A 56,608-nucleotide genomic window follows, 5' to 3' on the forward strand; every position below is an offset into this window, starting at 1 on the left:
TCAAAAGTTGTAAAAGGAAAAGAAGAAGAAGGGGATAAATATCGAGATTATTTCGATTTTTCAGAAAAGCTGAATAAAGTTCCTTCTCATAGAATATTGGCTATACGCAGAGGTGAATCGGAAGGTTTTCTCAGGGTAAATATTGCACCCGACGAGGATGCCGCCTTAGAGAGGTTGGATAAACGCTTTCTGAAAGGAGATAACGATAACGAAGCAACGAACTATGTTGCTGATGCAATCGAAGATGGTTATAAACGCCTCTTGAAGCCTTCGATAGAAACAGAGTTTGGCGCCTCGTCGAAAGAGAAAGCAGATGAAGACTCGATACATGTATTTACCGAAAATCTCCGCCAATTACTGCTTGCTGCTCCACTAGGAGAAAAGAGAGTATTGGGTATCGATCCCGGGTATCGTACAGGCTGCAAACTAGTGTGTCTTGATGCCGAGGGAAATTTGCTTCACAATGAAACTATATATCCACATCCTCCTCAGAAAGAAATGTCTAAAGCAGGGAGTAAGGTGGTGAAATTAGTAACGACTTATAATATAGATGCTATTGCCATAGGAAACGGAACAGCAAGCCGTGAGACAGAGCACTTTATTACAAATCTTCGCTATGAGAAAGAAGTGCAGGTGTTTGTTGTCAGTGAGAACGGAGCATCTATTTACTCTGCGTCAAAGGTTGCAAGAGAAGAATTCCCTGATTATGATGTTACGGTAAGAGGGGCAGTGTCGATTGGTCGCCGATTGATGGACCCGTTGGCCGAACTTGTAAAAATAGATCCGAAGTCGATTGGAGTAGGTCAATATCAACATGATGTGGATCAAACTAAGTTGAAAAAATCATTGGATCTTACCGTAGAAAGTTGTGTAAACCTTGTTGGAGTAAACGTAAATACTGCGAGTAAGCACCTTTTGACCTATGTTTCCGGTTTGGGGCCTGCTTTGGCTCAAAATATTGTAGACTATCGTGCTTCTAATGGAGCGTTCCGGTCTCGTAAAGAACTGATAAAAGTGCCTCGTATGGGTGAAAAGGCTTTTGAGCAGTGTGCCGGATTTTTGAGAATAGCGGGAGCAGAAAACCCTTTAGATAATTCTGCCGTGCATCCTGAAAGCTACCATGTAGTAGAAAGTATGGCTAAGGATCTTAAGTGTACGGTAAAAGATTTGATCGATAATAAGGACTTGAAGAAGTCTCTTAAGCTTGAAAAATATGTATCGGGTAAAGTCGGTTTGCCAACATTAAATGATATAATGGATGAGCTGGATAAGCCCGGACGTGATCCTCGTAAGGGTATTAAGGTTTTTGAGTTTGATCCGAATATAAAAACGATAGAGGATCTCAGAGAGGGGATGACATTGCCGGGTATTGTGACTAATATTACAAACTTCGGGTGCTTTGTGGATGTAGGTATAAAAGAAAATGGTTTGGTTCATGTCTCAGAACTGGCTGACCGCTTCGTTTCCGATCCGACAGAGGTTGTTTCGTTACATCAACATGTGGAAGTCAGGGTATTGTCTGTTGACACATCTCGAAAAAGAGTACAACTATCAATGAAAACGGCATAAAATAACAAGAAAATTATGTTTTTAAGCCTATTTTTAAACTCTGGTTCGTTATAATTGTTATTAAAATCAGATTATCTTTGTCTGAACTTTTTAAATAGAAAAACAAATGAAAAATTTAGTAGAAAAATTAAATCAAGATTTTGCCGCATTCTCTAAAGACGCAGCTTCACAAATCGAAAACGGTAATAAAGCAGCTGGCCAACGTGCTAGAAAAATTTCACTTGACATAGAAAAAGCTCTAAAAGAGTTTCGTAAACAGTCAATTGAAGCAGCTAAATAAAAGCATAATGCAATATTGCACGGAGGCTGTCTCATATTAGATTTGAGATGGCCTTTTTAATTTATTAGCTTTAGATGTTAATTATATTATTGCTTCTATAATTAAGGGTTAGATTATGAATTTAGAATTTCTTACATCAGAAGTCTGCAAAATAGCTAAAGAAGGAGGGCACTTTTTAGCACAAGAAAGGAAAACCTTTCGTAAGGATAGGGTAGAGGAGAAAAATGCACATGATTATGTTTCGTATGTTGACAAGGAAACAGAAAAGCTATTAGTTGCCAGATTGTCACAGCTTCTGCCTCAAGCGGGGTTTATTACGGAAGAAGATACTGTTGCGTTTGAGAAGAAAGATTATTATTGGGTTATCGATCCTTTGGACGGTACTACCAATTATATACAAGACAACGCCCCTTACTGCGTGAGCATAGCTCTGACTAGTGATACCGAAATATTGTTAGGTGTGGTTTACGAAGTCTGTAGAGATGAATGCTTCTATGCTTGGAAAGGTAGTAACTCTTTCCTGAATGAGACCCAAATACACGTTTCTGATACGGACAATATGGGGCAAGCTTTTATCGGCTTAGACCTTCCTTATAATGCAGGCGATTACAAATCGGTCGTTAATCATTTGATGGATTCATTGTATGGGAAGGTTTCGAGTGTGCGGATAAATGGTTCAGCTGCTATGTCGATGTGTTACGTTGCCGCAGGGAGGTTCGATGCGTGGGCTGAAGCATATATTAAACCGTGGGATTTTATGGCAGGGGCATTAATTGTGCTTCAAGCAGGAGGGGCTGTTACAAATTTTACCGGTAGTTCTTTATTCAGGAAAGGGCATGATATATTGGCATCCAATTCATTGCTTCATAATGATATGTTGGAACTACTAGCTCCATTTAAGGATTCTTTGTGATTGTTTTATTTGTTTTAAAGAAAACAGCATGTTAAGAATATTATGCTACAATTGAGCTTATTAGTAAGATAAGTTTTATAAATTTGAACTATCAATATACAGATACGCTATACTTCGAAAGCTAAATTAAAATATATGATAGAAAAGAGAGATTTAAACTTGGCTGTACTTATCGATGCCGATAATGTGCCTTACTCGAATATAAAGGGCATGCTTGATGAAATTGCTAAAATAGGTGTGCCAACTATCAAAAGAATTTATGGGGACTGGACAAAGCCTAGCGTTTCGGGGTGGAAGCAACCTTTGTTGGAGCATGCAATAACTCCAATACAGCAATATAGTTATACAACAGGTAAGAATGCTACCGATTCGGCAATGATTATCGATGCTATGGATATTTTGCATGGTGGTCGGGTTGATGGTTTCTGTCTGGTATCCAGCGATAGTGATTTTACGCGTTTAGCCGTGAGGCTGAGAGAGTCCGGTATGCAAGTAATAGGTATTGGAGAAAAGAAAACGCCTAGTCCATTTATTGTAGCTTGTGATAAGTTTATTTATATAGAGATTATACGAGATTCAGATGATAATAACGAAACGGAGTCTCCTGCGTCTACAGTTAAGAAACAACAGGAAAAGACTGTTGAACCTGTAAATAAAAAGTTGATAAATCTATTAAAGAGTACCATTAGAGACCTTGCCGATGATGATGGGTGGGCTTACTTGGGTGATATGGGTAATCTCGTTATAAAGAAGCGTCCTGATTTTGATTCACGCAATTACGGCTTTTCAAAGCTTGCCGCCTTGGTTAAAGCTCAAAGTAAGCATTTTGAAATGGATGAACGCAAGAGCGAAAAGGGACATTCGCGTTTGGTATTTGTTAAAATAAAGGAGTGATTTTATATTCTCGCTCTTTATTTATTATTAATACTATTCGCCTCTATTAAGAATAATATTAATTTTTTATATGTTTATTGGGCTGTTGTTTAGTCTGAAGAATATATCTTCGCACCCTGAATATGAGAATATTTAAAAGCTGCACAATGAAGAAAATTTTTATTATATGTATGTCTTTGTACTATTTTATCTCAATTTGGGGACAAGATCAAATACTAAAGTATGAAGTAAACAATGTAGGAGAACTACAATACAATATAACAGATGCCCGCGAAAAAGATGTGAAATATGTGAATTTATTGAGCATGGAGGCTTCCCTTAGAACAGATAAATGGTGGAAAAACGGATCGTTTGATATTGCATTTTGGTCGGTAGGAAGAACATTTTCTCACAATATAGCAAATGATTTTTTAACCTTTTCCAATATAGAAGAAGATAACTTTTGGCTTGTATGCTCAAAATTTGGTTATCAGCAAACCTTCGGGGACTTTAGTTTGTTTGCAGGGATACGAAATATGAACTTAGATTATTTTAATAGTCCGTATTCTTCTTTCTTTACAAATAGTTCGGCAGGAATCTTTCCCACCATCTCTATCAACTATAGTGTACCAAACTATCCACTTGGAGCTATCGGATTGCATACAGAATATACGAAAGGAGTTATTAATGTCAAAAATTCATATTATAATAATTTAGATAATGTAAATAAAGCATTGATTTTTAACTTTAAATTTAATCCAAAGAAATATGGATTCGTCAATATCACTCAATTTGCATATATGCCTTTAGATGGGTTTTATGCAGCAGGGGTGGTTTTGGATAAACTCCCCGAAGAGTCTTTAAGATATTCATTGTATATGTTGACCGAACAATCTATATTGCAAACAGATAAACAAGAACTAGGAATTGTTGCTCAGTTAGGATATGCCCCAAGGAAAAGCAACGAATGTTATTTATACTACGGGGTGGGAGTCGTTATGAATAATTTATTCGGAAGAAAAGGACAGGATACTGTCGGATTAAATGTTTTCAGAGCAAATACTTCACAGGGAGCAGAAACGGCTTTGGAAATGTCATATAAATATATAATCACTTCACATATTTCGATTCAACCCGCATTGCACTATATACATAGACAGGGTAAAGATGATTTGGTTGGACTTCTCCGTGGAAGCTTTACTTTTGGAAACTAAGGTTATTACTTTTTTTTGATACTGTCGAATATATCATCAGTCTTAACTTGTGAAAAGTATAAATTTCATTATCTCTTATTTTCGAGATAATCAGAATAAAATATAGGTATAGATATTCTATACCTATATTTTATTTTTCTTTATCTAGTCTTTAAAGTATTTTAATCATCGAATTTACTATTCTACAATATATTCTACTTCATGAGCTTCTACCAATTGTGGGATTTCTAACTTTTGTAGCATTTTATCCAATACTTTTTCAGGTAAAAGATCCTCTCTATTTAGATTTTGAGCACGCCATTTGGCGTAAGACTTTTCTAAATATACTATTTTGACTTTTGCATCATATAAAGTAAAAAGATCTACTAATTGTTGACGCATTAGCCGTGTAATATTAGTTGCATTCCAGATGAAATTTTGTCCTTTTCGAAGATATACGCGAGCTTGTTCTTTTGCTTCTTGAACTACTTTCCCTGTAGCAGATCTATCTGTCGGGCTTAATTTATACTTTTTGCGAATAGCATCGAGGCTTATAACCGGAATATCTGTATTTAAAGATTGTATATAGTGATCTTTTCCCATCCCTGGTAGACCTGAAAGTATCGTAACTTCACTTTTGAAGTTATCAAACGGAACATAGCCGATATATCCGTCTATCGAGTCGAAATATTGAAATCGTGCATTCGGATTTTCAAACTCTAAAGCTTTTCCCCAACATTCCTGCTCTTTACAAAACAGTTCAAAAAGCTCAAGAGATTCAAGTAATTGTGGTAAGTTATTACATATTCTACCTTTGGCATCAGCCTCGGCTAGTGTTTTTAATTGCGAAGTGCTTATCCTTAAAGACACTTCATGGATCTTTTTTGCAGGTTCTACTTTTTCTAATAGCCAAAGAGGCAGGCCATGGTAACGTACAAAGGATGCAATTCTTTCACGGATATGAAACGGTGTAGGGACATCTCGAAATAAGACTGTACGTGCTGTATATTCTCCTCTCCGAGCATGTCCATTTGCTGATACCTTGCCAAAACCTTCGTCAAGAGATGTTGAACGTTTTTCTACATCATGTAATAGGGCACTTACCCAAAGTATTTCTTGATCTTGTTCCGATAGGGATTTGTATTCTTCCGATTTCGTCAATTCATCTAAGACCATCTGTGTATGAGTTGCTACGTTACCTTCTTTATGATGTATCTTATGTTGCGGAACTTCTTTCATATCCTCTACCCAATCAAATTTTTTTTCAAGGGTATTCCAACTTTTATCTTGTGTTAATTTCCAAATTTTTTCCATAATTTCTAGTTTTATTCAGCCGGAAGAGTCATTCCCTTATTAACGGGCTTCATCTCAAACTGACATTTCTCGTTTTTTTATTGTGAGCCCAACGGTCATTTGTTTTTTAGATTTCTGTTCAATATATATAAGATTTAGGTTGCCATTACATATAGTTCTATAAAATGAAAAGACATACAGAATCATATCTTTGTGAAAATATAATGCAATTGTTTTAGTTAATAAAATGTATAATAAATATAGCCCGTGAGGTAAGACTCAAGAAGGAATAATAAAAGGAAAGAATTCCAGTATCTATTCTATACTGAACAATTACATGACTTTATTTTCTGAAAAATGAATAAATTGATTCTTACAAAGGTATAAAGATTTTTTAACTAAACAAAATTGATCTAAGGCTATAATAATAGAACAGTATCTCGAATAAACTCTTTAAAATTCCCAATTAATAAATGTTGATACTGAGCTTGTTGTGAAAAACGTATATAAAAGTTGATAGAATTGTTTGTGGAAACAAAAAAAAGACATACATTTGCATCGCTTTAGAGGAAATATCGATAAGCAAAAATATTGGAGAGATGGCAGAGTGGTCGATTGCGGCGGTCTTGAAAACCGTTGAACTGCGAGGTTCCGGGGGTTCGAATCCCTCTCTCTCCGCGGAAAGGCTAAGACAAAAGAAGCCAAAAATAAGGAAAGTCCTACAAATCAGTGATTTGTGGGGCTTTTTCGTTTATCCCCGTTTCATATAGAAGCCATAAAAAAGCCATTTTTTGACATAGCTGCGTAACCTATTCGTAACCTATTGTCAGAAAATCAAAATAGGTTACGATTTGTCTGATTTAGGCAGTTTAAAGTCCATTTTTGGAAGTCTGTATTTATCTCATTATTTGATTGTTGAATGTATTTTTGAAATTAAATTTTGAGTTATGAAAAAGACCACATTCAGTATCCTTTTTTATGGAAAAAAGAATGGATTAAAAGCAAACGGTAAGATGCCGCTTATGGGACGAATTACCGTGAATGGAAAATCGATCCAGTTTGGAACAAAAGTTGATGTTGATCCTAAATTATGGAATGTAACGGCAGGTAAACTTGTCGGAAAAACACGGGAAGTCATTAACACAAACTCAGTGCTTGACAGTATCAAGGCTACGATGACTAAGATTTACAGAGAACTACTGGAAAGAGAAGTTTCTGTTACCCCTGAACGTATTAAGAATATCTTCTTTGGTGTTGAAATTCAACAGCAGATGCTGCTTGACCTTTTTAGGAAGCATAATGAAGATGTTGAGAAACTGATCGGCATAAATAAAAGTAAGGCTACTTACCAAAAGTACGAAGTTACCAGAAAACATCTGACTTCTTTCATCAAAGAGAAATACAATCGATCGGATGTTGCCTTAAAAGAGATCGACTTTATTTTTATAACTGATTTTGAGGTTTACCTCTTGACCACAGCTGGATGCAATCCGAATACAACAGCTAAATTTATGCAGTTTTTTAAACGAATTGTTATTATAGCCAAGAATAATGGGTGGTTAAAGAGCGATCCGTTTATAAATTATAAGATCAGGATCAAAAAAGTCGATCGGGGTTATTTAACACAGAACGAGATAGAATCCATCATTAACAAGAAGATAACGATAAAGCGCCTGGATCAGATTCGGGATATTTTTATTTTCTCCTGTTTTTGTGGGTTGGCTTATATTGATGTGAAAAATCTGCGGAAAGAAAATATTCGTATCTCTTTTGATGATAAATTATGGTTAATAGGTAAAAGAGAGAAAACAGGGGTGTCTTTTACTATTCCTTTACTTGATATTCCTCAGAAGATACTGGATAAATATGAGGGAGCATTATCTGATGATCGTGTACTTCCGGTTCCAAGCAATCAAAAGGTAAATGCGTATTTGAAGGAAATCGGTTCTTTATGTGGAATTGATAAGGAATTGAGCTTCCATGTTGCAAGACACAGTGAAAACTTTTTTTAGCTATTAATCAACAGATTACACGACCTTCGTTTTAAAACAGGTAACGATTTAGAAACCAGCTTAGTTCTTAGATATGCTTAATTTCCTCAATATATAAAGAGCAACTTATCTTTTGTAAAGATATAAAATTTTCGTTTTAGAGAACTGAATTTCTTAGATTTTCATCTTCAAATAGAATTTATGTAGTAGTAAAAAAATGATACTATATAGTCAAAGTTAAGATACTAAAAAACTTTTCCTCTTTCGTTACTCTTTGAAAACTTTAGATTAATATCTGGATATTTCTCTCTAAGATAATTTACAAAATAAACATTCGCAATCTTGCGAATCCGATCTTTATTCGTATATTTGCGAACAATAAATATCGAGTCTATGTCAAAGAAAGAATTAACAGCCGATCAGGAGCAATTAGCACGCTTTGCTAAAGCATTAGGACATCCTATTCGTATTGCCATACTTGAAATGCTTGCCAATGAGTCATGCTGCTATCATGGCGATATGTCAGAGGTGTTACCGATTGCCAAAAGCACGCTGTCACAGCATCTGAACGAACTGAAAGATGCAGGATTGATTCAGGGAACAATTACATTACCCACCGTGAAATATTGTATCAATAACGAGAACTGGAATAAAGCCAAAGAACTGTTTAGTGGCTTTTTTACCCAATTACAGAAAACAGACGATATTTGCTGATATGATGGACATCAGGTTTGCAACAAAAAAGGATATCCCTGCTATTAAAGAGCTGTTTCGTTCAACTATCCTTTCAGTCAATCTGAAAGACTATACACCCGAACAGGTCGGATGCTGGGCTGCAAGAGGAGAAGAAGCGAGTGTATGGGAGGAGCGGATAAATGAGCAATACTTTATACTTGCTGAGGAAAACGATACGATATTAGGGTTTGCCGCCTTAAAATTGTCAGGATATTTAAATTCTATGTTTGTCCATAAAGACTATCAGGGCAAAGGGATTGCAACATTCTTACTTAAAAAGATTGAAGAATATGCACGGTTGAAAGATATTTCAGAAATAACTGCTGATGTCAGTATTACAGCCGAGCCTTTCTTCTCAAAAAAAGGCTATGTTATTCTGGAACAACAGACCGTTTGCATTGGTATCTCCATGACAAACTATAAAATGTCAAAAGTTTTATCCTGATATTTTTTTAAGAGATATATTCGTTATTCGACGAAATAGGAACTGTTAGTGTAAATACGAAATTATAAACAATATGAGAATTTTAATTCTATGTACGGGAAATAGTTGCCGCAGCCAGATGGCTCATGGATTTTTACAATCATTCGATCCTTCATTGTCTGTTTATTCCGCAGGGACAAAAGCAAGCGGAAAAGTAAACTCAAAGGCAATAGAAGTCATGCAGGATGCAGGTGTAGATATTTCGCACCATACATCCGATAGTGTAGAGCAATATATGAATGATGAGTGGGACTATGTGATTACTGTTTGCGGTGGAGCAAATGAAAGCTGTCCTGCATTCTCGGGAAAAGTAAAGAACCGTCTGCATATCGGCTTTGACGATCCTTCCGAAGCTACGGGAACAGCCGAATTTATTCAATCCGAGTATATCAGGGTAAGGGATGAAATCAAAATAGCTTTTTATGAATTATACACCGATAAGATAAAAGGTCATGAGTAAAAAGAAAATGAGTTTCTTAGATAAGAACTTAACACTTTGGATATTCCTTGCGATGGCTATCGGTGTAGGATTGGGATATTTTATACCTTCTTTCAGTAACTACATAGATTCCATGTCGAGTGGGACAACAAATATTCCTCTGGCAATCGGTCTTATCCTGATGATGTACCCGCCATTGGCAAAAGTAGATTACAAACAACTGCCAAAAGTGTTTTCTAACGTAAAGATATTATCTATTTCGTTAATTCTGAATTGGATTATCGGGCCTGTCTTAATGTTCTTACTTGCCATTCTTTTTTTACGCGATTATCCTGAATACATGGTTGGGGTTATTCTGATAGGTCTTGCACGATGTATAGCGATGGTGCTTGTATGGAACGACCTGGCAGAGGGCAATACGGAGTACGGTGCAGGATTAGTTGCCCTGAACAGTATTTTTCAGGTATTCTTTTACAGTTTTTATGCCTGGATATTTGTAACAAAACTTCCTCCCTTATTCGGATTTGAAGGGGCAATCGTGGATATATCCATAGGTACAATAGCCGAAACAGTCGCTATCTATTTGGGTATTCCTTTCCTGATAGGTATTCTAAGCCGTTTGATATTGGTTAAAATAAAAGGGGAACAATGGTATAAGGATAAGTTTATCCCTGCAATTTCACCAATTACTTTAATCGCTTTACTATTTACCATTGTATTAATGTTTAGCCTCAAAGGTGAACTGATCGTACAAATCCCATTGGATGTAGTACGGATAGCCATACCGTTATTAATCTATTTCGTGGTGATGTTCTTCCTCAGCTTCTTTGCGGGCAAATTAATGGGTGTATCTTACGATAAAAACGCTTCAATCGCATTTACAGCTACAGGTAATAACTTTGAACTGGCTATTGCAGTTGCAATAGGAGTCTTCGGCTTGCATAGCGGGCAGGCTTTTGCAGGCGTAGTAGGCCCATTAGTTGAAGTGCCTGTACTTATACTTTTGGTAAACATTGCCTTTTGGCTAAGAAAGAAATATTATAAATAAAATAACACTTTTAATATGAACACGAACGAAGAAAAGAAAGCTTTGGTAAAACAGAGATATAGCGAACTGGCTTTGAATAGCGATGCTTTAAAATCCGATTGCTGTTGTGGAACGAATCCTGCTACTCCTTCAAAAAAGGTCTTTACGATCATGAGCGAAGATTACAGCGGGCTTAAAGGGTATGAAGTAGATGCTGATTTAGGTGTAGGCTGTGGACTACCTACTGAGTATGCAGGCATTAAAGAAGGTAATACAGTTTTAGACTTAGGCTCAGGTGCAGGTAACGACTGTTTTATAGCCAGGGCAGAAGTCGGAGAAAAAGGAAAAGTAATCGGCATTGACTTTTCGCCACAAATGATAGAAAAGGCACGAAAGAACGCAACAAAGCGAGGGTATACCAATGTCGAATTTATTGAAGGAGACATTGAAAATATGCCTTTGCCTGCCAATTCTATTGATGTAGTAGTAAGCAATTGTGTTTTAAATCTGCTACCCGAAAAAGATAAAATATTTAAAGAAATATATCGTGTATTGAAAAAAGAAGGTCATTTTTGTATCTCTGATGTTGTGCTGAATGGCGTATTCCCTAAAGAGTTTACAGATAATGCTTCCTTGTATGCGGGTTGTATTGCCAGTGCGATACAAAAAGACGATTATTTGGGTGAGATTGAAAAGGCTAATTTTGCTGATATAAAGATTGAACGAACAAAAACAGTTGTCATTCCAGAAGATGTTTTACAGGAGCATTTGGATGAATCGACGATAGCTAAATACAAAGCTGGTAATGTCGGCATTTATTCGATTACTGTGACAGGAATAAAATAGCAAAGTTTAAAGAAAGAGATTGCAAATAAATAGATTCAGGACGATCATTCCTTCCTGAATCTATTAATTTATTCACAGCCTTCTTTTTCAGGTTTATCTACTTGTCAATAATAAGCAATTCGTTTTTATCATCAGAGATGAGACTTATAAATCTTTCATATTCTCTGAGGACATCAGCTATCACTTCCTCTTTTGTCATATACTGTATATCATTTCCTTTACGCCCATCATTAAAATAGGTAATCGGGATATAAGGCGTTTCCATATCAACATTTGGAGTATTCTCTTCTTCTATCATATACTCCGAGATCGTTTGAGGCTCAGCAACGACACCATATCGGAAATTTCGTATTTTATCATGCCTTATGAATAACTCTATGGATAGAGGAGTGTTTTTACCAGTTATTATTTCAGCTTCAATATCATTGGCGGATAATTCTTGCTGAAGTTCGCAGAATGCTTCTTTTACCGTGCCATTCAAAAAGTCCTTGACATCTCTTTTGTGGGAAAAGGTTAGTATTCTGTTCAGCCGTTCCTTCCATCTGCTCCCGTCCCATGCAATACTACCATAGGGCAGTTTGGTATTATGAAATAAATGATCGATTTGCAAAGCTTTCCATAAAGAAAAACATAAGAGTAGCATACTCAACCCAAAGGGTAATGCGGAAATGAGAGTCATCGTCTGCAGTGAGGCCAGACCTCCTGCCCGAAGCAGTGTAAGAGAGAGAATGATGAGTAGTACACCCCAAAATATATTTTGCCACTTCGGCGAGTTCTTTTTATCACCGGATGCTATACTGTTCATAACCAATATACCGGAGTCTGCTGAAGTAACAAAGAAAACCCCAATCATCAAGATTGCTATTATATTCAATAAGCCTGTAAATGGAAAATATTCAAAAAAGCGAAACAGGAGAGTATCCGGATCGTTCGCCAATAGGCTCAACTCTCCATTTGCTACGAATTTATCCAGCCAAACACCACTACTGCCAAATATAGTCATCCATAAGAAATTGAATAAGGAAGGAATCAGTAGTACAGCTATAATAAACTCACGTATGGTACGCCCTTTCGATATACGTGCAATAAACAACCCTACAAACGGAGACCATGATATCCACCAGGCCCAATACATAATTGTCCAGCCCGAGAACCAGCCCTGAGCTTCTGTTTCATAGGCAAAAGTATTGAAGGTCAGATTTGTTAAATTACTGATGTAATAACCGATACCTTCACTAAAGGTGCTAAGTATATATATTGTTGGTCCTGCAATCAAAATAAATACCATCAGAATAAAAGCGAGAGACAGATTCAGTTCACTTAATCGCTTCACACCTTTATCCACGCCTGTAAAAGCTGAAAATATAGCGATACCCATGACTACAATAACGATAATAGCCTGAAATGTAAAACTGTTCTCTGGCACCAATCCTATACTTTGCAATCCTGCATTTAGCTGTACAACACCAAATCCCAAAGTTGTCGCAATTCCGAAAAATGTACTGCATAGCGCAAAAGTGTCTACAATATTTCCGATTGGCCCATATATTTTATCTTTCAACAAAGGATATAAACCGCTTCGTATTGCCAACGGCAATTTATAACGATAGGCAAAATAAGCCAGTACTAATCCCACCACAGCATATATGGCCCAGGCATGTATTCCCCAATGGAAAAAAGTGTATAATTGGGCTTCTTTTGCTCGTTGAAGCGTATCGTCTATAGCCGGATTTGCATAATGAGACATTGTTTCTGCCACACCGAAATACATAAGCCCGATTCCCATACCGGCTGCAAACAGCATTGCTATCCATGAAAAGAAGCTATACTTGGGCCGGGAATTATCCGAACCTAAGCGAATATTACCAAGTTTACTTAAAGCTATAATAATAAGAAATAGAACGAACAAAGTTACCATCAATACATAAACCCAACTCAGGTTGTTAAAAAAATAGGTTTTCACAACCGACAGAGATTTATTGGCTTGTTCAGGGAAGAAGCCACAATAAAGGGATACAAAAAGTATAACAATTAGCCCTGGTAGAGCAACTGATTTGGTTAATGTCGTTCGAAAAGGTAATTTGCTTTTTATCATATTATATATTGTTTTATTTTTACTTGTTGTAATGTGTTAATTTTAAAAATAATATCCGATATTTATATTAAAACGGCTATTCCATCTGGCATTATCGCTATCTTGTGCAAGTCCTTCTCCAAAGTTGCTCGTAAGCCATGGATGATTCTTTCCTATAGCCATATCTATGTATGTGTAAATAGGTCCCGAAGCAATGGATACTCCGGGTATTAAATGATGAGTATTGTTATATCCGGCTCTACTTTTGTCAGCTATTGAGTAATCTACATATGCTTCTATACTTTTTATGAATTTCCTTTTTATAGGAATAGTATATGATATTCCTGCCAGGTATACAAATCCTTTGCTTGCCACATCATAAGGAGAGCCATAAGCAGCCATTTGTACGGCATCTAAAAGTTCTCCTTTGTCATTTTGAGATTTATAATTATACCCAATAATTTCAGCCTTTAAATTCCATCTTCGATAATTGAATACTGAGTGTATCGCCCAGGACAAGTTCCATTTCCTTTTATTTAAGGTCTCATTATAGATACTACCCAACTGTCCGGATAAGCCAACTTCTGCGATCTCTGTCAATTGATAACATATACGCATGTTAAATTGGTCTAGTTCGCGGATGGAAGCTTTACTTCTGTTAGCTCCAGTAAGCCCTGTTGTAGGAACAACAGCATATGAAAAACGGCTGTTTCCTACAGTATTATCTTCATACTCTGAACTTAAGAAACCTTTTGGTGCAGCCTGTCTGAAATATGCCATATCAACAGATAGCTTCTCGATCTTGTATTCAGCACCTATGCCGGTTGCGTAAGTATCTTCCAGTCCCATATAATATGGAAGTTGGAACCACCAAGAATGAGATGCAGACGGCGCTATTCCAAATGGTTTTTGAAAAACTCCTAATTTTGCATACCAACTATCATTTAACCTGTATCTAACATAGGCATGATGTATAAAATGTGCTTTTGATCCGGGATAAAGCCTATATTGAAAACTTAAATCAAAATCCTCATATCCTGCATCTACTGACAAAAACCATGTATCTAATTTAATATAAGAATCTAAAGGCCTAGCAGCAGATTCATAGTTTTCTGAAGCAATATTAAACCGTACAGCTCCACCTATTTTTATAGTTTTTTTTTGAGGCTCCCCATCCGATGCCCAAATATTAAGATTGGAAGAAAAAAAGATATAAATAATAACGGGAACAAATCTTGACATGTTTTTCTAAATAAGACTATTTAATTCATTATGGTAGAGAAATAAAAATATATGCTAAATAAAGCATCTAAAATATACCTCAATAGCAGAACTCATCATTACAAATGATATAAATAGTTCCTCGGTCATATAAGATTAAAAAAAGAGTTCAGGATATAGAAAGAAAGGTAATAGACTAATAATAAAACCACTCCTGAACAGTACCGGATTTTCCAGTATTAGGAACAAAAGTAGTAAAATTAGAGCTTGTTTAAAAGTTAATTTATGTTTAATGACTCATTATAAGTATGCTATGCCTATTAAAATAGAGTTAATCGGTAATATTTTTTCTAGTCGAAAAAAATAAATTATTTTTGATGTTTATTAAAATATTCAACATTTCCATAAAATCCGGATAGATGACAGGAGAAAAAAAAGAAGCTATCGATAAGGTGGTTCAACCCATTCAGCGATTTATATTACAGGAAAAGGCCGGAGGTATAGTCCTCGGGCTGAGTGTTATCATTGCTATGATCTTAGCTAATTCCCCATGGTCGGAAGACTATTTTCATTTATTGGAGCATAAACTGGGATTTATATTTGATGGCATTCCATTCTTTGAATATAGCATTCATCACTGGATCAATGACGGGCTGATGGCTGTTTTCTTCTTTGTAGTGGGCTTAGAACTCAAAAGGGAGATTGTAGGAGGAGAATTATCCAATCCGCGTAAAGCCCTTTTGCCTATCGGTGCAGCAATCGGCGGTATGCTCGTACCCGCACTTATCTATATTATCCTGAATCCATCAGGAGAAGTTCATCACGGATGGGGAATACCGATGGCAACCGATATTGCTTTCGCATTGGGTGTTTTGTATCTGTTAGGGAGTAAAATACCACTATCACTGAAAGTGTTTCTAACAGCATTGGCTATTGTTGATGATCTGGGGGCTGTCTTGGTTATTGCATTTTTCTATACATCCGATATTTCATTTATGAGCCTTGCTATTGGTTTTGGCTTTGCTCTTATTATGTTCGTTGGCAATAAAATGGGTGTGCGGAGTATTTTGTTCTACGCCATATTTGGTATTCTCGGAGTGTGGACATCTTTTCTCTTATCAGGAGTACATGCTACAATAGCTTCTGTTATTGCCGCCTTTATGATTCCTGCGGATGTGAAAATAAGAGAGAATCTATTTGTGGAACGGATAAAGAACTATCTGAATAAATTCAGGGAGGTCGATCCTAAAAACGAAATACCGACGCTTACAAATGACCAGTTGCATTTGTTGGAAGAAATAAAAATAGATACCAATAAAGCCATTCCGCCATTGCAACGCTTAGAACATCGAATGCATCCTTTAGTGACATTTGTTATCATACCGATATTTGCTCTGGCCAATGCCGGGGTTTCACTCAATATTGATGTTGAGCAACTATTCAGTACGAATATAGCTTTAGGCGTAGCTCTAGGCCTACTATTGGGCAAAGTGTTAGGTGTGGTTGGCTTTACTCTTTTGTTGATAAAGCTGAAAGTCGCACCATTCCCTCAAGGGATGAATGTCCGTAATCTGTTTGGTTTAGGTTTGCTGGCATCTATTGGTTTTACCATGTCGCTATTTATCACTTCTTTGGCATTCACTCATCCCGAATATATGGTACAAGCCAAGATTGGTATTTTTGCAGCTTCTATCATTGGCGGAGTATTAGGATATATCACATTAAGCCGTTCCGTAAAGCATAAATAATGTTATCCCGAATAAAATATATAGGATTAAACCCGGCTCGCTTATTTGTTCTCAGTTTTTTAGGACTGATTCTTATCGGGACAATTTTACTGTTATTACCGGTATCCACAACCGGGAGCATCAGCCTGATAGATGCTCTTTTTACAACAACGAGTGCAGTTTGTGTAACAGGTCTGGTAGCACTGGATACAAGTAAAGATTTTACACTGTTCGGACAAACAGTCATCATGGTCATGATTCAGGCCGGCGGTTTAGGTATATTGACTTTTGCCAGTTATTTCAGCTACTTCTTTAAGGGAGGCTCGTCTTATGAGGATCAATTAACGATGGGCAATATCTCTAACATAGAGAAGATTGATGAAATTTTTAAGACCTTAAAGCGGATATTAATTATAACAGTTGGTATTGAAGCTGTCGGGGCTTTCTTTATTTTTACTAGTTTAAGTTCTGCTTTGATGCCTGGTCTGAGTGATCGGATTTATTTTTCAGTATTTCATTCCATATCCGCTTTTTGTAATGCAGGCTTTTCCACATTGCCCCATGGTATCATGGAAAACGGATATGTGGATAACTACAGATTCCAATTGAGCCTGATATTCCTTTTTGTTCTCGGAGGATTAGGATTCCCGATTGTAATCAATTTGTTGAAATACCTGAAACATTTAATCAGAAGAACATTCTTACAGATTTTCAATCATAAAAAAGACGTTTACAAGCCTTGGGTGATGAAACTGGGAAGTAAGATAAATCTGGTTACAACTATCTCTTTAATTGTTATCGGAACCATCCTTATTTTTATCAACGAGTATAATAATATACTGGCTTCTCATCAGGGAATCGGGAAATTCGTCACAGCACTATTTACAGCGACAACGCCCCGTACAGCAGGGTTCAATTCAGTTGATTTTAATCAGTTACATCTATCGTCACTCATTATTATAATCATCTTGATGTGGATCGGAGCTTCTCCTGCCTCTACGGGAGGAGGTATAAAAACCAGTACATTTGCAATAGCCGTTCTGAACTTTATCAGTTTGGCCAAAGGGCGAAAGAATATTGAGGTGTATAGTCGGGAGGTATCAGAAACATCCATAAGACGAGCTTTTGCGGTGATGACACTTTCTGTTGTTGTTTTGGGGATAGGTTCATTACTTATTTCCTATTTTGATGAAGGCTTGCGGCTATTAGATATTATATTTGAATCGGTTTCGGCCTATAGTACAGTCGGGCTGAGTCTGGGGATAACTCCCGGTTTAAGTTCTGCCAGTAAACTGGTGCTGATAATACTGATGTTTATAGGACGTGTAACAACACTCACGCTGCTTATTGCTTTCTTTAAGCAAGTGAGGATGTCTAATTATACTTATCCATCGGAGGAGATACTGATTAATTAAAAAGAAGAAAGAATGAAATATATTATTGTCGGACTCGGTGTATTCGGTTCTTCACTTGCTGAGAAGTTAGCATCACAGGGCAATGAGGTAATCGGAGTAGATACAAAGATGCAACGGGTAAATGAACTGAAAGATAAAATAACACATGTTGCATGTTTGAATGTAACAGATGCTGCTGCAGTAGAAACATTACCCTTGAAGAATACAGATGTGGTCATTGTCTGTATAGGAGAAGATCAAGGTGCTAATATAATGGCGACAGCCATGTTTAAAAACCTGAATGTAAAACGGCTTATAGGAAGATCTCTTAATCCTCTGCAAGAAAATGTTTTACAGGCAATCGGCGTACATGAGATTGTCCGGCCGGAAGAAGAAACCGCAGAAAGATGGGCCAAGAAACTAACGCTTCGGGGAATGGTAGATTCTTTTGAGTTAAATGAGAATTACAGCATGGTAGAGATTGTAGTGCCGGATATTCTTGTTGGAAAGACAATCGAAGAAATCGGTTTTCGTAAGGAATATAATATGCTCGTGTTGACTGTTATCAAAAATGTAGAAAAGAAGAGCATAATAGGGAAAACCAGAGTTGTTGCCGACGTTCAAGGTATACCAACACCCGATACCATGTTAGAAAAAAATGATATCTTGGTTGTTTATGGATCTAACAAAGATATTAAACAGTTTATAAGCAAGAACAAAAATCATAAATAGAAAAAGTGTGATTGGTAAATATATAATTGATAAAAAAGAAGTATCTTTTCCATGGTTATTCAAATCAGGTGTATAGTCTGAATACTAATAATATATAGCATGTATAACTTCATACGAAAAGTAGTCACTTACGTTAGTCTGCAAAAGCAAACCGAAGACTTTGAAGAAATCCATAATTCGATAACACAGGGGATTTCGTTCAAGGGGACGAATATATGGATATTAGTTTGCGCGATAATCATAGCATCCGTAGGGCTTAATACCAATTCAACCGCTGTGATAATAGGAGCCATGCTTATTTCTCCACTGATGGGGCCAATCAATGGAATGGGTTACAGTATTGCTATTCATGATTTTGGATTGCTTCGTCAGTCATTAAAAAACTTTGGTTTTGCGGTGCTGGCCAGCCTTATAGCATCCACTGTTTATTTTTCGATAACCCCCGTTCATACAGCCCATTCAGAGCTTTTAGCCCGAACCAGTCCGACGATTTATGATGTTTTAATTGCTCTATTTGGTGGATTTGCGGGTATTATAGCAATCAGCAGTAAGCAGAAAGGAAATGTTATTCCCGGTGTTGCTATTGCTACGGCCTTGATGCCACCTCTCTGTACAGCCGGCTACGGTTTAGCTACGCTCCAATTTTCTTTTTTCTATGGAGCATTCTATCTGTTTACCATCAACACTGTTTGTATTGCTTATGCTTCGGTTTTAATTTCTCAAATGTTGAAGTTTCCGATCAGAGATACCAACATAAGTGAGACAAGAAAGAATCGTATCAATCAGGGCTTATCAATCGTTCTTATTATAATCATATTGCCCAGTATATATTTGGGTTACCGGATGTCCCAGAATGAGAAATTCAGAGTAAATGCCGAAAAATATACACGTTATGTAGGAATATACAAAGGGAATTATTTATTAAACAATGAGGTTGCTGCAAACAGGAAAGAAATTAATTTGGTATACGGCGGATCTTCGTTGACAGAAGAAGACAAAGATGCAATTATCGGTCAGGCAAGCTTATTCTCTTTAGATGATGCGAAAATAACAATAGAACAAGGGTTGGCCATAGATAATGATATAGCTAAGGATAGACTAAAAGCTCAGTCTGAAGAAGAGAGGTCCCGGCAACAAATAGTCCGCTTAAATGTAGAAATTGCTGATTATAAACAAAAAATAGACAGTATACAAAGCCAATATCTTATAGGCAAACAATTACTGTCTGAGTTGACTCCTTTATACCCTCATATAGAGAGTTGTTCGTATGCCCAATCATATATCTATACCCAGAATGATACTTTGCATAGAGCGAAAACTGGTGTATTTATGATCACATCTAAACGCATTCTTCCAAAGAACGATCAGGAGAAAATAAAGAATTGGCTAATGAAAAGATTAAATGAAAAAGAAATTAGGGTCTATTTTGACAGAATTAATTGATTGATCAAGACCGAACTTGTAGAAATATTTTAATGGAATAATCAAGGGTCTTTTAAATTATTCCTCTACCTGTGTTAAATTATATTGTAGAAATGCCAAATATCAGAACGTGCTATTTCTTTTGATGCATTAGTTTTACTCCATTTATCTTATCTGAAATAAATCTCCCCCGGCTGTCTAAATAACTGTTTTAGAAATAAAGGGTGTATACTTCGTCATAATCATAGAAATTACTCTGATTAGATAAGCTCCCGAACTTCTATCCTCTGGTATTTGAGTAGTGTCTATTAGTAGTCTATATAGACGAACTAATAGAATGGTATAACCGATGTTGTAAATTTCTATTTTTCACAAAACGTATATGATCAAACATTTCATGAAAGAAAGTTTGCTAATCTTAAAATATTTATTTCCTTTGTTTATTATTTCCAGTGGAATTATAATATATGTGCATAATTACAAAAATAAAGAATATACAGAAAATACTTTATAGACTCGAAAAAGTGTTTTTAGAAAACAATGGCATCACATTAAATGAAGCTATTATTATATATTCTTTGCCCGAAACAAGAAGCTCCTGTGCGGGTTATCTGTCCGGCCAGCTTGACGTATCGAACTCCCGGACATCTAAAATTCTGAGTAGCTTAGAGCAGCAGGAATATATTATAAGGACAATGGGACAAGCCGATAAAAGGCAGATGCTTTTTTCATTAACGGAAAAGGGACTGGAGAAAAAGAAAGAAATACAGAGATCTGAAGGTGAATATAGAGAACTTATTAAGTCATTGGCTAAGTTTATGGACTAACCAAAATTTCAGACAGATCTTATAAACCATTTTATTAAAAAAATAAATATATGAAAATATTAATTGTAGGAGGAGTTGCCGGGGGAGCATCTGTTGCAGCCCGTTTAAGGAGAATGGATGAACAGGCTGAAATTATTTTATTTGAAAGAGGCGAATATATTTCTTATGCCAATTGTGGATTACCATATTATATCGGAGGTACAATAGCGGACAGAGATAATCTTTTCGTCCAAACTGTAGATGGATTTTCTAAGCGATTCAAGATAGACATCAGGGTATTGCAGAAAGTAATCTGTATCAATAGGGAAAATAAAAGTATAACCATACAAAACCTTATCACAAATAAAGAATATACTGAATCTTATGACAAACTTATTCTATCTACCGGATCAGAACCGGTGAAACCTCCAATCAAAGGCATCGATAGCAGAAAGATATTTACACTCCGTAATGTACCTGATACCGATAAAATCAAAAACTTTCTTATAACTCATAAACCCCAAAAAGCAGTTGTCATCGGCGGAGGATTTATCGGACTGGAAATGGTAGAAAATTTACATAATGCAGGACTTGAAGTACAGTTAGTGGAGAAGGCGGATCAGGTTATGGCTCCAATTGATTTTTCCATGGCCGCAATAGTTCATCAGCAACTTAGGCAGAAAGGAGTAGAGCTTTATCTGAAAGAAGGAGTGACTTCTTTCCTCGAAGAAGAAAACGGCGTTAGAATAGTATTGGAAAGCGGTAGAGAACTTATCTCCGATATGGTTATTTTCAGTATTGGTGTTCGTCCCGATATTAAGATTGTAAAAGATGCAGGGCTGGAACTTGGAACGACAGGAGGGATTAAAGTTAATAGTTATATGCAGACGAGTGATAACAATATCTATGCCTTGGGTGATGCCGTGGAAGTACTGAATCCGGTAATAACTAAACAGATGTTGATTCCTTTGGCGGGTCCGGCCAATAAACAAGCCCGTATTGTTGCAGATAACATACTGGAGGATAACAAATATATCTACCCGGGAACTATCGGCACATCTATAGCTAAGGTGTTTGACCTAACCGTTGCGGCGACAGGACTTTCATCCAAAGTGCTGAACAGGGAGTGTATTGAGCATATATCATCTTTTACTCATGGAAGTTCACACGCGGGATACTATCCCGGAGCATCTCAATTGTCAGTAAAGGTTAATTTCTCCCCCTTGAATGGAAAGCTTTTGGGAGCTCAGGTTGTAGGAAAAGAAGGAGCCGACAAAAGAATTGAGTTGTTTTCTGAGGTTATAAAAAAAGGAGGTACAATTTACGATCTGATGGATATTGAGCATGCATATGCCCCGCCTTATTCATCGGCTAAAGACCCTGTCAATATGGCTGGTTTTGTAGCTGATAATATTCTTAAAGGAAAGATGAAAGTAGCCCAATGGCGGGATATTGGAAAAATAAATCTCGCCAAAACGACCCTGTTAGATGTCCGTACTTCAGAAGAATGCAGCGAAGGATATATCAAGGGTGCGATGAACATCCCCCTGGATGAACTGCGTTCCCGGATTAAAGAAATACCAAAAGAGAAGGACGTTTTAATCTATTGTGCTGTCGGCTTACGCGGGTATATTGCTTCGCGGATATTAGCACAATATGGATTTTCTAATGTTCTAAATCTGTCAGGAGGTTATACAACCTATGCAACAGCAATAGCAGAATACTCTTTATAATAGAAAAATTCAGCCATCACTCCGTATTTAAACAAAATTAGAGTTTTAAATACATTATTTCTTATGGAACTATATTCTAATGGAAATAATATATTATCTTTGTAAGAAATATAAACGCAATTAAATATGCAAATAATAAAAAACAATTGGACATATCTCTTAGGAGCACTTATCGGAGCAATAGGTGGATATATGTATTGGAGGTATATTGGATGTAGTACCGGTACTTGTCCCATAACGTCATCACCTACAATCAGTACTCTATACGGAGTTTTATTGGGAGGCTTATTCGGAGGAATTTTTAAAAGAAATAAAAAAAACAAAAATAAAATAAATAATATGGCGGGATTTCTTAGCAGATTACTCGGATTGGAGGACAAAGCTGATTTTAAAGTTCTCTTAGAGAATGGAGCTATACTTCTGGATGTCCGAACAAAAGAAGAATATAAACAGGGAGCAGCAACAAACTCAGTCAATATTCCTCTGGATAGTTTGAATAGTAATTTATCGAAACTAAAAAAAGATAAACCGATTATTGCTATATGTGCCAGTGGTATGCGTAGTCGCAGTGCGGTGACTCTCTTAAAGAATAAAGGTTTTCAGAAAGTATATAATGGCGGAAGCTGGTTTAATTTTAATGAGTAACAGAATGAAACGCATATTAAAGAAATGGGATGCAGCCCGGATAATTCGTTTATTGTTGGGAGTGTTGATAGCTATCTATTCAATATCTACGAAGGATTATATGTTTTTAGTTTTAGGTGGATTGCTACTTTTTCAGGCAATTATGAATATTTCCTGTTGTGGCTCCGCAGGGTGCTATACAGACAATAAGTACAAAGAAAATATTTATGGAGATCAGATAAAAAAATATAAACCGGATTAAAAATGAAGTATACAATACTACTTCCACTTGTGGCATTATTGCTTATTTCTTGTAATAACACAGCTGAGACAAAAAGTCAAACAAAAGAAACAATTAAAAAAGAAGATAAAATGACAACAATACATTTAACAAAAGCAGAATTCTTGTCAAAAGTTGCTAATTTTGAAACAAATCCTACTGAATGGAAATATTTAGGGGATAAATCGGCATTGATTGATTTCTATGCTGATTGGTGTGGCCCTTGTAAAGCTATAGCTCCGGTGCTGGATGAATTGGCCGCAGAATACGGAGGTCGTATATATATTTATAAGATAAATACGGAAACTGAACCTGAACTAGCGTCTGCGTTTGGGATAAGAAGCATACCTTCTTTACTGTTTGTTCCGATGACCGGACAACCTCAAATGGGTGCAGGAGCATTACCAAAACAGCAACTGAAGGAGGCTATTGATAATCTTTTATTAAAAGAGTAACAGTAAATATAAATTTAGACTAAAATGGCAGACAATACAAATAATTCGCAAGTAAGAACATTATGCCAGATCAGGGATGTGTATCGGGCTATTTATGACTTTGAGTTAAACTTTCAGCAATTATATGATCTTGGACTGAACGAAGGGATGCTGCTATGTTCGCTGAATGCTCAGAAATATTCATCCAATGAATTGGCTAGTGTATTGGGATTGAGCAATTCGAATACATCGAAAGTGATAAAATCGGTCGAAAAGAAAGGGCTTATCAGACGTATTGTAGGTAAGGAGGATAAGCGCCAGATGTATTTTGCTTTGACTGATCTGGGCAAGAAGAAACTTGAATCGATAAAATGTGCTGAGTTTGATATACCTCAAACACTAGAATCTATTATAAAAAGATAAAATTTTTATCTATTGACGATTTGTTCTCTCTTTTTTCTACTATAAAACAAGTTGCAAATACGCAACAAGAACCACTACGTATTAGTAAGTTAGATTTTGGATAAAAGATCTAATTTCCGTGTAATTTCATAGGTTAGGCAAATTTTATTATCTTTGTAAAAGTCTTGAATACATTGAAAACAATATTGTTTTTTCTTCTTTAAAATCTACTTATTCGGTAGATACCTTATTTAAGCGGAGTTGATCCGAAATATAGCCAATATATAATTCAGTTTTCTTAAAGGAATTTAGGTTACTCTTTTGGGCTTCATATGATAATTAATCTGAGGATAATAAAGTTTCTATAGGTTCACTACATCCTTCTGTGTTCAAGCGAATTATTCCATTTTTAATAATCGGACTGCCCTGCCCGATACAAAAATTATTTTATGAAGTTGATTATTATATCTAATAGATTACCACTGAAAGTAGTGGAAGAGGAAAATGAGTACAAGGTCGTTCCTAGCTCAGGTGGTCTTTCAACCGGACTGAACTCATTAGAGACAAATATGGAAACACATTGGATCGGTTGGACTGGAATGTATCTTGATGATCTGCGTGAACAAGAAAAAATAGACAAACAACTGGCTGATCTAAACTTTCATTCGGTAAATCTTACCCCTTCACAAATAGAAAATTATTATGAAGGATACAGTAACAGTGTAATTTGGCCGCTTTCTCATTATTTTTTTAGCAATGTAAGGTACAATAATGACTACTGGTCTGTATATAAGGAGGTGAATGCTTTATTCTGTGAAAAAGCAATGCAAATAATAGAACCTAGTGATATTGTTTGGATTCAGGACTATCAATTGATGCTTTTACCTCGAATGATAAGAGACCGAATACCTGGAGTCAGTATTGGTTATTTCCATCATATACCATTTCCTTCTTATGAATTATTTAGGTGCTTGCCCGAAAGAAGTGATATTTTAAACGGTCTGTTAGGTGCCGATCTTGTTGCTTTCCATACGCATGGATATATGAGACATTTCATTAGTGCTGTTTACCGGGTACTGAAATTAGATTGTAACCTCGATGAAATTCATTTAGATGACAGAATCGTAGATGTGGATGCTTTTCCAATGGGAATAAACTATGATATGTATCACAATGCTTTACTAAATCCGGATATAAAGAAGCAAGCTGATAAACTACGAGGTGAGTTTGGTAACAGCAAGCTTATATTATCTGTAGATAGGCTCGACTATAGTAAAGGTATTCTTATGCGTTTAAGGTGTTTTGAAGACTTTCTGGCGAACCAACCCCAATACAGAGGAAAGGTTAGCCTCATTATGATTGTCGCTCCATCAAGAGACAATGTTGATATTTATGCAAAACTGAAAGAAGATATAGACCAGAAGGTGGGAGCTATCAATGGTAAGTATGCGACAGCAGGATGGCAACCAATCAATTATTTTTATAGGTCATTCGTCTTCGAAGAGATCGCCGCTTTATATCATATATCGGATATCTGTTTAGTTAACCCTTTTAGGGATGGAATGAATCTTGTTGCAAAAGAGTATATTGCAACAAAACGAGATGGGAAAGGAGTGCTCATTTTAAGTGAAATGGCCGGAGCATCTATTGAGCTATCTGATGCACTGATAGTGAATCCAACTAATATAAAAGAAATAGAAAATGCTCTTCTTCAAGCACTGGAAATGCCAGAAGAGGAACAAAAAGCAACTATCTCAAATATGCAAGAGATTATTTCTTCTCAACATGTTGGACAATGGGCCAAAGATTTTATAGATGAATTGGTCTTAGTAAAAAAGAAAAATAAAGAATTACAAAAGAAAATAATTGTACAAAAAAACTTCAATGAAATAAAAGATGCATATCAAAAAGCAGAAAAACGTCTGATTATTTTAGACTATGATGGCACATTGGTTTCGTTTCACCGCAATCCGATGAAAGCATCACCAACGATTGACGTTCTTGATCTTTTAGAAAAAATGTGTGCCGATAGCCATAATAAAATGATAATAAGTAGTGGTAGGGATAAACAGACACTTGAAGATTGGTTAGGACATTTACCTTTGGACATGGCTGCCGAACATGGTATGTTTTATAAAGAACATGGTATATGGAAAAGTAAAGTGCAGAAAATTGAATGGGATCAAGAGATAATAGACATAATTAAACATACAGTTAAAAAGACTCCACGTTCGAAACTGGAAATAAAAGAGACAGCCTTGGTCTTTCATTACAGGGATGTTGATGTCTGGCTAGCAGACCTACGTGTAACACAACTGATAAATGCCTTGATAAATCCAACGTCGAGACAGAACTTGCAGATAATGAAGGGAAATAAGATTGTAGAAATTAAGTCAGGTGAATTTAATAAAGGCTCAGAAGCTTTAAGGCTAATGAATCAAAGTGAATACGATTTTGTGATGGCTATAGGAGATGATACAACTGATGAAGAAATGTTTATGGCATTGCCGGATACCGCTATTACTATAAAAGTAGGAGACCCATCAAATGCAGCGCGGTATAATATTCCAAAACAAGATTTAAACATTGATTTTTTGAAAAAACTAATAAAATAATTTGATTGCTTATGGATAATCTAGATTACGGTGTAGTTGGAAATTGTAAAACGGCTGCTTTAATATCAAAAGAGGGAAGCATCGATTGGCTTTGTTTTCCGGTATTCGATTCTCCATCTGTATTTTCTAAATTGTTAGATAATGATAAAGGTGGGAGTTTTTCATTCATTGTTTCTGATGGCTATCGTATTACACAAAATTACTTTAAAGAAACAAATATACTTGGTACTCGCTTTGCTTCTGATGAGGGTGTATTTGAAGTACTTGATTTTATGCCAAGATATAAGACTCGTGAAGACGAGTATTATATACCTTCCGAGATCTATCGTTATGTAAGGCTTATTGAAGGTAAACCGCGTTTCAGGATAAATTATACTCCTGTAATGAATTACGCTAGAGATTCAGTCATACATAAAAAGTTTACCGACTTTATAAGAACATTTTCTTTAGCAGATGGGACTGATAACATCTATTTATATTCAAGTATTGACTTTGATTCCATATTAAATCAAGAAGAAATTATTCTGGAGCAGGATCAATACATGTTATTGTCGTATAGTCAGAAATTAGCAAATATAGATATCGACCGTGCTTATCTAGAATATCAGCGTACAAAAATTTACTGGTTGAACTGGAATAATCGTTCCCGAAAATTTGTAGAATATAATGACTATATCTGTCGCAGTTTGTTAGCTCTTAAATTGATGTGTTATGAGTCATCTGGAGCTATTATGGCAGCTCTGACCACCAGTATTCCGGAGACAATAGGTGAAGTCCGCAACTGGGATTATCGATTTTGTTGGATTCGTGATGCATCTATGTCTATAGAAACGCTCATAGAGCTTGGACATCATTCGACAGCGAAACGGTTTATGTCCTTTGTAAAGGATATATTGAAATCTAAATCAGATTCTTTACAAATTATGTATGGAATAGATGGTAGCCGTACGTTAAAAGAAGAGATATTACCTCATTTGGCAGGATATGAAAATTCCCAACCGGTAAGAATCGGTAATGCCGCATATTTCCAAAAACAAAATGACACTTTCGGCTATTTGATGGATGTTATACATAGCTATTATTTCCGTTTTCCTGGGACATTGGGCGAGTTGGAAGAAATGTGGGAAGTTGTTAAATCGATCATCAGAACGGTTTATATTGTTTGGCGAAATCCTGATCAGAGTATATGGGAGTTCCGTAACATCGAAAAGCATTTTGTCTTCTCGAAGGTAATGTGTTGGGTAGCTCTTGACAGAGCAATAGAGATAGCTAAACTTTTAAATCAGGCCGATTATGTATCAGCATGGCAAAAAGAAGCGATGGCTATAAAAGAAGATGTGATGCTCAATGGCTGGAACGATCAGATTCAAAGTTTTACTCAAGCTTATGATAATACGCATATGGATTCATCATTGCTTTTGATGGAACAGTATGGTTTTATAGATGCAGGTAATGATCGCTATATAAAAACGGTAAAGCGTATAAAAGATGAATTATATCATAATGGATTGATGTATCGATATAAAGTTGATGATGACTTTGGTTTGCCCTCTTCTGCTTTTACTATCTGTACTTTTTGGCTAACTCGTGCATTGTTTATGATTGGAGAGAAAGGCGAAGCCCGGAAAATATTTGATCAGCTACTGACGTATTCTAATCATCTGGGATTATTTAGTGAGGATCTGGATTTCGAAACCAAGCGTATGATGGGGAATTTCCCTCAGGCGTATTCCCATCTGGCATTGATAAAGACTGCTTTACTATTCTCGGAGGAACGGAGATATATCAATTTTATTAAACCTTGAAAATTGACTCAGTAGAGTTTTTTATAAGTTATACAATAGAGGCACAGGTAATGAGAACCTGTGCCTTTGTTTTTTTATATCTTTTTGCCTACAAAGCGTATAACAGAAGCTTTACCATTATGTCCTATACCTTCTGCCAGTCTTATTTCTTTTTCTTCTAAAAGATCGATCTCCATCGAATCAAAGATAGAGAGAATTTCTTGCTTCGAATACATCATATCCACATATGGCGGACCTCCGGCTAATGGGTTTTGTTGCTGATGTTTTACATGTTCTTTACCGAATCCTTCAATAATAATATGCCCTCCGGTTTTCAACAAAGGCAATAACGACCTGTGATATTTCTCTTTTAATTGTTCCGGTAGGTGAACATAGGTAAGAGCAATTACATCATAGGAGTCGACAATATAATTTTCAGAGATATCTTCGAAATCAATCACTTTGAATGAAATATTCACGCTATTCTTTTGAGCCAAACGCAAGGCTTTTTCTTTAGCTTGCTGGCTTTGGTCGAAAGCGTCTACACTCCATCCCCTTGTTGTTGCATATACACCATTCCGTCCCTCTCCATCAGCCGGAAGAAGAATTTTTCCTGTTGGAAGCGTATCGATGATTTGCTTGAAGAATAGATTTGGAGCTTCTCCATAGCGGTATTCTTCCATATTGTAACTTTCGTCCCATTTATTATTCATAGTCATTCATTTTTTGTTAATATGCACTGAAGAAATCCGGTTTTATCGTAAATCCTATTCTTACCTGATTTGTATATTTTTTGTAATTCAGCAACCCTTCTCCATAACCGGCATAATAATCCAAAGTTAAGTATTGATTTGAATTTTTCGATACTCTAAATGATAAAGATGTGTGTAAATTAGGGTTTATAAACTGATCCCGTGGGATTATATTAAGACTGAACCACCATAAATTTTTACTATCAATATAATTAACCGAAAAGATACCATAACCTTTATAACGTAACAAATCTTTATTATTACCTCCATCCACATAAGGTAGATACACTTGAGCTTTAGCCGATAAGCGCATATTATAGAAATATTTGGCTGACAGATTCAGATAGTTCCAACTACGAGAATCTTCTCCTGCTTTTCCATTCGATTCATGTTCCAGAGAAACCATTACCGCTCCTTTCAGTTTGTTGTTTTTGATAATGTAGCGTCCGACTCCTATTCCGGGATTGTAATTCGTATCGCGGAAAGGGCTCGATTTGTCATAAATATCCCAGAATGACTTTTGAGAATAAATAATGTACAAAAACGAATTGAATGGCAAGACGCTTCTGGTAACTCTGTGGCGAATACTAAACTGGAAGAATGCATCCGCTGTTTTACGGGTTACCGATTTGTTTAAAGGGATTCCCGTTACCATATAATTATCCTTATACACCGCAAAAGGAGCCTGCTTGTCTAGTACAGACCTTACAAGGTCTTCTGAAACTTCAATCGGTCTATGTTTCAATACATTTATTGACTGCATCTCATTCAGATAGTTATTCCGAAGTGAAATACTATCTACCTGTAAGATCGTATTTTCTTGTGAGTAGACCCTGGGTATGTGTATAATGAGGATAAACAATACGATTATTATATAAAATATTGTTTTCATATCTAAAAAAGAGAGCAAAAGACGATTTCAGAATTCGGTTTTGCTCTCTCAGAAACTTATTAATCAATTCACCGTTTAATGTTTAATTTATCGAGCAGGATTTCCAACGGACAAAATTTAGTAAATGAAGACTGTATCAGATTCACTCCCACAAATGCAGGCAACAACAGCCATCCGATGGAAACAAAATAAGCCAACGAAATACCAATCAGAACCATTGTGCCTGCTACTATACGGATAATATATTCACGTTTCATAATCAAATCAATTTAGAGAAGTTTTCTACATCAAGGACAAAAGCATGTACAGGAAAAGGATTATTCGTTTCAATATTACAACTGTCAATCTCTGTAATAGCATTATCAGCAATTTCTTTTGTCACAAAGCTGAAAAGCATTATAGAGTTTGTTTTAGCATTGCTCGCATTAGCCGCAAACCAGCCCAAATTTTCCTCTTTCTTTTTATAGCCAGTGATATTGGTCACACTGAATCGTTTCACTCCGGCATCTTGGAGTAGGCTTGCTACCTGCTCCTGATACTCTTTTATACTTAATACAACTAATAGCTTCATAATCATTTTACTTTCTTTTCAACATTTTATAATACAGTAGTGGTACTACAATCAATGTAAGTACGGTAGAGGTTATTGTTCCTCCCATCAGCGAGATTGCCAGACCTTGAAATATAGGATCGAACAGAATTACAATAGCCCCCAGAACTACACCTCCTGCTGTCAAAACTATAGGCGTTGTACGTACAGCCCCTGCTTCGATAACAGCCTGTTTCAACGGGATGCCGTCTTTGAGCCGTATGTCGATAAAGTCGATAAGTAATACCGAATTTCGCACCATGATTCCGGCAAGAGCTATAAACCCAATCATTGACGGAGCACTAAAGTAAGCTCCCATAATCCAATGCCCGAATATGATACCAATCAAGGATAACGGTATAGCTGCCAATTGTACCAAGGGTGTAATAAAGTTTTGAAACCAAGCCACAATCAGCACATAGATAATGATCAGTACAAATAGAAAAGCCAGCCCCAAATCACGGAATACCTCATATGTTATCTGCCATTCGCCATCCCACTTTAAGGAAAAGTTGTCTTCATATTTTGGTTGCTCACTATATTCTTCCGACAAAGTATATCCTTCGGGAAGTTTTACCTGCGATAATCTATCAGACACTTCCGTAATAGGATATATCGGACTTTCCAAACTTCCTGCAACTTCGGTTAATATATACACTACACGCTTCTGATCTTTGCGATGAATACTCTTTTCTTTTTCTCCTTTTGTAACCTTCACTAAATCGCCTACAGGAATAGCCATTCCTTGTTGACTCACCACTTTTAGGCTTAATACATCTTCAATAGTAGATTTCTCTTTTTCAGGCAATTGAAGGATAATACCAACTTGATTGACAGACGCAGGTTGATGCAACACACCCACGGACATACCCGACAAAGCCGCTCTCATATTCTGAACCACTTGCGCATTCGGAATGCCCAATTTCATCGCTTTGTCTTTATCCACCTCAAATTTATATTCGGTCTGAGCATCTTCTACCGACCAATCCACATCGACTACATTGTCAGTTTGCGCCAACAGATCTTTCACCTGTTTGGCTACAGCTATTTGTTGTTCATAGTCAGGGCCATATACTTCGGCTGCAATGGTAGACATGACAGGAGGACCCGGAGGAACTTCCACCACTTTTACATTGGCATTGTATTTTTTACCGATAGCTTGCAAATCGGCACGCACTGATGTAGCTATATCATGACTCTGTTCACTACGTTCTCCTTTATCAACAAGGTTGACTTGTATATCGGCCACATTATCACCCATGCGCATATCATAATGGCGAACCAACCCGTTAAAGCTGATAGGAGCGGATGTTCCCACATAAGTTTGATAATTCGTTACCTTATCATTCCGACTGATATACACAGCTAATTCTTTAGCTACGGCGGCAGTACGTTCCAATGTCGTTCCCTCCGGCATATCTATCACTACTTGAAATTCATTCTTATTGTCGAAAGGCAACATTTTTACCGGAACAGATTTTGTATAAAACAACACAAACGATCCTAGTAAAACGACAGTTAAGCCAATCATAAATGTCCAGCGGCGTTTTCTGCTTTCCAAAAACGGTGTTACTATTTTAGCATATAATTTGTATATTTTCGTTTCGTGCAAATCTGTTTCTTTTTCTTCACTTTCGTGTTCTTCTCCTTTTTTATCTTTATGTCTTAAGAATAAATAGCCGAAATATGGAGTCAATGTCAGAGCTACCAGTAAAGAGAAAATCATGGCTATGGATGCACCTATAGGCATCGGACTCATATATGGACCCATCATTCCCGATACGAATGCCATGGGCAGTACGGCAGCGATAACAGTCAGCGTTGCCAAGATAGTCGGATTCCCTACCTCATTGATAGCATATAGCGCAGCTTGTAACGGTGGTAGTTTCTTCATCTTGAAGTGACGGTGCATATTTTCCGCAATCACAATGGAGTCATCCACAACAATACCTGTAACAAACACCAAAGCAAACAGTGTAATACGATTGAGTGTATATCCCAAGAAGTAATAAGCAAAAAGAGTCAGGGCAAACGTTACAGGCACGGAAAGAAATACTACCAATCCGCCACGCCAGCCCATTGCCAACATCACAAACAGGGTTACTACCACAATGGCAATAGACAAGTGAAAAAGCAATTCGGATACTTTATGTGATGCCGTTTCTCCGTAGTTACGGGTAACGTCAACATGTATATCATTAGTGATAACATCTTTTTTCAGATGCTCTACTTTGTTGATCACTACCTCTGCCAGCTTCATGGCGTCTGCACCTTTTTTCTTAGCAATGGAAATAGTTACGGCAGAATAGTCATCGGGCATATCCGCTTTTTTATCGCCCGACGCAGCACCATATCCAAACGAAACATATTGTTTAGGGACTTCGGGGCCGTCTTCTACTTCTGCGATTTGATACAGATAGACCGGTTGATTATCATTTGTTCCGACAATCAGATTTTTCACTTCTTCCACATTGGTAAAAAAATTGCCTGTTTGCACTGAATAAACCATATCGCCTGTTACGATATTTCCGCTTTGCATTTGGGCATTGTTCGCTTGTAGAGTTTGGGTTATAGCTCCAAAGTCTAGTTTACTCTGTGCCATTTTATCCTTATCGAGCATGACCTTTACCTGACGGCTCTGTCCTCCTACAACATTGACTTGTGCTACATCCGGTATTTTCTTTATTTCGTTGCCAACCACTTCTGCTACCTGACGTATCTGATAATCGCCCATCTTATCACTCCAAAGAGTGAAAGCTAATGCAGGAACATCGTCTATGGCTCGCGATTTCACCAAAGGCATAGTTGCGCCTTGTGGCATACGATCCATATTCTTCATCATCTCATTGTAGAGCTTAACCAACGAACGCTCGACATCTTCACCCACAAAGAATTGTACAGTAAGCATACCCATACCATTCATAGAGGTAGAATATACATGCTCTACCCCTTTGATATTCGAAATGATCTTTTCGATAGGTTGTATTACTCCCGATTCTACTTCCTGAGGTGTTGCCCCGGGATAACCAATCATAATATCCGCCATAGGGACTTCTATTTGAGGCTCTTCTTCGCGCGGAATGAAATATATGCTGAACAGTCCTAAGAGCATAAAGGCAAACATGAGCAGGATACTCAATTTTGACTTGATAAACGCTCCGGCTATTTTTCCTGAAATTCCGTTTTCCATAATTTTACTTATTTACAGATACTTTTACTCCGTTATATAATTTGCCTTCGGCTTTAGATACAATTCTGTCATTTTGGCTCAAGCCGGAAAGTACTTCTACCTGATTGCCGATTGTCTTACCTAAACGTATCCAGCGAAGATTAGCTTGATTCTGATCGTCTATTACATATACTCCTGTCAGTTGGTCACGATAAACAATTGAGTTTTTATCCAACATAATTTTAGAAGAGATATCCTCTCCTGTTTTATTCGGTATCAAAATATTGACATACATGCCGGAGCGGATATTAGTTTTATCTTTTGCGTCGATAGCTAACTTCATCGAATATTGTCCCCCTGTACGGAATGCCGACGGACTAAGCTCCGATACTTTTCCATCAATAGTTGTGCCTAATGATTTCAACTCTATTTTGACAACATCTCCTATTTTGACATACGGTATATAGTTTTCGGGAATGGATGCTACGATTTGTAATTCGCCACTCTGCTCAATCGTCAGAATAGGCATTCCCGGGTTTGTCATACTGCCTTCGTCCAGCATTTTTTGTGTTACCACTCCCGAGAATGGTGCGCGTATATTGGTGTAGGAAAGCATTGCATTTATTTCGTTCATCTGCTGGCGAGCCATCTGCACTTTCGCATTCATCGATGTGTTTTGCAAAGACACATCTTCGAGTTCCTTGTCTGATACACTGTTTTGGCTGCGCAGTGTTTTGAAACGCTCATAATCACGCTGCGCATTCTTTGACGCGGCTTCAGCTTCGGTAATCATAGCCTGTACCTGTGCTTTTTTTGCCAGAATATCATCGCTGCTAATAGATACGAGGAGTTGCCCTGACGCTACTTTGTCGCCTGGTTTCACATATATTTTGGTTATATAACCCATCATACGAGTGCTGATATTGGCCGTTTGCTTGGCTGTGACCTCACCACTAAGATAAAAGCCTTCGTTAGATGACTGAGTTGGAGTGTAAACTTCGACTTTCACTATGGTTCTATCTTTATCCTCGGGCTTGTTGGATGAAGAGCAGGAATAGAAAGCCGAGATACCTACTATTACTAAAAATACATTTCTTAAAGTTTTCATATCTATTTATAGGTTTTGTTTATTATTTCGTCTTTGATAAAAAATTGAGGTATGCCTCTGTGATATTATATGACATGATGGACTGTGATAGCAGGAGTTTCTGTTGCGAAAGTTGCGCTTGAGCCATCAACAGGTCAGTGGTGCTGGCTAAACCTTCATGATGGCGATTGGTTAGAATACGTAAGGCTTCGTCGGCTTGCCCTACACTTGTATTTTGCTTGTTTATCTCTATTTGCAAATCGGTCAGATCTCGCTTAGTTTTATTTAGCTCCAGTTCTTCTTTTTTGATGTGCAGATTGAGCTCTTCTTGCATTTTATCACGTTGAAATTGTGCAGACTTCATCTTACTCCGATTCTGATTGCCGGAAAATATTGTCCAGCTTAGATTTATACCTACCAAATAAGAATCATTACGGAATTTGAAGGCTTTAGAATCATTCAGTCCATACGAACCGAAAGCATTGATACGTGGCAGGAATGCCATTTGTGACGATTTTACCATCATATCAGTTGCATTCACAGCCTTGTTTAACGCCATTATATCGGAACGAAAAGATGAAAGTTCAGCGGCTTGATACAGGCTCATCTGTTGGGACAAGGAATCTGTTGTATACACTTCATCGTTAGCATCCTGTCCCATCAAAAGCCGTAGCCCGTCGGAAGCATTATGTATATTACTTTCAGCTTTTGCCAGGGCTGCCTCAATCGTATTCACCTGTACCTGAGCATTCAACACATCCGATTTTTGAACTAATCCTTGATTATAAAAATTGGAAACTGATTGATGTATTTGTTTCACATCATCTAATGATTTTTGAAGAATGTTTCGAGCCTGATACGACATTTGTAATTGAGTATATGCTTTTCGCACTTCAAACTCAATATATTCTTTAGTTCGTTCGACCTTATGTCTATAGACTTCTTCGTTAGCTTTTGCCCCTTTCCGTGCATAAATCATGTCCATATTCAGCAATGGTAGCTTAGCCTCTACCTGCGTACTGTAATTTTGGCTGGCTCCCGGATTGTTTAGCTTGGCAGGATCGAAATCCATAGCTGTAACAGATTCTTGTTGTAGCAAAAAGCCAAATGCATTCAATGGATTATTGGTACTTAAAGCAGTATACCCTACCGTAATTTGAGGAAGGAATACGGCATCTGTTTGATGATAATTTGCATTCGCTACTTTGCCATCTAAATCGGACATTTTCACATTACTGTTATTTTTCACTGCTATTTCTACAGCTTTATCAACGGTGATGTATGGTGAATTTTGCGCCTGGATAGAGAAGCCAAGCCAAATCACACTTAATGTAATAATTATCGCTCTTTTCATTTTTATCATGTTCTTTATTATCGTTTATTTTATTTTCCATTGGAAATATACAGCAAAGGAAAATAATATTTTCCAAAGAAACAAATTTCCACAGGAAAATATAGTAAAATATTATTTATTGCATTATTACGAACATATGTTCATAATAATATTATCTTTGAATGTTTTAAAACCGCAATCAAATAATATTTATGGCTCGAATAAAGAAAAAGAGACTAGTCCAGATGGCTCCTTGTTTTGGAGGATTCAAGCCATTCGGAGTACTTAACGAAAAACGTAGTAAAGTCATGATAAATATTGAAGAATACGAGGCTCTCAAGTTATGTGACTATGAACATTTGACTCAAGCAGAAGCGGCAGAATTAATGAATATCTCACGCCCTACATTTACCCGTATTTATGAAAGTGTTCGATCTAAAATTGCACGGGCATTCATTGAAGGCTTACCGATTACTTATGAGGGAGGAGATAGCTTGATTGCAGAATGGTACACGTGTGATAAATGCGAAATTATATTTACTCTAAAAAATATAGGTGGAAAGAGCTGTCCCCTTTGCAAGAGTAAAGAGATTACATTAAATAAATTTGAGTAAATGATTATTGCGATTTCAACAGATAAAAAAGACGATTTGGATCAGCCGGTTTCGGAAAACTTTGGACGAAGCCAATGCTTCTGTTTGTATAATGCGGATACAGAAGAGGTGATATTTATCGAGAATATAGCAGGGGCGGGAAAACAGAATGCGGGAATAAAAACTATAAATTTCTTACTTGAACTAAATGTTGATACTGTCCTATCAGGTCGTTTTGGTACTATAACGACTGTTTTATTAAGAGAAAAAAACATCCAGATAATCATTCCACAGAGAACAAAAATAGTAAGTGAAATTATCAATCAATTAAAAAATCAAAAGTTATGAAAATTGCAATACCAACAAGAGCGAATGCTGTTGATAATCATTTCGGACATTGTGAATCCTATTCTATATTTACCATCGGAGAGAATAAAAATATAGAAAGTACCGAGACGTTAGCTTCTCCTCAGGGATGTGGCTGCAAAAGTAATATCGCCTCGGTCCTACAAGACAAGGATGTAACAATTATGCTTGCCGGTAATATGGGAACAGGCGCATTAAATATCCTAACAAAACATGGGATAAAAGTATATCGTGGATGTTCCGGAAATGTAACAGGGCTAATCAATGACTTCTTAGACGGTAAAGTGACTGATTCGGGAGAGGGGTGTAATCATCATGAGGAAGGCCATCAGTGTGAACATCACTGATACAAGGATGCAAAGAAAGTGTTAGTCTGCCGATAAGCAGACTAACACTTTTTATCAGTAAATAATTAGTTGAGACCATGTTATTCCGCTAATATCAGTAAGGGTCAGTTTGTATTCACCCTTTTCTAAGGCATGAAGACGCTCATCATCTATAGTCAATACGGCTTTGCTACCTAAAGGTATTACCAAACTGTGTTTTCCCGGAGTAACTTTTGCAACGTAATAATTGCTGATGTTCGTCTCGGGAAACATCGATAATTCTGATCCACTTTTATTAATAACAATATTACCCTCTTTATCCTTCAGTTCAATGCCAATCAGGAAAGAACCGTATACATCTGCTCCTTCTACCCTGAATATCGTAAAGGATAATCCCTTGTTTGTCAAGCTAGCATCTGATATCTCTACAATGGGTTTAACCGACTTGTTGTGAAGATTCCCCCATACTCCATTATGAAAATATTGGTTTGTGAACAAGGTCATAAAGAATATAACGATTGTTCCCGAAATTGCTATTCGTTGTATTGTTTTCATATTTAAAGGAAGGGACCCAGATCCAATCCAAGAAAACAACTTTAGTCTAGACTCCGGCATCTTTTTGAGTAAACAATTATCAATTGAATATTTCCCTCCACCAGTGAAAAACAGTGCAAATCCTGTGGATATACCCAATATTCCGATTTGCCACTCATCCAGACATGTTGTTCCCAACCAACCCGAGCCAAGTAAAATACCTGTTGCTAAAGCCAATACTCCAACGCTCATTAGCCGGGTCATTAGCCCGAGCATAATGAACAGTCCGACAATTGCTTCTATAATAGTAAAGATAACCATCGCCCACCAAAGAGTATCGGGATTAGATACTAGATATTCTATCATAGGTTTTATTCCTAGAGCATTTGGCAGGAAGTGGTTAAATTTTTCTCCGATATATCCCGAAACGTCGGGATTTAACTTGTTTTCAAGAATCAATCGTCGCCAAAAAGCAGAGAAGTAAGTCCACCCGACAACCAATCGTAGTGCTAGCGTGAAAGTCCCTGAAAGACTATATAGTTGAGATAATTCTTTATGATTCTTTTGCATAAGAAAGTTGTTTAATTGTTAAATACTCGAATAAATGAGAAACCCAATAAAATAAATTTCATTTTATTGGTAATTTTAAAACATATTTTCGGGATTTAAATAATTAACTTTCGAAAGAGGAGAAAAATAGGAACCTCTTTGTATCTACTAAGGTTGAAATAGCCAATGTGGGAAATGACTGAAGTGTTTGAATCAGAAGAGGGACTATCTGAATCTTTTCGTAAAAATTGAACTTTAATATTAAAATATTGTTTTCTTTTTTGCGATTCTTTATCCTTAGTTAATACAGCTAGGCATACTTTGGAAGATTTGTAATTGTCAGTTTGAGCAGATGTATTCACCGGAATGTCCAATAATAATCTAACTTCCTGTTTAAGTGGGCAAGAAAGGCTTATGAGGATTGCCAATGGCAATAGAGCCAAATATGTGATAATACTTTTATACATCAACTCGAAAACTTGTACAAATAGAAAGTAAAACAAAGACGAAGCAACAATGTTTGTTTATTTTGTTTATTTTAAGATTCCGTATTCCTCTTTAATTACTTCGGAGTGTCTCCTATATAGCTTTGAAAATTATAATTTGAATGTATATTTAGAATATGACTGTCTGCCATTTATAAACAAATGTCTATCCTTAGTTATTTTATTCTATCCCATAAATCCTAATTAGTAATTATCAATAGTTACCTCATTATTTTTTCTATAAGTTAAAGATGCTTCTTTCATATATGACCTAATCTTATGATAAGTAAGGATATTTATCTATTCTGAGATCACTACAAATATATTATCACTTTCTTTTTGATTCAATAAGGCATTACTTATATATATCCTACGATATAATTTGAGTTAAATGTTTGTTTTAGAGAATACGATAATTGCTAATCTTTGTATGTCTAAAATTGTAAAATATTATTTATATGAAAAAAAAGAAAATTCTTTTAAATAAGAATTCGGTGTTAATAGCTTTTCGGAAAACCCTCGAAATGAAAAAGCTGAGTGGTCGATATCACACGGTTGCGAACTATGTGAGCTTTATTAATAAATTAAATCTGTATCTTGGGAAACAAAGCGAATCTTTTTCTCTAGATGAGCTAAACAAAGGGTGGGTTGAATCATATATTGAATGGCTACATGAAAGACATCCGGATAAACCCCAAACTGTAGATTTCTATTTTAGAGGACTCCGCTCCTTATTTAACGCTACAATTAAGACCAAAGAATATGCCGATCTTAATATTATAAATCCATTTATTGGATTGTATGTGAAGAAAGGATTAACGCCTAAAAGAGCACTTTCCGTAAAAATGTTGTCGAAACTGCTAAATCCGGAATTAGGTTCATCTCTAACCGATAGTCAAAGAGAATCCTTAGATATATTATTAGTGAGTCTATATTGCCGGGGGATGGTCTTTCATGACATATATAACCTCAGCTGGGATATGATTAACGATTTCTGGCAAATTGAATACCGCCGAAGTAAAACCGGACAGTCTATTCGTTTGACTGTTCCAAAAGAGGCACAAGAAATTATGTTACGATATAAAAAAAACAATAATTTGTATATCTTTCCTTTTCTTAGAGAAAAAAATAATAAAACTGTATTATGTGAGAAATCGGCATTAAGACGAATCAATCGGCATGCTTTAATTATTGGTCAAATGCTTCATCTCCCGGGTAAATTAACTACTTATGTTATGCGGCATAGTTGGGCCACATTAATGCTGGAAGCCGGAAAATCGGTTGAGATTATTAGCCAATGCATGGGGCATACATCAATAAGAACAACACAAATATATTTATCGTCTATTTCAACGACAAAAGTAGATCGGGAAGTAAATGATATGTTGAATCGTTTTGTTCGATTGGATAAGAAAAGAAAAGGAAAATATCAAAAAGACTTTTGCACTTCGGTAGTCCCATAAGACTCTTTCTTTGTGGGAAAGAGTTTTCCAACTGTGTCTTAAATATTTGCAGCAAAGATAATTATATTTTTTTAAGATTCAATAATTATTGTCGATATTTATTAAATATCAATTATTTCTATATTGGATTGTAGTATATGAAACTATATTTTGATCATAGCTTACATTTTTCCACACTCAATTTTGCCTGACAATAAGGTAATAAAATAATATAACACATTCTTAGACAAATTTATAAGTTTTATATTCTCTGAATGTAAAACTTCACTATAAACAGAATACACAATTAAGATTAAGAAGTCTCTTTCCCACAAAGAAAGAGACTTCTTGCTGTAAAACACTTTAACAATTGAACTTAAAGATGAATTTCAGCAATCAATTAAACAAGGTCTACGTCGTCATTTTAATCTTTATTTTTTGTAACCAGCAAGCTCGGAGCCAAGAGGTTGCAATAAAGACTAATCTGGCTTATTGGGCTACTACAACACCTAATTTGGGGATGGAGTTTGCTTTGGGCAAAAAGAGTACACTTGAAATCAGCGGAGGTTTCAATCCTTTTGAATTCTCAGATAATAAGAGGTTCAAGCATTGGCTCGTCCAACCGGAATATCGTTGGTGGTTCTGTGAAACCTTTAACGGACATTTTCTTGGAGTGCACGCACATGGTGCACAATTTAATGTAGGAGGGTGGGATATTCCTATCGGTAGACTGGATGTCTTTAAAGATAAACGCTATGAAGGTTATCTCTATGGTGGAGGCCTTAGTTATGGCTATCAATGGGTGTTGAGTAATCGTTGGAACTTCGAGTTCAATATCGGAGCGGGATATGCCCGCATTCATTATAATGAATACCCATGCAAAGATTGCGGAACTAAGCAGGATGAAGGTAATTATAATTATTGGGGTGTGACAAAAGCTGAACTCTCATTTATTTACATAATAAAATAGGACACAATGAACAATAATATAATGAAAGCAATACTGATCGTAATCTTCTTAGGCTTTATAATACCTCTTCGTTCCCAGATGATACAATCAGGAGATTTTAAGGTTTCTTCCGAGCATATCAGTAAGGAAAGTAATCATATATCTATTTCGATGATTTTTGATTTGGATGGGATGATCGTTAAACGAAATGAAATGGTTATTTTAACTCCTGTTCTTAAATCAAATGAACCTAATGGAGAGATATTATCACTTGCACCAGTAGTTATAACCGGAACTCTGCGTAATAAAATTATTAACCGTAAACAGATTCTGGGAAACGGTGATCAACTCCCTTTTGAAACAGAACCACAGACCATCTTAAAACGTAAAAACAACACATCCCAGTCAGTAAATTATAATACATCCGTGGCTTATAGACAATGGATGGATAATGCCTCGCTTACAGTTCAAAAAGCTGTATCCGGATGCGCTAACTGTTATGATGAGTCAGACAGGCAATTAATCGTTCAAAATATTTTGCCAAAGCGAGATCCGGCATCTTACAAATTGACATTTATCATCCCGGAAGTGGAACCTGTGAAAGCACGCAGTGACCGTCACACGGCGACTTTCAACTATCATGTTGATCGCTATGAACTGTTAAGGGATTACAGGAATAATAGAGTTCAATTTGATGAAGTAGACAGGGTTATTGGGGATATAAGAGATAACCAAGATCTTGAAATAACCGAATTCACCATTGCCGGATATGCCTCTCCCGAAGGCAGCTTTGAACATAACCGCATACTGGCGCAAAACAGGGCTAATTCCTTTGCTCATTACCTGGTCTCCAAATTTGGTGTCTCGCACGACAAATTTACGGTTGAAGGCAAAGGAGAAGACTGGGAAGGTCTGCGTAAAGCCATTTCTGTTTCATTCCTGGCAGACAAACAAAATATTCTGAATATAATTGACAAGGTTCAGAATCCCGATGTGCGGGATATTGAACTGTTGAAACTTTCAAACGGAGATACCTACAAAACACTGCTTAATAATTATTATCCTCTATTGAGACGTACAGAATATACAGTAGCCTACGTGGTACGTGCCTTTAATGTGGAAGAAGCCAGAGAAGTGATAAAGAAAAATCCAAAACTTCTCAGCCTAAACGAAATGTACCTGGTGGCAGAAAGTTACCCATCGAACAGCAAAGAGTTTCGTGACGTCTTTGATATCGCAGTCAGATTATACCCTGAGAGCGAAATTGCTATTATTAATTCCGCAGCCGCAGATATTGAAAGCAAAAATTATGACACAGCCATTGAACGGCTAAAAAGAATAGAAGAGAAACCGACTGTGTGGAATAATCTTGGTGTGGCTTATATATTAAAAGGTGATATGGAAAAAGCTTTAGGGTATTTCAATAAATCAGCAGATAACGGAGATAAAGATGCAAGTGCCAATCTGGAAATTATTAATAGAATCCTCAAATAAAAATAATATACAATACTGATAAACCGCATTATTCACAAAACAAACAAAAATAGATTTTTAATTTTTAATCGATAAAAAAATGAAAGTAACCAAATTATTTTTAACTGCTGCAATCGCATTAAGTTTGGGATTGACAGCATGTAGCAATGACGATGATATATCATCGGGCGGAGAAAAAGAAGGTAACACGAATGTGAGTGTTACCTTGAAGATGTCCCAGAATTCAGGGTTGAGGGCAACAAAAGCTCTGCCTGAAGATTACAACAATATCGGGGAATGGGCTGGAAAAGACGATATAAAAACTGTAGCTGTTTATCTCATAGACGGATCATCGGTTACCTCAAAATCACTTGAAGTCGGTGCCAGTGGCTCAGGGAAAGATTATGAAAAAATCATAAACGGTAGTGACATAACACTGGTTCCTAAAACACAAAATGCTGCAATTAAGACTACAGCCGGAGCCAAGAAAGTATATGTTCTGGTAAACGGAACAACAGAAGTAGTAAATGCGTTGGCTAAAACGCCGGTGGCTGAGTTTGAAAATGCTTACACCCAGGCGGCGTTGTATCTGGCTAACTCGGGTGCCCAAACATTTACCAATACTTCTGCGGATAAACTAGCAGTCAAAAATGGGACGACAGATGAAACAATCGTCATGACCAATGTTGAGCCTAAAACAATAAATGTGGAAGCCAATGTAACAGATACCGAAACGTTGGCTACAACCTCACCTAAAAACCGTGTTAGCCTGGAAGTGGAAAGAGCTGTCGCCCGGGTTATGGTTTCGACTCAGGCTTTGAGCTACACCGTGCCTTCAGCGGGAGGTTCACCCCTGGGTGTAATATCCGATATCAACTGGGTACTGGCACAAGGTGAAAGTTCATTGTTTATCCAACGCAAAGCAGATTGGGTTACACCTAGCTATTCATGGGTTCCCGTTTCAGATGCTGACTTTTGGGGAACCGATATTACAGGTAGCTCTTCTAGATACGATTATTCGGGTTTGTTTGAAAACTATGACTCTGCTAACCAGTTCGGAGGAACTGCCGTTAAAACAATGACTGACTATGCAACCGATCCTTACGGACAAGTAACTGCAGAGTTGAATGCCGAACTGTCAGGTAAATTTATCCTGCCAAACACACACGCTTATGCTGCAGGTGCTACTTCCAGCTATAAAAAAGGGAATACAGCCTATGTGCTTATCCGTGCTAAATTCACACCTGCGGCTGCAGCATTTGCAGACGGTGAAACGTATACTCCAAATAACGACTTCTTCGTGGGTGAAAACGGTAAGTTTTATACTACCGCGGAAAATGCACAGAATACAGCTAAAGGCGGTGCCGCAAATCAAAAAGTCGCCAGATACGTAAAAGGTAAAGTTCTGTATTATGCATGGGTAAATCCAGATGAAGTTCCGGCATGGTATAATTCTCCGGTTATAAGAAATAACGTATACCATATCCACATTACAGGATTCAGAAATCTGGGAACAAACTGGAACCCGTTATTTCCTGAAGATCCGAATAATCCTAAAGGTTCTGAAGACCCTTCTAATCCGGGAACGAACCTACCTCTAAATCCGGATCCGAAACCAAGTGTGCCGGGATACGAAGAACCGGAGAATCCGATTAAACCGACTGATCCGTTAACTACTCCTGAAACGTGGATGAGCGTGGATGTGAAAGTTCTTCCTTGGACGCTTCACTCGTATTCTGTATCTCCGGGGATTTAATCCTCAAAAATAAAAAACAATAACTTCGGTAGGGAGCCGTATTTCCCTACCGATTATTCAAATCAAACATTAAATTAATAAAAAGTACAAGGGATGAAGAATTTACGAATCTGGATAATAATGGTATTGTTCGCGACAGGGGCTCTTTTCTGGGGTTGCGATTCCCTTATCTACGATGACCTGAAAGATTGCCCTCAGGGTGTTTATGTAAAATTCTACTCCAAGACCCCATGTGCGGACGATTCCCTGTTTATCGGGAACGTGTCCTCACTTACCGTATTTGCATTCGACCAGGAAGGCAAACTTTCAACTACAATACAACAGCAAAACGTAAACCTGAGCCGTGACTTTGAAGTGCTTGTACCAGTCTCCAATGGGAACTATTCCTTTATAGCATGGGCAGGGATAAATGATAAATTCAACAAGAACACATTTTCTCCCGGGGTAACCACAAAAGAGGATGTGATGATGACTATTAACTCAACAAATAATATAGCGACCACTCTTACTTCTACAGAACATATATGGCATGGTGAAAGCCCAGTCGTTTTTTTACCCAATCCGGAAGAATACGGCTCGTTATATAAACATACTGCTATAAATTTAAAAGAGCTAACCAACAGGATCAAAATTATTATTGAGTTTGATAAGGTAACCATGAAAGAATATGATCCTACAAAACTCAATGTGGATGTTTCTTCAGCCAATGGTACGGTACGTATAAACGGTACGATGCCTATGAATACTCCGGTACTGACCTATCCGTCGATAGAGACCAAACTGGAAGGAAATACAGGTGAATGGAATTATGCCATGCTGGACCTTACTACCGGCTACAGCAACAAACTGAATATTACCTATACAGGAAACGATAAGGAAGAAACCGTCTTTGACGGTGACCTGATTGCCAGCATCCTGTTAAGGGCTGTAGACAAGGGTGTAAACCTCGACTGTGAAAATGACTTTACAATCAAATTCCTGATCAAGGATTATTGTGCCGAGTGCTGGACTCACTTCAGTTGCGCCATTTATGTGAACAACTGGCTTGTTCATAGCTATAGCACTGATTTATAAATTTAAGCCTGCCGGGCTTGAATAATCCAAACGATTATGATATTAAAAATACGATATATACTCTTACTCTGTCTGCCGGTTCTGCTTGTGGCTTGTGACTCTTTTATCTATGAAAATCAGGATGAAACAGACAAGACAACCAAAGGACAGGAGGTATACTTATCTGTAACCAGGGTGCAGGCAGCCGATACGGAAACAATCAATGAAGATGCAGCAGATTATGAAGATCGCGTACACGATCTGGCCTTGCTGGTCTTCGATTCATCGACCGGAGAAAAGATCTCTGAATATTTCGATGAAGCAATACCCTTTACAGATAAGGAAAAAACCTTTACCTTAAAGTTGACCACAGGACAACGTGATTTTTATTTTGTGGCCAATATGCCGATGGCAGCATTGAAGATGATAGCCACAAAGTCATTGATGGACAGTTACATGTCTGCTTTCCGCGATATGGAAACAGACCTGTATCTTTCAGCCGCAGAAAGTAAGGGCTTTCCGATGTCCAGAACATATCTGAACCAAACAGTAAGTGAAGGCGGAAACATCTACCAGCCGAAGCCTTTCCGACCTGTTGTGAACGGGACAGAAGAAAACCGGGTGAAGTTAATCCGTGCTGTCGCCAAACTCGAAGTCGTAATAGAGGGGGCATCTATAGGTTCCGGTGTCAAGAACATTTATTATAAAAATGCATATCGTCAGTTCGGGCTCATACCTGATATGTATCCTGCAACTATAGGGTATTATGAAGATAAGCTGTTAAAAAAAGTGGGTAATTCATATCTGTACTATATGCCGGAAGCCATGATGATGAATACAAATCCTGTCTGGTCAGTATCAGATCATAAACCGGTCAACTACTTCAGGATTGAAACCCTTGACGGAAAATTCTACGACATACCTGTCATTACAGACGACCGCACCATCACCGACACGGATTATCTGGCCTTTGCCACCGGTCAAAATACGGATAAGCCCGACTATAACATCTACAGAAACAGGCATTACTACTATGTTATCAAAAAATTGCAAACGATAGAAATCATTTATACCATCGATCCATGGACAGTTAAAAAAAGTGCAACTTACATGGGTTACGGGTATAATGTGAACGTTGACAATGACGGGAATGTAATGATCAGTAATACGATAGAAGTTTGTGATCCGCATCATGTTACGCTGAAAGCTATAAACGGATGTACTTTCTCAGACGCTGCATTGACTAAAGAATTTATAAAGACAAGCCCTACTGACAAAGAGGATTATACACTGACAAATATTCCTCAATCCGGGAATTATCTGGAAGTATATTACAATGGGATTCTGGTGAAGACATTCAGTAAATAAAAGAATATGAAAATATATATATACATAATAGGCTTCTTAAGTCTGCTGTTCACCGGTTGTTCAGGTGATGACAACCCTGTGGCAGGCAGTACGGATAATGAAAAAATAATACTCTCTTTTCAAATAAACAGTTTCGTTAAAGGGAGTCTGAAAGCAGCTACTGACAATGGCTCTGCCACTGAACAGACAATTGATAACCTGTATGTGTTTTTATTTCCTACATCAGGGGCACAGACATTTAAATCTTATTACATACCATCGGCTAGTTTTTCCGGCGGTTCATGGAACAATACAGATAACAAAGTATTACTCAACCTTACACAGGCAGAAGCTGGTAGCAGAGATGTATATGTTGTAGCCAACTGTACCGGAATAAAAACATCACTTGATGGAGTCTCTACCGTAACAGGGTTACAATCGGTTTTACAGTCAAACAGCACGCCTTGGTCTACGACACTAACGACTCCTATCTTGATGTCGGGCAATAAGACACACAATTTTAATTCGAATTACCAGCTTAGCAGTATTCCCCTGATTCGGGCTATTGCAAAAGTACAGCTCAACATAAGTTTGACAGCAAAGCATCAGGGAAAACCACTGTCTGGGGAAGGCACTACACAATATAAATACAGGCTTATCGATTTCGATAAGAACACCTATGTACTGAAACAGATATTGAAAACCGATAATCTGGTCAGCTCACTCGCTTGGATAAACTGGAACGATGCTATAACATCCTATACCCTTGATGGCAATGGGAAAGTAACAAACCTAACCCTGATAACTTACCTCAACGAACGGGATAATGCAGGAACAAGCATAGATCTTAGTTTGCCTTATTTTGACGGGGGATTCCTGCCGCCACCCGAATTTGGGGACGAGACCTACAAATTGCAACTGCCAGCAAAAATAGAGCGCAATAACTGGTATGTGTACGATGTGGAGATTTAGACGGAAGTTATAGAATTAAATATTCACAATAAATGTGATAAACAAAACGAATATGAAATTTGATATAGACATGATACTTAAAAGTACATACAGTACATGCAAGTTAAGAATATTTTTAGTTCTTACTTGTTTTCTTTTTACAGACCTTCTCTCAAGTATTCATAATACAATAAATGCCGCAGAGCCACTTAAAAGCACTACAGATATTAAATTGAGATCATTGATTACAGGGCTAAAGCCAGATGTTTATCTTACAGATGGAAAGTGTGCGATGTATGGCAACTCCGCCCCTTTAGTGTTATATGTGGATGCAAATGACATATCCTCTCTTTATAGTAAAAGAAAGGAGTTCTCTTCAGTAGAGCTTATTCAGATACGTTTGCAATCCACTGATGATGAACGGATGGAAATAGACTGTTCCCGCTTAGAAGCTTTCACCTCATTAGAATATATCCTTTTTGTTTATGAATATCCTGTCTGCGACGATAATGAAAACGAGGAATGTCTGAACGTTAAAGTTTCGGAAGCAGTGATTAATAATACTGTAGAAACAGAAGAATATATACAAGTCTTCTACCAATTATGTATTCCTCAGTAAACGAAAAAATGAAGAATATGAAAAAACTATATCATCATAAAAATAGAGTGGGCTGGAAATGGATTCTATTATTTCTATTTATAGGGATAACTTCTTCCTTCCAGGATATAGGGGCACAGGTGAGAGTCCCATTCACTCAGCGAACATCAACTTACAGTCCTGATACAAAAGTATATAATATCAAGGGAGACTTTACAATGATAGGTAATACGAATCTCACGTTACGAAATTATAGTGATAATGGCAGTAATAATGCTAATATGGACTATGTAGATGTAGATGGTGACCCTAATACTTTAAACTCATCTTCAGCCACCCTTACTTTTTCTACAGAAGGTGGTGTGGCAGATCCGAATTGTTCTAATATTATATATGCAGGACTCTACTGGACGGGCAGGGCACATAATGGTACAAGCCCTAATGCGTTTACAATCGGAGGTTCAACTGAAGATCAATCTAATGCTGATAGTTTTAACGGCTATTTCTTGTCTATCACTGCCACCGATGAATCTCAGGGTTCAGGCACATCAGATGGTCGTATTGCGATCTATACTTTTACTCCTTCCGGGGGAGGAAATACAGTTGTTTTTCGCTTCCGTTCCTGGAACTCGGGAAACTCCTATCAAGGTTCAGTAACAGTTCAGATCGGTAACGGAACAGAAACTGCACTCTCTGGAGATTTGACAAGTACGTCTAGTAACAACTATTCCTTTACCTTTAATACTCCTTACGGCATAAGTTCCGGCAGCCAGACTATTTTTCTCAATTCATTGAGAAAAAGTAGAACAAATAACAATATTAATAACAATTACCTAGCAAGTGTAACATCCGGTGCAAAATTATTGAATAAGCGACAGGTAAAACTGAAAAAAGCCGGAGGAAGCTATCAGACCGTTACAGCGAACGCCAACGATATCTATTATCCAATGGCAGACGACGGATACATGTATTCAGCTTATGCAGAGGTAACTGATTATGTTAAGGCAAATGGATTAGGTGAATATTTTGTAGCTGATATTGCTTTACAGGAAGGTAACGGAGGTGGAACCGGATTTTATGGTGGTTGGGGATTGGTCGTAGTTTATGAAAACTCCAAGATGAAATGGCGCGATGTAACTCTTTTTGACGGTCATGCTTATGTCGCAGGAGGGAATTATACATATGAACTACCGGTTTCCGGTTTTAACACTGTTCAGCAGGGTCCTGTGGATGTAAAATTAGGATTAATGGCTGGCGAAGGAGATGTTGGTATTTCTGGAGACCAGTTTAAGATAAGAAATGCAGCCAATAGTAATTGGGTCAATCTCTCCCATGGAGACAATACAACAAATAACTTCTTTAATTCATCAATATATACAGGGGGAAATGCACGTAATCCTAATTTAAAAAACAACACGGGATTAGACATTTCTATGTTTACACTCAATAATGATGATAAATCTTTGATGAGTAATAATCAGACTTCCACTCGTTTTGAGTATAACTCTACACAAGATACATATATTATTTTCTGTATTGCTATGGCAGTGGATGCTTATATACCGGAAGTACAAAGTGAGAATAATGTGATATCTGTAAATGATATTCCATACGTCCCGGGAGAATCATCGACAACCGTATATCCTAACGATGAGATTGAATATACTGTATTTCTTAAGAACTTGGGAACAGAAGCAGTAAAGAATGGTAAGATTATTATACCTGTTCCATTCACAACCACTTATATGAGTTCTTACGCTGAATATTTTTGGCAAGGTAATCCTTCTATGTCGGGGACAGTAACCTATGATCCGGCTCTCGGAGGAACCGGCTCCATTATATGGAATATAGGTAATATTCCTTTGCCTGTAGATAAAGACGAAGTATTAGCTAAGTTAACCTATCGATTGAAAGTTACGAATGATTGCTTTATTCTCAACAACGCATCTTGTATAACGGTTTCTGTAGATGGGACTACTACTGGAACAGGAGTGACCTCTGGAGTATCATTTACAAATAATAAATTTATTACTGGATTTATAAAAGATGGATCCTGCGATGGACAGCCTATATATGAACCTGTAAACTTCAATATAGATGCAACTGATTACTTAGCTACAAGTTGTACGGTCCCGGAGGGAGAAGATCCTGATTATTATACTCGCAGAAAGTTTAAATATTGTGGGTTGTCTGCTGGGGGAACTATTCCCTTTACAGATGTTTCACCCAATTTTCCCAAAGGCTCAAAATTTTATAGTAAAGTCAATAAAGATGTCGCAACTGGTATTGTAACTCCCACTGACGATGCTATACAATATACTTCAGCGACAGGTTTCCCTGTAGGAACTTTTGGTGAATCTTCTATTTATTATGCTATTCCTCCAGGAATGTATATAACCTGTTACTGGGAGTTTATAATTATTGTGGACCAATATTGCAGTAATTATTGGCATGGAACAGAAAGTACCAATTGGGCAATAGCCAATAACTGGACAGCTAAGAAAGTGCCTGATACTGGAGAAGACATTGAATTTGCGACTGCTGTTAATAATAGTAATAATCCGGCTCAAAGAGATTTATATCTAGACAAAGACCGTATTATAGGTGATCTGATTAATAATTCGAATGTAGATTTAGTTATCACTACTCAAAATCAGCTAACTATCAATGGTACTGTAAAAGACGACAATTCCAATAAGGGTACTATCGTTATAAAATCAGATCCAGATAAGGCTACGGGAACGTTAATATTCACGAATCCTCCCAATAATACAACAGTAAATGCCATTGTCGAATTTTATAATAAAGCTTATGAATGCGCGACTTGCGGATTTTATAAAAAACAATGGCAATATTTTGGTATTCCGGTACAATCCACAGATTTTCCTTACTTGGATCCGAAAGTTGAAACTATAAACGAGTGGGTTGAGCCTTATATTTATAGCAATAAATGGCGTCCGGCTCCATATACTCCGGATCTAAGCTTAAAAGCTTTCAAAGGTTATGAAATTACAAATAATACCAACGCTGAGCCGACTCATATATATCGTTTTCCTGGTATACTCAATGTCGGTGATGCAACTGTGGGTGTTACCCGGACACTTAATGTAGACTATTCGGGGATGAATCTCATTGCTAATTCATTTACAGCAGCCATACCCATAACATCTGCGGCTATCAGTCATGAAAGTGTGGAACTAGAATCGAATACCGTTTATCTGTTTAATATCGGAACCCGAGACCAATGGCGCAAGCTTAACGGAGGAAGTGCAGACGGAATTGCGGCAGGACAATATCAGGCTGTTCCATTCAATCTTGCCGGACAAGCTGGAATACCGGACAGGATATTATCCATGCATACATTTATGTTGGATGTAACAACTCCTGGTAATATTACACTTAAATATGACCAACTGGTAAAAAATGACTTGAATGAATCTACAATAAAACCATGGAAATCGGCACAGCTCAGAAGTAGTTCATCATCAGAGTTACCACATGTTATAGTAGATGTGATTAGTAATGAATCGGCTGATAGAGTGTGGCTTTTCGAGAATCATAATACAACTACAGGATTTGATAACGGCTGGGACGGTTACAAGATAAAAGAAGGGGAACTTATTCAAGCATATATTCCGGGAAGTGACCAGTCTGACTATCAGATAGCCACAGTTCCAGATATGAATGGAACTGTAATCAGTATCAGATCCGAAGCTATGACAAATTATTCAATCAGTCTGTCGGTATCCCCTGAAGTTGAATCCCGTAATCTTTTCCTTAGAGATTTATTTACCGGACGAAATTATCCTGTTGTAAACGATGCGGAATATGTAATCGCAGGATTTAATACTTCAAAATCTGATCGATTCAAAATAATGGCATCTACTTCAGGTATTATTGAGGACAAGACAGAATCTTCCTTAATAAATATTTACGTAAGAAATAATATTATAACGATAAATAATCAAAGCGAGGAAGATTGTACAGCTATAGTTTACGATTTGATGGGTAAACTTGTTATGAAAAAACAAGTTCGAAAAAACGGAATTACTGAGTTTTCTGGTAGCCCATCAATTAGACAAGGGATTTACATAGTGAAAGTTCTTGGAGAGAACAATTCTATCAACAAAACAGACCGTGTTTTATTAAGATAGAAAATAAAAATGCTGCCGATTAGTATTGGCAGTAGTGTAGTTTTGTAAAGTTTGTGAACCGTGTGAGATGCGATATTTCGCGCGGTTTTTTTAAGAAAAAACAGTCAAATAAAATTAAAATATGCTACCGATTGAGATAGGTAGTTATGTAAAGTTTGTGTTAAGGATGATCCGCGTGAGATGTGATATTTCGCGCGGTTTATAAATTATACCGATAAAATGAACATAAGGTGTAATGAATAATTTCTAACCATATGTTTGTAATATATGATCTTAGAGTAAAGTGTTTAAGAGAATGGAATAAGAAGAAATAATGAAAAAATAACTTAAATGATTAAAAGGTTTTTCAAAAGATACGATTGGGTAAAAATTGCAGGCATATTGACAATAATAAGTATAGATATCCTCATTATTCTATTTATTTCTTCTTTGTTTTCTACCTGCACAGGAAATTGAATGTACATATAAGTAAAGGATATATAAAGGAGTATACAATATAAAAATTAAACATATCTAATACATGGAACGATACGCTAAGCGGATAATAAGAAACTTACAGAACCAGATAATTAAAGGGACTTATAACCCTCAGGAAGGTTTAGTTTACGGATTAAGTGATTCCCCTTTTGGGGATATTTATTGTATATATCGACTGGAGAAAGATATACTGACATGTTTTACACTTTTCGAACCTGAAGTATCCGACAAAGTAGAGAGAGAGGTTCTAGCCTATCTCGAAGGATTAAATAAAGAACCCGGAGGTGGATGTTTTTATATAGACAATATTTTATCCCGGATTACTTTTGCTGTGGATTATGAGATCTCCAGGGGAACTGATACTCCTTCATTTGACAGTTTCTGCACATTGGGCTTCTATCGCTTTAAGAAGGACAGACAGATATTATACTGGATGCTGACAGGAAAAATGGCCAAGAATCCGGATGTGAAATTGCGTAGATACTAATATATATAGCTGAGAGAAAAAATATAGATAATATCAGGAATTGATCATGGACTTTTTCTCAACGGATACGATCTTATCGATTCTATTTCTATCGGACGTTATCAGTCTGCAAATATTTAAGACTTATCTTTTTCTAAAAATAAAAACATGAAAATAAGCGAATTAATAACAGATTTACAGAAACAGCAGGATTTATGCGGAGACCATGAAATTAAAGTCCGGACCCATCACTCCGGGGTAAGATATAGTATTGATTATATAACGTATTGGACAAAAGAAAAGGAATATCATATTGGTATTGAAAGAAATGTGGAGCCGAGCCGCTCCTATAAATAAACGATAAAAAGAGATGTGCTAATGACCTTTTCTTAACAGGCTGACACTTGTCTCAGAGGATCTGGCTTGACCAGTCAAATGAAATTTGGGAAGTTAAATATTATATCTATATAGAGTCAAGAATTTCTCTTATTCCAATCAATACGACAAATAGGGAATTACATATTATCTAGAGAATATTATTGATGACACACATTATTAAAATAGAGAGACCTAAAATATGAGTAAGATAAAGATGTATGCAGTCATATCTCTTGATGGCTATATAGCTCAAGTAAACGGGGATATAGATTTCTCGGAAAAGTACATAAAGCAATATGATTATGGATTCAAAGATTTTCTTCGAACAATTGATTGTGTTCTTTTCAGTCATCGCCATTATACGATGATTCAATGTTATAATTATCGTTGGAAATACGAAAATCTTCCTTGCTATGTTATATCCAGGCATTTTTTTGAAGCCCCACCGAAAAGGGATATCCGTATTATCCTTGATAACAGGAAATCATCCAGATCCTATATGAACCAGGTACAGGAGATCATTTCCTATGGGGGCGGTGATATCTGGCTTGCAGGAGATCATGAATTAATTGCCGAATTTTCAGAACAGGAATTGATAGATGAATTTACCCTTATAATAATTCCGGTAACTCTGGGGCATGGTTTTCCCTTGTCCATGGGAAATGCGAAAGAAAACTATTGGGAGTTATCATCACAACAAGCTTACCCGAATGGTGTAATACGTCTTAAGTATCAGAGGAACATTAAATAATGTAGAATATGAGATAAATATCGAACTTCCTTGGGATATACAAAATACTCTAAAATTATTCATAGGCCAATATTTTATAAAGTATACAAGATAATAGCTGTTACATATGATTATTTATGCTATTATCTCTTTATAAAACTTTGGACATAATAAGTCTATATGATAGTGATTGAAAACGGTTAGCCTAAAAAATAAGCAGGTTTATAGCATGATATAGCACTTATAATTTTCAGAGAAAGAAAGCTATCGTCGAATAAGAAACAGAAAGCTGAGTAAATATGGTATTGCCACCTGTTTGCTTTTAATAATAATCTAAAAAAAAGAGTGATATGAAAAGATTAATAAACACACAGTTATTATGCCTGCTGAAGAAAATGGATGGAACATTCAATCTTGGCAAATATGATATTGAATCAGCGTATGAAGACTTCGTACATAAAGTCACGACTCTTTGTACCTCAGAGAAAGAAAGTATTCCTGCTTATTTTACAATACATTATACCCGCTTAGAATTGGAAGGATTCCAGATATCATTAAGCGATAAGGGGGCGGGAAAAAAAATGCTCCAATTCTAAGTTGCATAGCCCATAGTTTATCCTTCCTTAATGCTGCTTTGCAATGGATAGAGTATAATCCAAAACCTGTTTCTTCCGATACAAATAACACAACAGAGCCTTCTTCCTCCGGCTATTATATCTGGGGAGGGACAATCACAGATCTAATAGAACTGGCAATAGCGATTTATAATATTAAACTGATTCGTAAAGCATCCGGTAAACTAATCAGTTTTTCTGAAATCATACAAGGCCTGAAGCTTATTTTCAATGTCAAGATTCCAAAAAATATTTACAGCCGCAAAACTCGCACAATGGAACGTAAAAAAAATCCTTCCTCTATGTTAGAGCGACTGCTTGCCGTTTATAAGAATGAAGTAGACAAATTCTATAAGTAAAACACTAAGTTTAATAATCAATATGTTACAAACTAAATGGTGGTATCTGCGGTGGTAGATACCACTTTTATTGTTTTCGTTTCCGCTAAACTTGCAGAAGAAATTAAAACAAGCAAGTAGATGAACGACGATAACAACCTAAAAGATTTTATGCAGGCGTGGTTCGAACAATTTATGGGACGTTTCGACCGATTGGATAAATTTATGGATATAATGAGCGGACGACATAACGTACTGAACGGCGAACGGCTTTTAGACAATCAAGACCTGTGCCAAATGCTGAACGTAAGCAAAC

Annotated in this window: 49 protein-coding genes, 1 tRNA gene and 3 pseudogenes (1 of these 53 only partly in view); 42 read left to right on the top strand and 11 right to left on the bottom strand. The window is 36.8% G+C overall.

Translation table 11 applies throughout. From position 1 onward, the window contains the following. The 5 genes from QOX35_RS08420 to QOX35_RS08440 all read left to right on the top strand — a co-directional run. Positions 1 to 1,569 carry the 3' portion of a Tex family protein gene (locus QOX35_RS08420; protein ID WP_283686565.1) on the top strand. Its footprint begins 558 nt before the window's first position, so the window shows 1,569 of its 2,127 coding nt (coding positions 559–2,127); its start codon lies off the left edge, out of view; the stop codon is at positions 1,567 to 1,569. A 106-nt stretch (positions 1,570 to 1,675) separates the two neighbouring features. Then, entirely contained in the window at positions 1,676 to 1,849 is a 174-nt protein-coding gene (locus QOX35_RS08425; protein WP_006842762.1) for a BF3379 family histone-like protein, read from the top strand. Positions 1,850 to 1,964: 115 nt separating this feature from the next. Beyond that, positions 1,965 to 2,762 (top strand): inositol monophosphatase family protein, encoded by a 798-nt coding sequence (locus QOX35_RS08430; RefSeq protein WP_283686566.1) that lies wholly within the window; start codon positions 1,965 to 1,967, stop codon positions 2,760 to 2,762. Positions 2,763 to 2,897: 135 nt separating this feature from the next. After that, positions 2,898 to 3,656, top strand: coding sequence for an NYN domain-containing protein (locus tag QOX35_RS08435; protein ID WP_006842764.1), 759 nt, complete (start codon positions 2,898 to 2,900; stop codon positions 3,654 to 3,656). A gap of 146 nt (positions 3,657 to 3,802) precedes the next feature. Then, the gene (locus tag QOX35_RS08440) at positions 3,803 to 4,849 is read left to right on the top strand and encodes a carbohydrate porin (RefSeq protein WP_283686567.1); all 1,047 of its coding nucleotides are present in this window, start codon (positions 3,803 to 3,805) and stop codon (positions 4,847 to 4,849) included. Between the two features lie 177 nt (positions 4,850 to 5,026). Here QOX35_RS08440 and QOX35_RS08445 read toward each other — a convergent pair whose 3' ends face one another. Beyond that, positions 5,027 to 6,142, bottom strand: coding sequence for an AAA family ATPase (locus QOX35_RS08445; RefSeq protein ID WP_283686568.1), 1,116 nt, complete (start codon positions 6,140 to 6,142; stop codon positions 5,027 to 5,029). A gap of 572 nt (positions 6,143 to 6,714) precedes the next feature. Here QOX35_RS08445 and QOX35_RS08450 point away from each other — a divergent pair. The 7 genes from QOX35_RS08450 (at position 6,715) to arsM (ending at position 11,643) form a co-directional block, all read left to right on the top strand. After that, positions 6,715 to 6,799 (top strand) — tRNA-Ser (locus tag QOX35_RS08450). 269 nt (positions 6,800 to 7,068) lie between these two features. Further along, on the top strand, positions 7,069 to 8,133 hold the full coding sequence (locus QOX35_RS08455; RefSeq protein ID WP_283686569.1) for a site-specific integrase: 1,065 nt from the start codon (positions 7,069 to 7,071) through the stop codon (positions 8,131 to 8,133). Between the two features lie 372 nt (positions 8,134 to 8,505). After that, positions 8,506 to 8,826: an ArsR/SmtB family transcription factor gene (locus QOX35_RS08460; RefSeq protein WP_026625803.1), complete on the top strand. Its 321-nt coding sequence runs from the start codon at positions 8,506 to 8,508 to the stop codon at positions 8,824 to 8,826. A gap of 1 nt (position 8,827) precedes the next feature. Continuing rightward, positions 8,828 to 9,292, top strand: a complete 465-nt coding sequence (locus QOX35_RS08465; RefSeq protein WP_026625802.1) for a GNAT family N-acetyltransferase — start codon at positions 8,828 to 8,830, stop codon at positions 9,290 to 9,292. Between the two features lie 73 nt (positions 9,293 to 9,365). Continuing rightward, entirely contained in the window at positions 9,366 to 9,791 is a 426-nt protein-coding gene (locus QOX35_RS08470) for an arsenate reductase ArsC (protein ID WP_026625801.1), read from the top strand. Beyond that, positions 9,784 to 10,818: an ACR3 family arsenite efflux transporter gene (gene arsB, locus QOX35_RS08475; protein ID WP_026625800.1), complete on the top strand. Its 1,035-nt coding sequence runs from the start codon at positions 9,784 to 9,786 to the stop codon at positions 10,816 to 10,818. Before QOX35_RS08470 ends, arsB begins: the two co-directional genes overlap by 8 nt. 15 nt (positions 10,819 to 10,833) lie before the next feature. Next, positions 10,834 to 11,643: an arsenite methyltransferase gene (gene arsM, locus QOX35_RS08480; RefSeq protein ID WP_283686570.1), complete on the top strand. Its 810-nt coding sequence runs from the start codon at positions 10,834 to 10,836 to the stop codon at positions 11,641 to 11,643. Positions 11,644 to 11,740: 97 nt separating this feature from the next. On the opposite strand, the gene QOX35_RS08485 is transcribed toward arsM, so the two are convergent. Continuing rightward, the gene (locus QOX35_RS08485; RefSeq protein ID WP_283686571.1) at positions 11,741 to 13,738 is read right to left on the bottom strand and encodes a BCCT family transporter; all 1,998 of its coding nucleotides are present in this window, start codon (positions 13,736 to 13,738) and stop codon (positions 11,741 to 11,743) included. Positions 13,739 to 13,780: 42 nt separating this feature from the next. After that, entirely contained in the window at positions 13,781 to 14,959 is a 1,179-nt protein-coding gene (locus QOX35_RS08490) for a hypothetical protein (protein WP_080904972.1), read from the bottom strand. 398 nt (positions 14,960 to 15,357) lie between these two features. Between QOX35_RS08490 and nhaA the strand changes: the two genes are divergently transcribed. The 13 genes and pseudogenes from nhaA to QOX35_RS08555 all read left to right on the top strand — a co-directional run bounded on the left by nhaA (position 15,358) and on the right by QOX35_RS08555 (position 28,912). After that, positions 15,358 to 16,686 (top strand): Na+/H+ antiporter NhaA, encoded by a 1,329-nt coding sequence (nhaA, locus tag QOX35_RS08495; RefSeq protein WP_080904973.1) that lies wholly within the window; start codon positions 15,358 to 15,360, stop codon positions 16,684 to 16,686. Then, a complete protein-coding gene (locus QOX35_RS08500; RefSeq protein ID WP_108821998.1) occupies positions 16,686 to 18,080 on the top strand; it encodes a TrkH family potassium uptake protein in 1,395 nt (464 codons plus the stop codon). The genes nhaA and QOX35_RS08500 overlap by 1 nt, the downstream gene beginning before the upstream one ends. A gap of 12 nt (positions 18,081 to 18,092) precedes the next feature. Beyond that, complete coding sequence (locus QOX35_RS08505; protein WP_026625794.1) at positions 18,093 to 18,791, top strand: potassium channel family protein; 699 nt, start codon at positions 18,093 to 18,095, stop codon at positions 18,789 to 18,791. 99 nt (positions 18,792 to 18,890) lie between these two features. Then, a complete protein-coding gene (locus tag QOX35_RS08510; protein ID WP_026625793.1) occupies positions 18,891 to 20,234 on the top strand; it encodes a TIGR00341 family protein in 1,344 nt (447 codons plus the stop codon). A gap of 446 nt (positions 20,235 to 20,680) precedes the next feature. Then, on the top strand, positions 20,681 to 21,040 hold the full coding sequence (locus tag QOX35_RS08515; protein ID WP_183308893.1) for a MarR family winged helix-turn-helix transcriptional regulator: 360 nt from the start codon (positions 20,681 to 20,683) through the stop codon (positions 21,038 to 21,040). Positions 21,041 to 21,090: 50 nt separating this feature from the next. Beyond that, positions 21,091 to 22,740 (top strand): annotated as a pseudogene (locus tag QOX35_RS08520) (CoA-disulfide reductase); the annotation flags it as partial. Positions 22,741 to 22,878: 138 nt separating this feature from the next. Further along, positions 22,879 to 23,076: pseudogene (locus QOX35_RS08525) on the top strand (DUF6132 family protein); the annotation flags it as partial. After that, positions 23,050 to 23,397: a rhodanese-like domain-containing protein gene (locus QOX35_RS08530; protein WP_349630702.1), complete on the top strand. Its 348-nt coding sequence runs from the start codon at positions 23,050 to 23,052 to the stop codon at positions 23,395 to 23,397. The pseudogene QOX35_RS08525 and the gene QOX35_RS08530, both read left to right, overlap by 27 nt. A gap of 4 nt (positions 23,398 to 23,401) precedes the next feature. Further along, entirely contained in the window at positions 23,402 to 23,638 is a 237-nt protein-coding gene (locus QOX35_RS08535) for a hypothetical protein (protein ID WP_026625791.1), read from the top strand. 2 nt (positions 23,639 to 23,640) lie between these two features. After that, positions 23,641 to 24,111: a thioredoxin gene (gene trxA, locus QOX35_RS08540; RefSeq protein WP_183308895.1), complete on the top strand. Its 471-nt coding sequence runs from the start codon at positions 23,641 to 23,643 to the stop codon at positions 24,109 to 24,111. Positions 24,112 to 24,135: 24 nt separating this feature from the next. Beyond that, on the top strand, positions 24,136 to 24,513 hold the full coding sequence (locus QOX35_RS08545) for a MarR family transcriptional regulator (protein WP_006800614.1): 378 nt from the start codon (positions 24,136 to 24,138) through the stop codon (positions 24,511 to 24,513). A gap of 428 nt (positions 24,514 to 24,941) precedes the next feature. Further along, on the top strand, positions 24,942 to 27,107 hold the full coding sequence (locus QOX35_RS08550; RefSeq protein WP_183308896.1) for a bifunctional alpha,alpha-trehalose-phosphate synthase (UDP-forming)/trehalose-phosphatase: 2,166 nt from the start codon (positions 24,942 to 24,944) through the stop codon (positions 27,105 to 27,107). An 11-nt stretch (positions 27,108 to 27,118) separates the two neighbouring features. Next, on the top strand, positions 27,119 to 28,912 hold the full coding sequence (locus QOX35_RS08555; RefSeq protein ID WP_183308897.1) for a glycoside hydrolase family 15 protein: 1,794 nt from the start codon (positions 27,119 to 27,121) through the stop codon (positions 28,910 to 28,912). A gap of 74 nt (positions 28,913 to 28,986) precedes the next feature. On the opposite strand, the gene QOX35_RS08560 is transcribed toward QOX35_RS08555, so the two are convergent. From QOX35_RS08560 to QOX35_RS08590, 7 genes are all read right to left on the bottom strand, one after another. Then, complete coding sequence (locus QOX35_RS08560) at positions 28,987 to 29,604, bottom strand: class I SAM-dependent methyltransferase (RefSeq protein ID WP_183308898.1); 618 nt, start codon at positions 29,602 to 29,604, stop codon at positions 28,987 to 28,989. A 16-nt stretch (positions 29,605 to 29,620) separates the two neighbouring features. After that, a complete protein-coding gene (locus QOX35_RS08565) occupies positions 29,621 to 30,535 on the bottom strand; it encodes a phospholipase A (protein WP_246348128.1) in 915 nt (304 codons plus the stop codon). Between the two features lie 68 nt (positions 30,536 to 30,603). Then, the gene (locus tag QOX35_RS08570; RefSeq protein WP_006798296.1) at positions 30,604 to 30,792 is read right to left on the bottom strand and encodes a YgaP family membrane protein; all 189 of its coding nucleotides are present in this window, start codon (positions 30,790 to 30,792) and stop codon (positions 30,604 to 30,606) included. Positions 30,793 to 30,794: 2 nt separating this feature from the next. Then, the gene (locus tag QOX35_RS08575; RefSeq protein ID WP_026625787.1) at positions 30,795 to 31,106 is read right to left on the bottom strand and encodes a hypothetical protein; all 312 of its coding nucleotides are present in this window, start codon (positions 31,104 to 31,106) and stop codon (positions 30,795 to 30,797) included. Positions 31,107 to 31,113: 7 nt separating this feature from the next. Beyond that, positions 31,114 to 34,314, bottom strand: coding sequence for an efflux RND transporter permease subunit (locus QOX35_RS08580; RefSeq protein WP_183308899.1), 3,201 nt, complete (start codon positions 34,312 to 34,314; stop codon positions 31,114 to 31,116). Positions 34,315 to 34,318: 4 nt separating this feature from the next. Next, on the bottom strand, positions 34,319 to 35,401 hold the full coding sequence (locus QOX35_RS08585; RefSeq protein WP_283686573.1) for an efflux RND transporter periplasmic adaptor subunit: 1,083 nt from the start codon (positions 35,399 to 35,401) through the stop codon (positions 34,319 to 34,321). A 22-nt stretch (positions 35,402 to 35,423) separates the two neighbouring features. Then, positions 35,424 to 36,734, bottom strand: a complete 1,311-nt coding sequence (locus QOX35_RS08590) for a TolC family protein (protein WP_026625785.1) — start codon at positions 36,732 to 36,734, stop codon at positions 35,424 to 35,426. Positions 36,735 to 36,925: 191 nt separating this feature from the next. Between QOX35_RS08590 and QOX35_RS08595 the strand changes: the two genes are divergently transcribed. Genes QOX35_RS08595 through QOX35_RS08605 form a run of 3 tightly spaced genes read left to right on the top strand, consistent with a single transcriptional unit; the run spans position 36,926 to position 38,019 of the window. Beyond that, positions 36,926 to 37,327 (top strand): DUF134 domain-containing protein, encoded by a 402-nt coding sequence (locus tag QOX35_RS08595; RefSeq protein ID WP_026625784.1) that lies wholly within the window; start codon positions 36,926 to 36,928, stop codon positions 37,325 to 37,327. Continuing rightward, on the top strand, positions 37,328 to 37,654 hold the full coding sequence (locus QOX35_RS08600) for a NifB/NifX family molybdenum-iron cluster-binding protein (protein WP_026625783.1): 327 nt from the start codon (positions 37,328 to 37,330) through the stop codon (positions 37,652 to 37,654). Then, entirely contained in the window at positions 37,651 to 38,019 is a 369-nt protein-coding gene (locus QOX35_RS08605; protein WP_026625782.1) for a NifB/NifX family molybdenum-iron cluster-binding protein, read from the top strand. Before QOX35_RS08600 ends, QOX35_RS08605 begins: the two co-directional genes overlap by 4 nt. A gap of 54 nt (positions 38,020 to 38,073) precedes the next feature. On the opposite strand, the gene QOX35_RS08610 is transcribed toward QOX35_RS08605, so the two are convergent. Continuing rightward, the gene (locus tag QOX35_RS08610; protein ID WP_026625781.1) at positions 38,074 to 39,102 is read right to left on the bottom strand and encodes a TQO small subunit DoxD; all 1,029 of its coding nucleotides are present in this window, start codon (positions 39,100 to 39,102) and stop codon (positions 38,074 to 38,076) included. Between the two features lie 922 nt (positions 39,103 to 40,024). Here QOX35_RS08610 and QOX35_RS08615 point away from each other — a divergent pair. From QOX35_RS08615 to QOX35_RS08680, 14 genes and pseudogenes are all read left to right on the top strand, one after another. Beyond that, on the top strand, positions 40,025 to 41,029 hold the full coding sequence (locus QOX35_RS08615) for a tyrosine-type recombinase/integrase (RefSeq protein ID WP_026625779.1): 1,005 nt from the start codon (positions 40,025 to 40,027) through the stop codon (positions 41,027 to 41,029). Positions 41,030 to 41,390: 361 nt separating this feature from the next. After that, positions 41,391 to 41,978 carry a DUF3575 domain-containing protein gene (locus tag QOX35_RS08620; RefSeq protein ID WP_026625778.1) on the top strand — a complete coding sequence of 196 codons (588 nt, stop codon included), beginning with the start codon at positions 41,391 to 41,393 and terminating at the stop codon, positions 41,976 to 41,978. A gap of 6 nt (positions 41,979 to 41,984) precedes the next feature. Next, positions 41,985 to 43,451 (top strand): OmpA family protein, encoded by a 1,467-nt coding sequence (locus QOX35_RS08625; RefSeq protein WP_183308901.1) that lies wholly within the window; start codon positions 41,985 to 41,987, stop codon positions 43,449 to 43,451. A 79-nt stretch (positions 43,452 to 43,530) separates the two neighbouring features. Then, positions 43,531 to 45,186: an Mfa1 family fimbria major subunit gene (locus QOX35_RS08630; RefSeq protein ID WP_026625776.1), complete on the top strand. Its 1,656-nt coding sequence runs from the start codon at positions 43,531 to 43,533 to the stop codon at positions 45,184 to 45,186. Between the two features lie 93 nt (positions 45,187 to 45,279). Further along, complete coding sequence (locus QOX35_RS08635; protein ID WP_026625775.1) at positions 45,280 to 46,260, top strand: FimB/Mfa2 family fimbrial subunit; 981 nt, start codon at positions 45,280 to 45,282, stop codon at positions 46,258 to 46,260. A 36-nt stretch (positions 46,261 to 46,296) separates the two neighbouring features. Then, the gene (locus QOX35_RS08640) at positions 46,297 to 47,607 is read left to right on the top strand and encodes a fimbrial protein (protein ID WP_183308902.1); all 1,311 of its coding nucleotides are present in this window, start codon (positions 46,297 to 46,299) and stop codon (positions 47,605 to 47,607) included. A 6-nt stretch (positions 47,608 to 47,613) separates the two neighbouring features. After that, positions 47,614 to 48,558 (top strand): fimbrial protein, encoded by a 945-nt coding sequence (locus QOX35_RS08645; protein WP_183308903.1) that lies wholly within the window; start codon positions 47,614 to 47,616, stop codon positions 48,556 to 48,558. A 52-nt stretch (positions 48,559 to 48,610) separates the two neighbouring features. Next, a complete protein-coding gene (locus QOX35_RS08650) occupies positions 48,611 to 49,156 on the top strand; it encodes a hypothetical protein (protein WP_183308904.1) in 546 nt (181 codons plus the stop codon). A 17-nt stretch (positions 49,157 to 49,173) separates the two neighbouring features. Then, positions 49,174 to 53,289 carry a T9SS type A sorting domain-containing protein gene (locus tag QOX35_RS08655; protein WP_246348129.1) on the top strand — a complete coding sequence of 1,372 codons (4,116 nt, stop codon included), beginning with the start codon at positions 49,174 to 49,176 and terminating at the stop codon, positions 53,287 to 53,289. 520 nt (positions 53,290 to 53,809) lie between these two features. Beyond that, positions 53,810 to 54,253: a hypothetical protein gene (locus QOX35_RS08660; protein ID WP_026625771.1), complete on the top strand. Its 444-nt coding sequence runs from the start codon at positions 53,810 to 53,812 to the stop codon at positions 54,251 to 54,253. 556 nt (positions 54,254 to 54,809) lie between these two features. Next, positions 54,810 to 55,361, top strand: coding sequence for a dihydrofolate reductase family protein (locus QOX35_RS08665; RefSeq protein WP_006844214.1), 552 nt, complete (start codon positions 54,810 to 54,812; stop codon positions 55,359 to 55,361). A 329-nt stretch (positions 55,362 to 55,690) separates the two neighbouring features. Further along, the gene (locus QOX35_RS08670) at positions 55,691 to 55,936 is read left to right on the top strand and encodes a hypothetical protein (RefSeq protein WP_183308905.1); all 246 of its coding nucleotides are present in this window, start codon (positions 55,691 to 55,693) and stop codon (positions 55,934 to 55,936) included. Positions 55,937 to 55,974: 38 nt separating this feature from the next. After that, positions 55,975 to 56,313 carry an RteC domain-containing protein gene (locus QOX35_RS08675; protein WP_006844213.1) on the top strand — a complete coding sequence of 113 codons (339 nt, stop codon included), beginning with the start codon at positions 55,975 to 55,977 and terminating at the stop codon, positions 56,311 to 56,313. A gap of 120 nt (positions 56,314 to 56,433) precedes the next feature. Continuing rightward, positions 56,434 to 56,608: pseudogene (locus QOX35_RS08680) on the top strand (helix-turn-helix domain-containing protein); the annotation flags it as partial.

The sequence above is a fragment of the Dysgonomonas sp. Marseille-Q5470 genome (genome assembly GCF_951230145.1).
In the GTDB taxonomy this organism is placed as follows: domain Bacteria; phylum Bacteroidota; class Bacteroidia; order Bacteroidales; family Dysgonomonadaceae; genus Dysgonomonas.

Bases quoted from the DNA above. Each gene is read 5' to 3' on its own strand.
- QOX35_RS08425 (WP_006842762.1), top strand. From the start codon at position 1,676: ATGAAAAATTTAGTAGAAAAATTAAATCAAGATTTTGCCGCATTCTCT.
- QOX35_RS08430 (WP_283686566.1), top strand. From the start codon at position 1,965: ATGAATTTAGAATTTCTTACATCAGAAGTCTGCAAAATAGCTAAAGAA.
- QOX35_RS08435 (WP_006842764.1), top strand. From the start codon at position 2,898: ATGATAGAAAAGAGAGATTTAAACTTGGCTGTACTTATCGATGCCGAT.
- QOX35_RS08440 (WP_283686567.1), top strand. From the start codon at position 3,803: ATGAAGAAAATTTTTATTATATGTATGTCTTTGTACTATTTTATCTCA.
- QOX35_RS08445 (WP_283686568.1), bottom strand. From the start codon at position 6,142: ATGGAAAAAATTTGGAAATTAACACAAGATAAAAGTTGGAATACCCTT.
- QOX35_RS08455 (WP_283686569.1), top strand. From the start codon at position 7,069: ATGAAAAAGACCACATTCAGTATCCTTTTTTATGGAAAAAAGAATGGA.
- QOX35_RS08460 (WP_026625803.1), top strand. From the start codon at position 8,506: ATGTCAAAGAAAGAATTAACAGCCGATCAGGAGCAATTAGCACGCTTT.
- QOX35_RS08465 (WP_026625802.1), top strand. From the start codon at position 8,828: ATGATGGACATCAGGTTTGCAACAAAAAAGGATATCCCTGCTATTAAA.
- QOX35_RS08470 (WP_026625801.1), top strand. From the start codon at position 9,366: ATGAGAATTTTAATTCTATGTACGGGAAATAGTTGCCGCAGCCAGATG.
- arsB (WP_026625800.1), top strand. From the start codon at position 9,784: ATGAGTAAAAAGAAAATGAGTTTCTTAGATAAGAACTTAACACTTTGG.
- arsM (WP_283686570.1), top strand. From the start codon at position 10,834: ATGAACACGAACGAAGAAAAGAAAGCTTTGGTAAAACAGAGATATAGC.
- QOX35_RS08485 (WP_283686571.1), bottom strand. From the start codon at position 13,738: ATGATAAAAAGCAAATTACCTTTTCGAACGACATTAACCAAATCAGTT.
- QOX35_RS08490 (WP_080904972.1), bottom strand. From the start codon at position 14,959: ATGTCAAGATTTGTTCCCGTTATTATTTATATCTTTTTTTCTTCCAAT.
- nhaA (WP_080904973.1), top strand. From the start codon at position 15,358: ATGACAGGAGAAAAAAAAGAAGCTATCGATAAGGTGGTTCAACCCATT.
- QOX35_RS08500 (WP_108821998.1), top strand. From the start codon at position 16,686: ATGTTATCCCGAATAAAATATATAGGATTAAACCCGGCTCGCTTATTT.
- QOX35_RS08505 (WP_026625794.1), top strand. From the start codon at position 18,093: ATGAAATATATTATTGTCGGACTCGGTGTATTCGGTTCTTCACTTGCT.
- QOX35_RS08510 (WP_026625793.1), top strand. From the start codon at position 18,891: ATGTATAACTTCATACGAAAAGTAGTCACTTACGTTAGTCTGCAAAAG.
- QOX35_RS08515 (WP_183308893.1), top strand. From the start codon at position 20,681: ATGTGCATAATTACAAAAATAAAGAATATACAGAAAATACTTTATAGA.
- QOX35_RS08535 (WP_026625791.1), top strand. From the start codon at position 23,402: ATGAAACGCATATTAAAGAAATGGGATGCAGCCCGGATAATTCGTTTA.
- trxA (WP_183308895.1), top strand. From the start codon at position 23,641: ATGAAGTATACAATACTACTTCCACTTGTGGCATTATTGCTTATTTCT.
- QOX35_RS08545 (WP_006800614.1), top strand. From the start codon at position 24,136: ATGGCAGACAATACAAATAATTCGCAAGTAAGAACATTATGCCAGATC.
- QOX35_RS08550 (WP_183308896.1), top strand. From the start codon at position 24,942: ATGAAGTTGATTATTATATCTAATAGATTACCACTGAAAGTAGTGGAA.
- QOX35_RS08555 (WP_183308897.1), top strand. From the start codon at position 27,119: ATGGATAATCTAGATTACGGTGTAGTTGGAAATTGTAAAACGGCTGCT.
- QOX35_RS08560 (WP_183308898.1), bottom strand. From the start codon at position 29,604: ATGAATAATAAATGGGACGAAAGTTACAATATGGAAGAATACCGCTAT.
- QOX35_RS08565 (WP_246348128.1), bottom strand. From the start codon at position 30,535: ATGAAAACAATATTTTATATAATAATCGTATTGTTTATCCTCATTATA.
- QOX35_RS08570 (WP_006798296.1), bottom strand. From the start codon at position 30,792: ATGAAACGTGAATATATTATCCGTATAGTAGCAGGCACAATGGTTCTG.
- QOX35_RS08575 (WP_026625787.1), bottom strand. From the start codon at position 31,106: ATGAAGCTATTAGTTGTATTAAGTATAAAAGAGTATCAGGAGCAGGTA.
- QOX35_RS08580 (WP_183308899.1), bottom strand. From the start codon at position 34,314: ATGGAAAACGGAATTTCAGGAAAAATAGCCGGAGCGTTTATCAAGTCA.
- QOX35_RS08585 (WP_283686573.1), bottom strand. From the start codon at position 35,401: ATGAAAACTTTAAGAAATGTATTTTTAGTAATAGTAGGTATCTCGGCT.
- QOX35_RS08590 (WP_026625785.1), bottom strand. From the start codon at position 36,734: ATGAAAAGAGCGATAATTATTACATTAAGTGTGATTTGGCTTGGCTTC.
- QOX35_RS08595 (WP_026625784.1), top strand. From the start codon at position 36,926: ATGGCTCGAATAAAGAAAAAGAGACTAGTCCAGATGGCTCCTTGTTTT.
- QOX35_RS08600 (WP_026625783.1), top strand. From the start codon at position 37,328: ATGATTATTGCGATTTCAACAGATAAAAAAGACGATTTGGATCAGCCG.
- QOX35_RS08605 (WP_026625782.1), top strand. From the start codon at position 37,651: ATGAAAATTGCAATACCAACAAGAGCGAATGCTGTTGATAATCATTTC.
- QOX35_RS08610 (WP_026625781.1), bottom strand. From the start codon at position 39,102: ATGCAAAAGAATCATAAAGAATTATCTCAACTATATAGTCTTTCAGGG.
- QOX35_RS08615 (WP_026625779.1), top strand. From the start codon at position 40,025: ATGAAAAAAAAGAAAATTCTTTTAAATAAGAATTCGGTGTTAATAGCT.
- QOX35_RS08620 (WP_026625778.1), top strand. From the start codon at position 41,391: ATGAATTTCAGCAATCAATTAAACAAGGTCTACGTCGTCATTTTAATC.
- QOX35_RS08625 (WP_183308901.1), top strand. From the start codon at position 41,985: ATGAACAATAATATAATGAAAGCAATACTGATCGTAATCTTCTTAGGC.
- QOX35_RS08630 (WP_026625776.1), top strand. From the start codon at position 43,531: ATGAAAGTAACCAAATTATTTTTAACTGCTGCAATCGCATTAAGTTTG.
- QOX35_RS08635 (WP_026625775.1), top strand. From the start codon at position 45,280: ATGAAGAATTTACGAATCTGGATAATAATGGTATTGTTCGCGACAGGG.
- QOX35_RS08640 (WP_183308902.1), top strand. From the start codon at position 46,297: ATGATATTAAAAATACGATATATACTCTTACTCTGTCTGCCGGTTCTG.
- QOX35_RS08645 (WP_183308903.1), top strand. From the start codon at position 47,614: ATGAAAATATATATATACATAATAGGCTTCTTAAGTCTGCTGTTCACC.
- QOX35_RS08650 (WP_183308904.1), top strand. From the start codon at position 48,611: ATGAAATTTGATATAGACATGATACTTAAAAGTACATACAGTACATGC.
- QOX35_RS08655 (WP_246348129.1), top strand. From the start codon at position 49,174: ATGAAAAAACTATATCATCATAAAAATAGAGTGGGCTGGAAATGGATT.
- QOX35_RS08660 (WP_026625771.1), top strand. From the start codon at position 53,810: ATGGAACGATACGCTAAGCGGATAATAAGAAACTTACAGAACCAGATA.
- QOX35_RS08665 (WP_006844214.1), top strand. From the start codon at position 54,810: ATGAGTAAGATAAAGATGTATGCAGTCATATCTCTTGATGGCTATATA.
- QOX35_RS08670 (WP_183308905.1), top strand. From the start codon at position 55,691: ATGAAAAGATTAATAAACACACAGTTATTATGCCTGCTGAAGAAAATG.